Origin of the sequence: Celeribacter sp. HF31 (assembly GCF_011806455.1) — a bacterium.
Lineage (GTDB): Bacteria > Pseudomonadota > Alphaproteobacteria > Rhodobacterales > Rhodobacteraceae > Celeribacter.
Window position 1 is genome coordinate 168,276 of record NZ_JAATOT010000001.1, and the last position, 53,892, is coordinate 222,167.

61 protein-coding genes, 1 tRNA gene and 1 pseudogene (2 of these 63 running past the window's edge) are annotated in these 53,892 nt (G+C 60.8%); 32 read left to right on the plus strand and 31 right to left on the minus strand.

Annotated elements, in window-relative coordinates; all coding sequences use genetic code 11:
- From HCZ23_RS00815 to HCZ23_RS00830, 4 genes are all read left to right on the plus strand, one after another.
- Positions 1 to 199, plus strand: partial view of a phosphopentomutase gene (locus tag HCZ23_RS00815; RefSeq protein ID WP_167599806.1) — the final stretch only. 1,013 nt of this gene lie to the left of the window's left edge; 199 of the gene's 1,212 nt are visible here — the last part of the coding sequence; the start codon falls outside the window, past its left edge; its stop codon occupies positions 197 to 199.
- The gene (locus HCZ23_RS00820) at positions 196 to 1,188 is read left to right on the plus strand and encodes an adenosine deaminase (protein WP_167599807.1); all 993 of its coding nucleotides are present in this window, start codon (positions 196 to 198) and stop codon (positions 1,186 to 1,188) included. Before HCZ23_RS00815 ends, HCZ23_RS00820 begins: the two co-directional genes overlap by 4 nt.
- Complete coding sequence (upp, locus tag HCZ23_RS00825) at positions 1,181 to 1,813, plus strand: uracil phosphoribosyltransferase (protein WP_167599808.1); 633 nt, start codon at positions 1,181 to 1,183, stop codon at positions 1,811 to 1,813. Before HCZ23_RS00820 ends, upp begins: the two co-directional genes overlap by 8 nt.
- A gap of 71 nt (positions 1,814 to 1,884) precedes the next feature.
- Positions 1,885 to 3,405, plus strand: coding sequence for an SPOR domain-containing protein (locus HCZ23_RS00830; protein ID WP_167599809.1), 1,521 nt, complete (start codon positions 1,885 to 1,887; stop codon positions 3,403 to 3,405).
- A gap of 206 nt (positions 3,406 to 3,611) precedes the next feature.
- On the opposite strand, the gene HCZ23_RS00835 is transcribed toward HCZ23_RS00830, so the two are convergent.
- Positions 3,612 to 4,637: a hypothetical protein gene (locus HCZ23_RS00835; RefSeq protein WP_167599810.1), complete on the minus strand. Its 1,026-nt coding sequence runs from the start codon at positions 4,635 to 4,637 to the stop codon at positions 3,612 to 3,614.
- 103 nt (positions 4,638 to 4,740) lie between these two features.
- Between HCZ23_RS00835 and HCZ23_RS00840 the strand changes: the two genes are divergently transcribed.
- From HCZ23_RS00840 to HCZ23_RS00855, 4 genes are all read left to right on the plus strand, one after another.
- Positions 4,741 to 5,400, plus strand: a complete 660-nt coding sequence (locus tag HCZ23_RS00840; RefSeq protein ID WP_167599811.1) for a sulfotransferase family 2 domain-containing protein — start codon at positions 4,741 to 4,743, stop codon at positions 5,398 to 5,400.
- A gap of 36 nt (positions 5,401 to 5,436) precedes the next feature.
- Positions 5,437 to 6,045, plus strand: coding sequence for a hypothetical protein (locus HCZ23_RS00845; RefSeq protein ID WP_167599812.1), 609 nt, complete (start codon positions 5,437 to 5,439; stop codon positions 6,043 to 6,045).
- A gap of 407 nt (positions 6,046 to 6,452) precedes the next feature.
- Entirely contained in the window at positions 6,453 to 7,169 is a 717-nt protein-coding gene (locus HCZ23_RS00850; RefSeq protein WP_167599813.1) for a Hint domain-containing protein, read from the plus strand.
- A gap of 261 nt (positions 7,170 to 7,430) precedes the next feature.
- Entirely contained in the window at positions 7,431 to 7,628 is a 198-nt protein-coding gene (locus HCZ23_RS00855; RefSeq protein WP_167599814.1) for a hypothetical protein, read from the plus strand.
- Positions 7,629 to 7,676: 48 nt separating this feature from the next.
- On the opposite strand, the gene HCZ23_RS00860 is transcribed toward HCZ23_RS00855, so the two are convergent.
- The 8 genes from HCZ23_RS00860 to HCZ23_RS00895 form a co-directional block, all read right to left on the minus strand.
- Positions 7,677 to 9,884, minus strand: a complete 2,208-nt coding sequence (locus HCZ23_RS00860; protein WP_167599815.1) for a 3-hydroxyacyl-CoA dehydrogenase NAD-binding domain-containing protein — start codon at positions 9,882 to 9,884, stop codon at positions 7,677 to 7,679.
- Positions 9,881 to 10,306 carry a hypothetical protein gene (locus tag HCZ23_RS00865; protein WP_167599816.1) on the minus strand — a complete coding sequence of 142 codons (426 nt, stop codon included), beginning with the start codon at positions 10,304 to 10,306 and terminating at the stop codon, positions 9,881 to 9,883. Before HCZ23_RS00865 ends, HCZ23_RS00860 begins: the two co-directional genes overlap by 4 nt.
- A gap of 2 nt (positions 10,307 to 10,308) precedes the next feature.
- Positions 10,309 to 11,520: an acetyl-CoA C-acetyltransferase gene (locus HCZ23_RS00870; RefSeq protein ID WP_167599817.1), complete on the minus strand. Its 1,212-nt coding sequence runs from the start codon at positions 11,518 to 11,520 to the stop codon at positions 10,309 to 10,311.
- 55 nt (positions 11,521 to 11,575) lie between these two features.
- Positions 11,576 to 12,214, minus strand: coding sequence for a glutathione S-transferase family protein (locus HCZ23_RS00875; RefSeq protein WP_167599818.1), 639 nt, complete (start codon positions 12,212 to 12,214; stop codon positions 11,576 to 11,578).
- 310 nt (positions 12,215 to 12,524) lie between these two features.
- Positions 12,525 to 12,737 (minus strand): hypothetical protein, encoded by a 213-nt coding sequence (locus HCZ23_RS00880; RefSeq protein ID WP_167599819.1) that lies wholly within the window; start codon positions 12,735 to 12,737, stop codon positions 12,525 to 12,527.
- Between the two features lie 91 nt (positions 12,738 to 12,828).
- On the minus strand, positions 12,829 to 14,601 hold the full coding sequence (locus HCZ23_RS00885; RefSeq protein WP_167599820.1) for an acyl-CoA dehydrogenase C-terminal domain-containing protein: 1,773 nt from the start codon (positions 14,599 to 14,601) through the stop codon (positions 12,829 to 12,831).
- A 38-nt stretch (positions 14,602 to 14,639) separates the two neighbouring features.
- Positions 14,640 to 15,029 (minus strand): MerR family DNA-binding transcriptional regulator, encoded by a 390-nt coding sequence (locus HCZ23_RS00890; protein ID WP_167599821.1) that lies wholly within the window; start codon positions 15,027 to 15,029, stop codon positions 14,640 to 14,642.
- Positions 15,030 to 15,450: 421 nt separating this feature from the next.
- Positions 15,451 to 15,822 carry a MerR family DNA-binding transcriptional regulator gene (locus HCZ23_RS00895; RefSeq protein ID WP_167599822.1) on the minus strand — a complete coding sequence of 124 codons (372 nt, stop codon included), beginning with the start codon at positions 15,820 to 15,822 and terminating at the stop codon, positions 15,451 to 15,453.
- 236 nt (positions 15,823 to 16,058) lie between these two features.
- Between HCZ23_RS00895 and HCZ23_RS00900 the strand changes: the two genes are divergently transcribed.
- Genes HCZ23_RS00900 through HCZ23_RS00910 form a run of 3 tightly spaced genes read left to right on the plus strand, consistent with a single transcriptional unit; the run spans position 16,059 to position 18,293 of the window.
- Positions 16,059 to 16,487: a PaaI family thioesterase gene (locus HCZ23_RS00900; RefSeq protein ID WP_167599823.1), complete on the plus strand. Its 429-nt coding sequence runs from the start codon at positions 16,059 to 16,061 to the stop codon at positions 16,485 to 16,487.
- Positions 16,484 to 16,984, plus strand: a complete 501-nt coding sequence (locus tag HCZ23_RS00905) for a PaaI family thioesterase (protein ID WP_167599824.1) — start codon at positions 16,484 to 16,486, stop codon at positions 16,982 to 16,984. Before HCZ23_RS00900 ends, HCZ23_RS00905 begins: the two co-directional genes overlap by 4 nt.
- Complete coding sequence (locus HCZ23_RS00910; RefSeq protein ID WP_167599825.1) at positions 16,977 to 18,293, plus strand: MATE family efflux transporter; 1,317 nt, start codon at positions 16,977 to 16,979, stop codon at positions 18,291 to 18,293. Before HCZ23_RS00905 ends, HCZ23_RS00910 begins: the two co-directional genes overlap by 8 nt.
- 33 nt (positions 18,294 to 18,326) lie before the next feature.
- Here the strand turns inward: HCZ23_RS00910 and HCZ23_RS00915 are convergent, their stop codons facing one another.
- The 3 genes from HCZ23_RS00915 to HCZ23_RS00925 all read right to left on the minus strand — a co-directional run bounded on the left by HCZ23_RS00915 (position 18,327) and on the right by HCZ23_RS00925 (position 20,013).
- Positions 18,327 to 19,400: a quinone-dependent dihydroorotate dehydrogenase gene (locus HCZ23_RS00915; protein WP_167599826.1), complete on the minus strand. Its 1,074-nt coding sequence runs from the start codon at positions 19,398 to 19,400 to the stop codon at positions 18,327 to 18,329.
- 17 nt (positions 19,401 to 19,417) lie between these two features.
- On the minus strand, positions 19,418 to 19,753 hold the full coding sequence (locus tag HCZ23_RS00920; protein ID WP_167599827.1) for a DUF952 domain-containing protein: 336 nt from the start codon (positions 19,751 to 19,753) through the stop codon (positions 19,418 to 19,420).
- Between the two features lie 71 nt (positions 19,754 to 19,824).
- Positions 19,825 to 20,013 (minus strand): hypothetical protein, encoded by a 189-nt coding sequence (locus HCZ23_RS00925; RefSeq protein WP_167599828.1) that lies wholly within the window; start codon positions 20,011 to 20,013, stop codon positions 19,825 to 19,827.
- A gap of 10 nt (positions 20,014 to 20,023) precedes the next feature.
- Here HCZ23_RS00925 and HCZ23_RS00930 point away from each other — a divergent pair, with 10 nt between their 5' ends.
- From HCZ23_RS00930 to HCZ23_RS00960, 7 genes are all read left to right on the plus strand, one after another.
- Positions 20,024 to 20,440, plus strand: a complete 417-nt coding sequence (locus tag HCZ23_RS00930; RefSeq protein WP_254869841.1) for a TetR-like C-terminal domain-containing protein — start codon at positions 20,024 to 20,026, stop codon at positions 20,438 to 20,440.
- Between the two features lie 135 nt (positions 20,441 to 20,575).
- A complete protein-coding gene (locus tag HCZ23_RS00935; RefSeq protein WP_167599829.1) occupies positions 20,576 to 22,138 on the plus strand; it encodes a bifunctional UDP-sugar hydrolase/5'-nucleotidase in 1,563 nt (520 codons plus the stop codon).
- Positions 22,139 to 22,233: 95 nt separating this feature from the next.
- Positions 22,234 to 22,695 (plus strand): GFA family protein, encoded by a 462-nt coding sequence (locus HCZ23_RS00940; protein ID WP_167600276.1) that lies wholly within the window; start codon positions 22,234 to 22,236, stop codon positions 22,693 to 22,695.
- Positions 22,696 to 23,001 carry a DUF1992 domain-containing protein gene (locus HCZ23_RS00945; protein ID WP_167599830.1) on the plus strand — a complete coding sequence of 102 codons (306 nt, stop codon included), beginning with the start codon at positions 22,696 to 22,698 and terminating at the stop codon, positions 22,999 to 23,001.
- Between the two features lie 263 nt (positions 23,002 to 23,264).
- Complete coding sequence (locus HCZ23_RS00950; RefSeq protein WP_167599831.1) at positions 23,265 to 23,930, plus strand: SOS response-associated peptidase; 666 nt, start codon at positions 23,265 to 23,267, stop codon at positions 23,928 to 23,930.
- Entirely contained in the window at positions 23,927 to 24,334 is a 408-nt protein-coding gene (locus HCZ23_RS00955) for a PaaI family thioesterase (RefSeq protein ID WP_167599832.1), read from the plus strand. The genes HCZ23_RS00950 and HCZ23_RS00955 overlap by 4 nt, the downstream gene beginning before the upstream one ends.
- Before the next feature lie 81 nt (positions 24,335 to 24,415).
- Positions 24,416 to 24,622 (plus strand): DUF2892 domain-containing protein, encoded by a 207-nt coding sequence (locus HCZ23_RS00960; RefSeq protein WP_167599833.1) that lies wholly within the window; start codon positions 24,416 to 24,418, stop codon positions 24,620 to 24,622.
- A gap of 136 nt (positions 24,623 to 24,758) precedes the next feature.
- On the opposite strand, the gene HCZ23_RS00965 is transcribed toward HCZ23_RS00960, so the two are convergent.
- Positions 24,759 to 24,832, minus strand: a tRNA-Gly gene (locus HCZ23_RS00965).
- Positions 24,833 to 25,037: 205 nt separating this feature from the next.
- Here HCZ23_RS00965 and HCZ23_RS00970 point away from each other — a divergent pair.
- Positions 25,038 to 26,162: a cytochrome-c peroxidase gene (locus HCZ23_RS00970; protein ID WP_167599834.1), complete on the plus strand. Its 1,125-nt coding sequence runs from the start codon at positions 25,038 to 25,040 to the stop codon at positions 26,160 to 26,162.
- Between the two features lie 33 nt (positions 26,163 to 26,195).
- Here the strand turns inward: HCZ23_RS00970 and HCZ23_RS00975 are convergent.
- The 9 genes and pseudogenes from HCZ23_RS00975 to HCZ23_RS01015 all read right to left on the minus strand — a co-directional run.
- A pseudogene (locus tag HCZ23_RS00975) lies at positions 26,196 to 26,453 on the minus strand (cytochrome c); the annotation flags it as partial.
- Positions 26,454 to 26,479: 26 nt separating this feature from the next.
- Positions 26,480 to 27,031 (minus strand): maleylpyruvate isomerase N-terminal domain-containing protein, encoded by a 552-nt coding sequence (locus HCZ23_RS00980; RefSeq protein WP_167599835.1) that lies wholly within the window; start codon positions 27,029 to 27,031, stop codon positions 26,480 to 26,482.
- A 1-nt stretch (position 27,032) separates the two neighbouring features.
- Positions 27,033 to 28,136 carry a cupin domain-containing protein gene (locus tag HCZ23_RS00985; RefSeq protein WP_167599836.1) on the minus strand — a complete coding sequence of 368 codons (1,104 nt, stop codon included), beginning with the start codon at positions 28,134 to 28,136 and terminating at the stop codon, positions 27,033 to 27,035.
- A 29-nt stretch (positions 28,137 to 28,165) separates the two neighbouring features.
- Positions 28,166 to 28,813 carry a maleylacetoacetate isomerase gene (gene maiA, locus HCZ23_RS00990; protein ID WP_167599837.1) on the minus strand — a complete coding sequence of 216 codons (648 nt, stop codon included), beginning with the start codon at positions 28,811 to 28,813 and terminating at the stop codon, positions 28,166 to 28,168.
- Positions 28,814 to 28,816: 3 nt separating this feature from the next.
- On the minus strand, positions 28,817 to 29,515 hold the full coding sequence (locus HCZ23_RS00995; protein ID WP_167599838.1) for a fumarylacetoacetate hydrolase family protein: 699 nt from the start codon (positions 29,513 to 29,515) through the stop codon (positions 28,817 to 28,819).
- 31 nt (positions 29,516 to 29,546) lie between these two features.
- Positions 29,547 to 30,767, minus strand: a complete 1,221-nt coding sequence (locus HCZ23_RS01000; protein WP_167599839.1) for a 3-hydroxybenzoate 6-monooxygenase — start codon at positions 30,765 to 30,767, stop codon at positions 29,547 to 29,549.
- Positions 30,768 to 30,784: 17 nt separating this feature from the next.
- Positions 30,785 to 32,176, minus strand: coding sequence for a TRAP transporter large permease (locus tag HCZ23_RS01005; RefSeq protein WP_167599840.1), 1,392 nt, complete (start codon positions 32,174 to 32,176; stop codon positions 30,785 to 30,787).
- A complete protein-coding gene (locus tag HCZ23_RS01010) occupies positions 32,169 to 32,666 on the minus strand; it encodes a TRAP transporter small permease (RefSeq protein WP_167599841.1) in 498 nt (165 codons plus the stop codon). The genes HCZ23_RS01005 and HCZ23_RS01010 overlap by 8 nt, the downstream gene beginning before the upstream one ends.
- An 84-nt stretch (positions 32,667 to 32,750) precedes the next feature.
- Positions 32,751 to 33,800 (minus strand): TRAP transporter substrate-binding protein, encoded by a 1,050-nt coding sequence (locus HCZ23_RS01015; RefSeq protein WP_167599842.1) that lies wholly within the window; start codon positions 33,798 to 33,800, stop codon positions 32,751 to 32,753.
- 176 nt (positions 33,801 to 33,976) lie between these two features.
- On the opposite strand from HCZ23_RS01015, the gene HCZ23_RS01020 reads away from it, so the two are divergent.
- The 10 genes from HCZ23_RS01020 (at position 33,977) to HCZ23_RS01065 (ending at position 44,180) form a co-directional block, all read left to right on the plus strand.
- Positions 33,977 to 34,447, plus strand: a complete 471-nt coding sequence (locus HCZ23_RS01020; RefSeq protein WP_167599843.1) for a MarR family winged helix-turn-helix transcriptional regulator — start codon at positions 33,977 to 33,979, stop codon at positions 34,445 to 34,447.
- Between the two features lie 211 nt (positions 34,448 to 34,658).
- Positions 34,659 to 35,423, plus strand: coding sequence for an SDR family NAD(P)-dependent oxidoreductase (locus HCZ23_RS01025; protein ID WP_167599844.1), 765 nt, complete (start codon positions 34,659 to 34,661; stop codon positions 35,421 to 35,423).
- 12 nt (positions 35,424 to 35,435) lie between these two features.
- Entirely contained in the window at positions 35,436 to 36,203 is a 768-nt protein-coding gene (locus HCZ23_RS01030; RefSeq protein ID WP_167599845.1) for a crotonase/enoyl-CoA hydratase family protein, read from the plus strand.
- A gap of 110 nt (positions 36,204 to 36,313) precedes the next feature.
- Positions 36,314 to 37,354, plus strand: a complete 1,041-nt coding sequence (locus HCZ23_RS01035; protein ID WP_254869842.1) for a TRAP transporter substrate-binding protein — start codon at positions 36,314 to 36,316, stop codon at positions 37,352 to 37,354.
- A 6-nt stretch (positions 37,355 to 37,360) separates the two neighbouring features.
- A complete protein-coding gene (locus HCZ23_RS01040; protein ID WP_167599846.1) occupies positions 37,361 to 37,915 on the plus strand; it encodes a TRAP transporter small permease in 555 nt (184 codons plus the stop codon).
- A complete protein-coding gene (locus HCZ23_RS01045; RefSeq protein WP_167599847.1) occupies positions 37,915 to 39,237 on the plus strand; it encodes a TRAP transporter large permease in 1,323 nt (440 codons plus the stop codon). The genes HCZ23_RS01040 and HCZ23_RS01045 overlap by 1 nt, the downstream gene beginning before the upstream one ends.
- A gap of 10 nt (positions 39,238 to 39,247) precedes the next feature.
- On the plus strand, positions 39,248 to 39,697 hold the full coding sequence (locus HCZ23_RS01050) for a MarR family winged helix-turn-helix transcriptional regulator (protein ID WP_167599848.1): 450 nt from the start codon (positions 39,248 to 39,250) through the stop codon (positions 39,695 to 39,697).
- 29 nt (positions 39,698 to 39,726) lie between these two features.
- The gene (locus tag HCZ23_RS01055) at positions 39,727 to 41,544 is read left to right on the plus strand and encodes a feruloyl-CoA synthase (RefSeq protein ID WP_167599849.1); all 1,818 of its coding nucleotides are present in this window, start codon (positions 39,727 to 39,729) and stop codon (positions 41,542 to 41,544) included.
- 10 nt (positions 41,545 to 41,554) lie between these two features.
- Entirely contained in the window at positions 41,555 to 42,430 is an 876-nt protein-coding gene (locus tag HCZ23_RS01060) for an amidohydrolase family protein (RefSeq protein WP_167599850.1), read from the plus strand.
- 199 nt (positions 42,431 to 42,629) lie between these two features.
- A complete protein-coding gene (locus HCZ23_RS01065) occupies positions 42,630 to 44,180 on the plus strand; it encodes an acyl-CoA dehydrogenase family protein (protein WP_167599851.1) in 1,551 nt (516 codons plus the stop codon).
- On the opposite strand, the gene HCZ23_RS01070 is transcribed toward HCZ23_RS01065, so the two are convergent.
- Entirely contained in the window at positions 44,177 to 45,031 is an 855-nt protein-coding gene (locus HCZ23_RS01070; protein WP_167599852.1) for a helix-turn-helix domain-containing protein, read from the minus strand. The two genes, HCZ23_RS01065 and HCZ23_RS01070, sit on opposite strands and share 4 nt — an antisense overlap.
- A gap of 88 nt (positions 45,032 to 45,119) precedes the next feature.
- Here HCZ23_RS01070 and pobA point away from each other — a divergent pair, with 88 nt between their 5' ends.
- A complete protein-coding gene (pobA, locus tag HCZ23_RS01075; RefSeq protein ID WP_167599853.1) occupies positions 45,120 to 46,298 on the plus strand; it encodes a 4-hydroxybenzoate 3-monooxygenase in 1,179 nt (392 codons plus the stop codon).
- 18 nt (positions 46,299 to 46,316) lie between these two features.
- On the opposite strand, the gene HCZ23_RS01080 is transcribed toward pobA, so the two are convergent.
- The 5 genes from HCZ23_RS01080 to pcaD all read right to left on the minus strand — a co-directional run bounded on the left by HCZ23_RS01080 (position 46,317) and on the right by pcaD (position 49,958).
- A complete protein-coding gene (locus HCZ23_RS01080; RefSeq protein ID WP_167599854.1) occupies positions 46,317 to 47,372 on the minus strand; it encodes a 3-carboxy-cis,cis-muconate cycloisomerase in 1,056 nt (351 codons plus the stop codon).
- Between the two features lie 66 nt (positions 47,373 to 47,438).
- Positions 47,439 to 48,044 (minus strand): protocatechuate 3,4-dioxygenase subunit alpha, encoded by a 606-nt coding sequence (gene pcaG, locus HCZ23_RS01085; protein ID WP_167599855.1) that lies wholly within the window; start codon positions 48,042 to 48,044, stop codon positions 47,439 to 47,441.
- Positions 48,045 to 48,046: 2 nt separating this feature from the next.
- Entirely contained in the window at positions 48,047 to 48,787 is a 741-nt protein-coding gene (gene pcaH / locus HCZ23_RS01090; protein WP_175580856.1) for a protocatechuate 3,4-dioxygenase subunit beta, read from the minus strand.
- The gene (gene pcaC, locus HCZ23_RS01095) at positions 48,784 to 49,179 is read right to left on the minus strand and encodes a 4-carboxymuconolactone decarboxylase (RefSeq protein WP_167599856.1); all 396 of its coding nucleotides are present in this window, start codon (positions 49,177 to 49,179) and stop codon (positions 48,784 to 48,786) included. Before pcaC ends, pcaH begins: the two co-directional genes overlap by 4 nt.
- Entirely contained in the window at positions 49,176 to 49,958 is a 783-nt protein-coding gene (pcaD, locus tag HCZ23_RS01100) for a 3-oxoadipate enol-lactonase (protein WP_167599857.1), read from the minus strand. The genes pcaC and pcaD overlap by 4 nt, the downstream gene beginning before the upstream one ends.
- A gap of 78 nt (positions 49,959 to 50,036) precedes the next feature.
- Between pcaD and HCZ23_RS01105 the strand changes: the two genes are divergently transcribed.
- Entirely contained in the window at positions 50,037 to 50,954 is a 918-nt protein-coding gene (locus HCZ23_RS01105; protein WP_167599858.1) for a LysR substrate-binding domain-containing protein, read from the plus strand.
- A 5-nt stretch (positions 50,955 to 50,959) separates the two neighbouring features.
- Here the strand turns inward: HCZ23_RS01105 and pcaF are convergent, their stop codons facing one another.
- The 3 genes from pcaF to HCZ23_RS01120 are packed head-to-tail and all read right to left on the minus strand — an operon-like array spanning position 50,960 to position 53,583.
- Positions 50,960 to 52,159 carry a 3-oxoadipyl-CoA thiolase gene (pcaF, locus tag HCZ23_RS01110; protein ID WP_167599859.1) on the minus strand — a complete coding sequence of 400 codons (1,200 nt, stop codon included), beginning with the start codon at positions 52,157 to 52,159 and terminating at the stop codon, positions 50,960 to 50,962.
- Between the two features lie 12 nt (positions 52,160 to 52,171).
- Positions 52,172 to 52,846: a 3-oxoacid CoA-transferase subunit B gene (locus tag HCZ23_RS01115; RefSeq protein WP_167600280.1), complete on the minus strand. Its 675-nt coding sequence runs from the start codon at positions 52,844 to 52,846 to the stop codon at positions 52,172 to 52,174.
- A gap of 17 nt (positions 52,847 to 52,863) precedes the next feature.
- Positions 52,864 to 53,583 carry a 3-oxoacid CoA-transferase subunit A gene (locus tag HCZ23_RS01120; RefSeq protein WP_167599860.1) on the minus strand — a complete coding sequence of 240 codons (720 nt, stop codon included), beginning with the start codon at positions 53,581 to 53,583 and terminating at the stop codon, positions 52,864 to 52,866.
- Between the two features lie 105 nt (positions 53,584 to 53,688).
- Between HCZ23_RS01120 and HCZ23_RS01125 the strand changes: the two genes are divergently transcribed.
- A protein-coding gene (locus tag HCZ23_RS01125) for an IclR family transcriptional regulator C-terminal domain-containing protein (RefSeq protein ID WP_167599861.1) crosses the window boundary here: on the plus strand, positions 53,689 to 53,892 show its beginning. Its footprint extends 567 nt past the window's final position; 204 of the gene's 771 nt are visible here — the first part of the coding sequence; it begins with the start codon at positions 53,689 to 53,691; its stop codon lies beyond the right edge, outside the window.

The following is a 53,892-nucleotide window of genomic DNA, read 5'->3' on the forward strand; positions in this document are numbered from 1 at the left end:
CGATCTTTTGATTTTCACCGCCGACCATGGCAACGACCCGACCTGGTCGGGCACAGACCACACCCGCGAACAGGTGCCGGTGCTGGGCTATGGTGTCGGTCTCAAACCCATTGGTCCTGTGGCGTTTTCCGATGTGGCGGCCTCACTTGCCGAACACCTCGGAATTGAAGCCAAAGGCCCCGGACGGAGTTTTCTATGACAGTATCTGATATGCCGAAAATCGAGCTGCACATGCATCTCGAAGGCGCAGCCCCCCCTGCCTTCATTCGCGGCTTGGCGGCGGAGAAAAAGACCGATCTCTCCGGCATTTTCGACGAGAGAGGCGCCTATAAATACAAAGACTTCTGGGATTTTCTCAAAGTCTATGAAGCCGCCACCTCGGTTCTCAAAACACCGCAGGATTACTACCGCCTGACCCGCGCCGTGTTGGAAGAAAGCGTGGCCTCGAATGTGATCTATACTGAGAGCTTCCTCGCGCCCGATTTCTGTGGCGGCGGCGATGTCTCGGCGTGGAAAGACTACCTCGCCGCGATCAAACAGGCCGCCGACGAGATGGAGCAGGAGGCGGGCATCGTGATGCGCGCGATCCCGACCTGTGTGCGCCATTTCGGACCGGATCAGGCGAAAAAGACCGCATTGTGTGCGCAGGAAACCGTGGGCGAGTTCGTCACCGGCTTTGGCATGGGCGGCGATGAGGCCATGGGCAAGCAAGGCGATTTCAAATACGCCTTCGACATGGCGCGCGAGGCGGGACTGCGGCTCACCACGCATGCGGGCGAATGGGGCGGGCCCGAGAGTGTTCGCGACGCCATTCGCGACCTCGGGGTCGAGCGGATCGGCCATGGCGTGCGCGCCATCGAAGACCTTGCTCTGGTCGATGAGATTGCCGAAGCGGGGATCGTGTTGGAGGTCTGTCCGGGGTCCAATATTGCGTTGGGTGTCTATCCGAAATGGTCCGATCACCCGATCGCCAAGCTGCGCGCGCGCGGTGTTAAGGTGACCGTGTCGACCGACGATCCGCCGTTCTTCCATTCCACCATGCGGTTTGAGTTCGACCGCCTCGCTGAGACCTTCGGCTGGGAAGAGGATGATTTCAAAGACTTGAACAAGGTCGCGATTGAGGCGGCCTTCTGCGATGAGGCGACCCGTGGGGCGGTCGCCAAGAAACTGGAGCCTACCGATGCTTGACCATTTGACCGTCGTGACACACCCGCTGGTGCAGCACAAACTGACCATCATGCGCGACAAGGAGACCTCGACCGCCGGGTTCCGGCAATTGCTTCGGGAGATTTCCCTTTTGCTGGCTTATGAGGTCACCCGCGAGTTGGACATGACGGAAAAGACCATCGAGACGCCGATGCAGACCATGCAGGCGCCGACACTCGATGGCAAAAAACTGGCGCTGATCTCGATCCTGCGCGCGGGCAATGGCTTGATGGATGGCATTCTGGAGCTGATCCCCTCGGCACGCGTCGGTTTTGTCGGGCTTTACCGCGACGAAGAAACGCTCAAACCGGTCGAATATTATTTCAAAGTGCCCGAAGACCTGGGCGACCGTCTGGTGATCGCTGTCGATCCGATGCTCGCCACCGGCAATTCCTCGGTCGCGGCCATTGACAAGCTCAAAGAGGCGGGCGCGAAAAACATTCGGTTCCTGTGTCTTTTGGCGGCCCCCGAAGGGGTCAAACGCATGGAGGAGGCGCATCCCGACGTGCCGATTGTCACAGCGGCAGTGGACGAAAAGCTTAATGAACATGGATATATTGTCCCTGGGCTAGGGGATGCGGGCGATCGCATGTTTGGTACAAAATAAGCGATTTCCCCTCTTAACAGCGAATCAGTTCTGGGTTAGTCTGTGCACAATATCTTGTGCGGGGCAGCATAATGCAGGGTTTGAGAACGATTTCCGTCGCAGTCATGGTCGCGACTTTGGGCGTGTCCGCCATCGGCCTTTCCGGGGCTGGGGCGCGGACGCTCTATGATGCCGACCATCCGGCGGAATTTCCGCCCGCGTCTTATAAGGGGTCGCAATATGTCGACAGCCGGGGCTGCGCCTATGTGCGCGCAGGCTCTGGTGGGACGGTGCAATGGGTGCCGCGTGTATCGCGTGATCGCCGTGTGCTTTGCGGTTTCAAGCCGACCTTTGCCCAGCTGGAAGACAGCCTGCCGGTCATTCCCGATCCCGTGACGCCGACCACGACTGTGGCCGAGGCTGCGGCGCCTGCTTCGAAACAGCCCCCTGCGGTTCGAGTGTCAGCGCCCACCTCTGCGCCGTCCTCCGCCCCCCAAGCGGCACCCGTTGCCGCGAAGGCCGCACCAGCTCCGCAACCCAGCCTGCCGCCGCTCGAACAGCTTGCCGGAAAGACTGTTGGCGAACGCGGCTGTGTCGCCTCCGTCACGGACGGCCAGCTTCGGTGTGAGACCGGGACGGTCGAATATATTCTCAAACGACTGCCTGCGGGTGTCACGGTGCGCACTGCCGATGGTGGGCGGATGACGACCACCGAGCCGACGCTGGTGCGTGTGCCGGTCAAACGCGCTGCGCCTGTTCAGGCTCCGGTTGAGGCCCCTGCGCCGATCTTGGTCGCCGAGGCGGCTCCGGCCACCGTCGTACCGTCAGCCGCGGCGGCCCTGACGCAATGCGGCGGTCTTTCCGGCAATGCAGCACAATATATGAACACGACCGGGCGTTACGCCGTGCGTTGCGGCCCGCAGGCGGTGCACCCCTCCGCCTATATTCAACGTAAGGCGCAGACGCGTCTGTCGACCCAAAGCGCCAATCAGATCGCCGTCGCCCGCGCCGCCGGGATTGACCCCTATGCGCTGCCGCGTCCGGTGACAGGCACCTTGCCAAAAGGCTACAGCCGCGCCTGGACCGACGGGCGCCTCAACCCGCACCGTGGTCCGCAAACCGCCCGTGGTGATTTGCAAATGGCACAGGTCTGGACTCAGACCACGCCCGCCTATGATCTTTATGCGCCGCGCAAAAAGACCTTCTGGGAATGGCTCTTCGGTTCGCCTTTCAAGACCCGGAACACGGTCACGGTTCAGGCCCCGCAATACGCGGGTCAAGGTCAGGCGCCGGTTCAAATCTCGACCAAATCGGTGGTGCCCGCGCGCACCCCCGGTGCGGCCAAACCCGCTTTGGCTCAGGTCCAACCCCAACAACAGGCGCAGGCTCTGCGCTATGTCCAGGTGGGCACCTTTGGTGTCCCCGAAAATGCCGAGCGCTCAATCGCGCGCCTTTCGGCCATGGGCTATCCGGTCTCGTCGCAGGTTCTGCGCCGGGGCGGAAAGCCCCTGAAGATTGTTCTGGCCGGCCCCTTCGCCCGGCCCGAGCAAACCCTGTCCGCTTTGTCTGCCGTTCGTGGGGCAGGCTACGGGGACGCATTCGCGCGCAAGTAGCGTTGAGTTAGACGAGGCAGAACAATAAAAAGAAACCCCCGCATCTGGCGGGGGTATTCTTTTGTCTGGAGGTCTTTTCTGGTCTGTGAGGGGTTCAAGCGTTTTTCGTTTAATCTGACTCAGATTGAGCGAGAAACGTTGCCACACTGAATTGATATTGCTGCGTTTCTCGAAAATTGAGTGCCTCAAGTTTTTTGAGAAACGCTTTAACCGCCACAGACCCCTTGCAGCGCGACCCAATCGCCATCCGAGAGCACAGGTCGCGTGGTCTCGATCTGGACGCCATCGGCCTCGATCAGGGGAAGCACGCTTTCGCCGGTGATGTCGCGGGCATAGGCGTAGGGGGCGCTGTGCACCTCGGCGGTCTTAAAGGCGGCGATCAGGCTTTTGTCCTCGACGGGCGCCAAAGGCTCGGTCAACAGGCCCTCGGCATGGGCGTCGAGGATGTCGGGCGGGATGTGCCCGGTGGTCAGAAGCCGGAGTGAGGTGGTCAGCCCCGCGTCCTGCAACAGGCGTTCGAGCGGGTCTTGATCCTCGGCGCGGACCAGCTCGGCCAAAACATAACCGGCCAAGACATCGGGGTCCTCGTGATCCTCGACCAGCGCGCGGTTCAACAGGATGATCTTGCCGGGCAGGTGCTGTGACTGGGCGACGCCACTGGTGAGCACGACAATCTGACCGGCGCCGCCGGGAATGAGACGATTTTTCAACGTGTTGAGTGCGCGCGCCCCATGCACCGTATCGCAAGGCGCACCGGACAGGCGTTTGATCCGATCCAAAAGCTCCTGACCGATCTCGGCGCGGGTCACAGGCGGCACGATGGTGACGGCCTGACGAATGAGCGCGCCCGGAAGCCAGAACACCCCCAGCCCGAGCACTGCAGCGGCGCCGAGGCCGATCATCGCACCACGCAGCCGACCCGGATGCGGGCGGGCACGGTCGATGGCGCGCCGGATGCGGTCGATCGCCTCGATCATCAGCGCGTCGTCGATCTCCAACTCTTCACTGCTGTCAGGCGCAGGGCGGTAGCGCGCCGGGGTCTCGTCCTCAGCAGTGATGCGCTCAATGGCGGGCAGGGACCAATGCGTCAGAGGCTTGCCGTCGGTGCGATCATCACTCAGCGTCAGCGTTGCCTCGCCCACGGAGACGATCACGGAGCGGCGCTGGCTGTCCCCTTCGGGAAGCCAGAGACCGGGGGCTTCGAGCCGTTCGAATTCCGTAAGCGCGATCATGCGCGGGCTGCTCTTTTCGTCGTTGTTTCGGGCAATCTAACGTGGAACGCCGGGCGCCACAATCGTTCTGGGAAGTGACGGGAAAAGGCATTAGTGTTTTGCCATGATCATCTCGCCCGGCCGCCGCTATATCTTTGTTCACATTCCCAAAACCGGGGGCACGGCGCTGGCGCAGGCGCTGGAGACGCGGGCCATGGCCGATGACATTCTCATTGGCGATACGCCCAAGGCGGTGAAACGGCGCGGGCGGGTCAAGAGTCTGACGGCGGCGGGTCGGTTGTGGAAACATTCCCGGCTGGCGGAAATCGAGGGATTGGTGGCGCGCGAAGACTTCGCGGATCACTTCATCTTCACCCTCGTGCGCAATCCCTGGGACCGCTTCGTGTCCTATTATCATTGGCTCAGAGGCCAGAGTTTCGACCATTCTGCGGTGACCTTGGCCAAGTCCATGGGGTTCTCCGACTTCCTGAATTCACCCGAGACGGTCAAAAGCCTCTCTTTGCCATCGCACAGCTATCTTTGCGACGGGGCGGGGCAGGAGCGGGCCAACCTCTATGTCCGGCTTGAGGCTTTGGACGAGGATCTGGCGCCGCTTTGGGACCATCTGGGGTTCGATCTGTCGCCGATTGCGCCGGTGAATGAATCCCAGCGTGCCCGCGATTTTCGGATCTATTATTCTGAGGCCGATGCGGAGTTGGTGGCCCGGATCGCCGCCGAGGACATTGCCCGATTTGGCTATCGTTTTGACGATGGTTTGGGGTGAAGACCGTCGGCTCATATTTGAAAGGCAGAGTATTTTATGACCAAGATTAATCCTGCGCTGGCGTTCGCCGATAAAGAGTCGCCCTATTATTGCGTCTCAAAGGATGAAACGCCGGAGCTGCGCGCGGCATTCGACCGAATGAAGCCGATATTCTATCTCGTGTTGGCGCTCTATATCGTCGTGCCCTATGCAATTTGTAAGCTCGGTGGGCCGGCCGTCTTTATTGCGATCCGACAGAGCCTCTCTTGGGCGCCTATGCCGCTCGCGCTCTTCGACCGGTTGGCAGCCACCAGTCAATATGCCGGATGTCACCTGTTTATCATGACGGCAATGGTGTTTGTCACAGCCCCCGCTCAAGCCTTGCTCTACTACCGGGTTTTCGTTGAGAAGGTGGTGAAGGCGGGCACGACGCTGCCTCTTGGTCCCCTATGGCTGAGCGGGTATTGGAGGCAAGTTCGAGGGACGCTACCGATCTTTATTCTAGTTCTCATTGTCCCCTATGTTCTTTTGTTGAGTGAGGACAGACCACCTGTCATCTTCATGTGGCCTTGGATTGCTGCCGCGATGTTCGGAGCTCACATCTTTGGTTTTACGCCTCTTTATCTGCTTCTGGTCATCTTAAAAAAACGTAAATTGAAGCTCTGAGCGTGTGGACGGTCAATTGTGGCGGTCCGGGAAGGCGGAAGGAGGCGTTCACCTCTGGGCCATGGCCAAAATAGGGCAGGGAAAGTCGCGGATTGGGGCGATCCATCGCCATACCGCGCCGCAAGACAGACGAATCGTTGAGTTTTGGAGTGCGGAGATGAGCCTCAAACCGCCCGCAAACCCCAAGAAATATTGGTTAAACCTGAGTGAAACGTGAATTTTCTTAACGAACTGTTACCAAATTCGAGAACAATTGAATGAAATCCCGGGCATTTGCGCCGATGTCGGGATTATGCCGTATTTGTGTCCCATTCGCGTCGAACTGTGACCCCACCGGCCACCTTTTCATAATCTCACAGATCGCAGAGCTCGGGCTGCCACCCGAAAAGCCTCATAGGGATGAGATGATGATGAAGCTTGGTCAGATGTTGCGCAAAGAGCCGGTTTATGATGCGGGTGGGCGCTCCGGCGTTTGGGATGGGACGTTTCATGGCGGGCACGTGGCGCTGACCTCGGGTCTCATTGCCGGGATGCAGGTGGCGACCAGCATCGGCTGGCGCGATGTGGCGGCTCTGCAAGAGGGCGATAAGGTGCTGACATTCGATGAGGGGATGCAGCCTGTGCGGCGGATCACGAAGCGCTGGACCTATACGGATCAGAGCAGGACGCCCGCGTCTCTCTGGCCGCTTCATGTGCCTGCGGGCGCCTTGGGCAATCGGTCCGCGATGACGCTTTTGCCGGAACAGCCGGTCATGGTGGAAAGCGATGCGGGCGAGGCGATGTTTGGCGATCCTTTCACCTTGATGCCGGCTCTCGCTTTGGAGGGCTACAAGGGGATCGAGCGTGAGCATGTGCGCAAACCGATCGAGGTCGTGATCCTGCATTTCGACACCGAACAAGTGGTGTTCGGCAATATCGGAGCGCTGTTTCACTGTCCGGCAGAGGAGGCCGTGACCATCGCCGGGTTGATGGAGGACCGCTACGTGCCGGGCTACGAAGTCTTGTCGCTGACTCAGGCGCGGATGTTCGTGGATGCGTTGATCGACGAGGATGCGCAGGACTATGCTTGGATGCAGGAAGAGCGCCGCCAGAGAGGGCGCGAGGCACGGCATTACGCGTCCTGAGACGCAAAGAGGTTGAGGCTTCGGGATGAGGCCGGGAGGGGGCCTGCGCAGATCCGCGCGGGCCTTTTTGGTTTTGGGACTGTTGAATATTAGGCTTTCGCGGCTGAAATTGCCTAAGAAGCTATCATTTGCATGGGTGTAATGCTGCGGCGCAGCATTTTCTCAGCGCTGCCGGAGAGACAAGAGGCTAAGCTGGGTTCACGCCTCGTGTGGGAGGGCTCATCAGGGCGCGAGGGGGCACTCAACTACGGAGCCTGATCCATGTGTATTTCCGCCGAAGCGCTCGCGCTTTTCCTCAATCTCATCGTCGCGCCGGTCACCTCGGAGCCGGGGCGGATCATCGTGCATGCCACGGAAAACGACGCCCATTGGGTACAGGTCGAAGACCGCTGGTGCACCATGGCGCCACAAATCCAAGGCCGCGAGATGTTTGCCGAATTGGCCAAAGAAGACGCATAAAAAAGCCCTCCCCGGAAAGGGAAGGGCTGAGTGTCATATGAGGCGCGCTCAGGCGGCTTTGCTGTCGACGCCCGCACCGAAGCGGCCATAGAAGGTCTCGCCAGAGGCCGCCATCTCGCGCAGGAGCTTCGGTGTCTCAAAGCGCGGCCCATGCGTGGCGGTGAGATTGTCGCAAATCTCGACCGCTTTGCCAGCCCCGATGATGTCGAGCCAGGAGAACGGACCGCCGGACCAGGGCGCAAAGCCCCAACCGAGGATTGCGCCCACGTCGCCCTCGCGGATGTCTTCCAACACGCCCTCTTCGAGTGCGCGGACGGCTTCGAGCACCTGCGCCATCATCAGACGGTGCTGGACCTCATCCAGATCGGGCTGGGCGTCGGCCACCGGGAACTCTTCGTTGAAGCCCTCCCAGAGGAAGCCGCGTTTGCCCTTCTCGTCATAGTCATAGAAGCCGGCATTGGCCTTTTTGCCCAGACGCCCCTGATCGAACATCCAGAACACCACCTCATCCACGGCTTCGTCCGGGTAGGCGTCGCCCATGGCGGCTTTGGTGGCCTTGGCGATCTTCACGCCGAGATCAATCGAGGTCTCGTCGATCAGTTGAAGCGGCCCGAGCGGGAAGCCCAACAGCTTCGCGGCATTCTCGATGAGCGGCAGATCCACACCCTCAGCGGCCATGCGCACGCCCTCGTTGATGTAGGGAATGATGCAGCGGTTGGCGTAGAAGAAGCGCGCGTCATTGACCACGATCGGCGTCTTGCGGATCTGGCGCACGTAGTCGAGCGCTTTCGCCACGGCCACGTCGCCGGTCTCTTTGCCCTTGATGATCTCCACGAGGAGCATCTTGTCGACGGGGCTAAAGAAGTGGATGCCGATGAACTGCTCCGGGCGCGCAGACGCCTTGGCCAGCTCAGTAATCGGCAGCGTCGAGGTGTTCGAGGCAAAGATGCAGTCCGGGCCCACGATGGCCTCGACCTTCTTGGTCATCTCCGCCTTGACGCCAATGTCTTCAAAGACTGCCTCAACGATCAGGTCACAACCCTTGAGAGCGTCCAGATCGGTGGTCGCGGTGATGCGCGAGAGCACTTGCTCTTTCTTCTCCGGCGTCACCTTTTTGCGGCTGATGCCCTTGTCGAGGATGGTCTCGGAGTAAGCTTTTCCCCTGTCCGCCGCCTCTTGTTTCTGATCGATCAACACAACCTCGATGCCCGCATTGGCCGAGACATAGGCAATGCCTGCGCCCATCATGCCTGCGCCCAAGACGCCGACTTTTTTGACGGTCTGGTCCGCGACCTCGGGACGGTTCGCGCCTTTTTCCAAGGCTTCCTTGTTGATGAACAGCGACCGGATCATCGACGACGACGAGGGGTTCATCAGCACATGGGTGAACCAACGCGCTTCGATCTTGAGCGCAGTGTCGAAGGGCACCATCGCGCCTTCGTAGACCGCCGACAGAAGCGCCTTCGCCGCCGGATAGACGCCCTGGGTGTTGCCGTTGACCATGGCGGAGGCGCCGACGAAGGTCATGAAACCCGCCGGGTGGTAGGGCGCGCCGCCGGGCATTTTCCAACCCTTCGCGTCCCAAGGTTTCACGATGTCCGCGTCTTTCGCGTTCAACACCCAGTCTTTGGCTTTCGCCAAAAGTTCGCCGGGGTCCACCACCTCTTGAATGATGCCCGCGCCCTTGGCTTTTTTCGGGTCCAACATCTTGCCCTCAAGCAGGATCGGCGCCGCCGCCATCGCGCCGACCATGCGCGAGACGCGCGTGGTGCCGCCCATGCCGGGGAAGATGCCGACCTTGATCTCCGGCAGGCCGATCTTGGCCTTCGGGTTGTCGGCGGCAAAGATGCGGTGACAGGAAAGTGGCAGTTCGAGGCCGATGCCAAGCGCCGTGCCCGGAAGGGCCGCCGCGACGGGTTTGCCGCCCTTGTTGGTCTTCGGGTCCATCCCTGCACGTTCCAGCTTGCGCAGGATCGCGTGCATGTTCATCAGCCCGTCGAAAAGCCCCTTGGCCGGGTCATCTCCCGCCGCGTCCTTCATCTTGGCGATGATGTTCAAATCCATGCCGCCGGCAAAGGTGTCCTTGCCCGAGGTGATGACGATGCCTTTGACGGCCTCGTCCCCCAACGCCTTGTCGATACAGGCGTCCAGTTCGGAAATCCCCTCCATCGAGAGCACGTTCATGCTCTTGTTCGGGATGTCCCAGGTGATGACGGCCACGCCGTCGCTGTCTACGTCGTAATGAAAATCAGTCATTGTTTTCCCTCTTTCGCAGGGCTGGTGCCAGTCCAGGGATGATGCCCGCGCGCATTCATGATGGAGGACATTTTATACCCCCCGTCGGTGGCGTGGATCAGGGCGGAGGAGGTGAAAGGCTCCGTCGCGCGATGTCCGTGGCTCAGCAGTTCAGTCTCATAGGTTCCGATGAAGGTCCCGTCGCGACAATCCTCCAAAGAGATCGGGCGGCGAAAAATATCGTCCAGCCTCATGACCGTGCCGGCCTGAAGGTAGAGATCGAAATTCTCGCGGAGCTCTTCGAGGGTTGTCATGAAAACGGGGCCTTGTTGTGTCACCATGGAAAAGGGCAGAAGGATGCGCGAGGCCCAGAGCGTGAAGTCCCCTGTGATGAAACAGGTGGAAATATCGTCCAGAAACTCGCGAAACTCTGCCGCGTTCACATTCAGATCCTTTCGATGATCGTCGCCGCTCCCATCCCAGATGCGATACAAAGCGTGGCGAGACCTGTGCCAAGGCCTTTGCGCTCCAGCTCGTCCAGAAGCGTGCCGATGATGATCGCCCCGGTTGCGCCAAGAGGGTGGCCCATCGCGATAGACCCACCATTGACGTTCACTTTCGAGGAATCAACATCGAATGCCTGCATGAAGCGCATGACGACGGAGGCGAAGGCCTCGTTGACTTCGAAGAGATCGATGTCACTGATCGACATGCCGCTGTCGCGCAGGATTTTCTCGGTCACGGGAACCGGGCCGGTGAGCATGATGGTCGGATCGGTGCCGATCTTGGCGGTCGCCCGGATGCGCGCACGCGGTTTGAGGCCATATTTCTCGCCGAATTCCTTGTTGCCGATCAGAACGGCGGCGGAGCCATCGACGATGCCCGACGAGTTGCCCGCATGGTGGATATGGTTGATCTTCTCAAGATGCGGATATTTCATCAGCGCGATCTTGTCGAAGCCCGGCATGACCTCGCCCATTTCCTTGAACGAGGCTTTGAGCGCACCCAAAGCTTCGACCGAGGTGCCCGGACGCATATATTCGTCATGGTCGAGAATGGTCAGCCCGTTCATGTCCTTGACCGGCACGATGGATTTCGCGAAACGATTGTCCTTCCACGCGGCTTCGGCGCGGTTTTGCGACTCGACTGCCAGCGCATCGGCCTCTTCGCGGGTGAACCCGTATTCGGTGGCGATGATGTCCGCCGAGATGCCCTGTGGCACAAAGTACGTCTTCATCGCAATGTGGGGATCGACCGCAATCGCCGCCCCGTCGGAGCCCATGGCAACCCGGCCCATCATCTCGACGCCGCCGGCGATATAGGCCATGCCCGCCCCGCCTTTGACCTGATTGGCGGCGAGGTTCACGGCTTCCATGCCCGAGGCGCAGAAGCGGTTGATCGCGAGGCCGGGGATGGATTGATCGAGATCGGAGGCCAAAACGGCCGTGCGCGCAAGGCAGCCGCCCTGTTCGCCGACCTGGGTCACATTGCCCCAGATCACGTCCTCGACAGCATGGCCCTCAAGTCCGTTGCGCTCCTTGACGGCGTTCAGCATCTGCGCGGAGAGCGCGGCCGAGGTCACCTCGTGCAGGCTCCCGTCCTTGCGCCCTTTGCCGCGCGGGCTGCGCAGGGCGTCGTAAATATAGGCTTCGGTCATAGTCTCCTCCAAAGTCTTGGCAGTGGCGTTTCAGGCCCGGTTTCAGGCTTGGTTTTCACGCCCGGTCCGTCGGATTTCCGGGCATCATGTCGTATGGGTGTTTCCAGCCGGGCAGGGCGCTGATGCGATCCAGCCAGGCGTCGATATGGGGCCAATCGGCGCGGTCAAATCCGAAAGGCTCCGGGTAAAAGAGATAGGAACAACAGGACAGATCGGCGGCGCTGATCTCGTCCGTTCCGGCCAGCCAGGTCCGATCCGCAAGTGCGTCGTTCAGAACCGTGAAGGCGGCTTTGAGGCGGCCTTGTAGAAAAGCGATCACCTCGGCGGGGCGTTTGTCCTCGGGCAGGAAATTCATCAGAAAGCGCGCCGTGCCAGCCTGCGAGGACATCTTGTGATTGTCCCACAAAACCCAGCGCAACACCTCGCGCCGCTCAGCTTCGCTTTGGCCCTCGAACTTGCCGGTCTGTTTGGCGATATGATCAAGGATCACGCCGGATTGTGTCAGGATCAGATCTCCGTCCACATAGACCGGACATTCGCCCATCGGATTGAGCGTGCGAAAGGTCTCGGAACGCGCCTCTCCGTGAAAGAAATCGACATAGACCGGGGTCCAGTCGAGGCCCGCGAGGGTCAATCCAAGCGCCACCTTGTAGGAATGGCCGCTTTCGCCGAAGCAATAGAGCTCAATGGTCATCGCGCGTCTCCTTTTGAGACACAGGTAGTGCGACCGGCCTCGGTTTTGAGTATTTTCGCCAAGAAAAAATCAGGACACTTACCCTTAGTTAACCTTAACGGATCATGTTCGAAGCTGCGGAACAGGCTGGAGAGCCGATGGCCGCCCAAGGAAAAGTCGCGTGAAGGCCTCAAGGCGGGGCGCAAGCCTGCGGTCGATCGGCTTTCGCGCGCATTCTGGTCTTTTTCTTGGACTAAATACTCACGATTATGAGGCTTCGGGCACATCACGGCTCCAATGCGGGCCTTTTGCGTATGATGCGCCACAAAACTCATCTCTTTCTCGTCTCCAAATCCGAATTGAACAGACGCAGCCGGTGCGTCAGTTTTTCCTCATCCGTGACGGAGGTGAAATTCTCGAACAGAAAAGACAGCGCCTCTCCTTCGTCCAAGCCCGCCTCCCTCGCGAACTGTCTGAGACGACGATACCCGTCTTCGGTCATGGAAACAGGAAAACGCCGCGTCATTCTGAATCGCTTCGGCATGGTTACGCTCCGTCATTTCGTCTTTTCGGACGCATCAAATGAAAAGGCCCCCGCCAAGGGCAGGGGCCTCATGTTTCGGGTTGGGCGCAGTTTAGAACGCCTCGGCAGGCAGAGTCATCACCGGATCGGCACCGGATTCGATGCGTTTCAAAAGCGTGCCGGTCATCGGCAGTTGGCGGGCCATGTAATAGCGCGCGGTGGTGAGCTTGTTCTGGTGGAACTCTGCGTCATCCGTACCGTTTTCCAGAGCCGCCAGAGAGACTTTCGCCATCCGCGCCCACATCAGACCGAGGCAGACGTAGCCGAAGAGGTGCATGAAGTCATAAGAGCCGGACAGCGCCGCGTTCGGGTTTTTCATGCCGTTCTGCATGAAGAACATGCCCGCGCCCTGAAGGTCTTTCGAAGCGGCTTTCAGCGGATCGACGAATTCGGCCATATCGCCTTCGCCGTTCTCTTTGCAGAAACTCTTCACCATCTCGAAGAAGGCCATGACGTGTTTGCCGCCATCGGTCGCCAGTTTGCGGCCCACGAGGTCAAGCGCCTGAACGCCGTTGGCGCCCTCATAAATCATGGCGATCCGGGCGTCGCGGGTGAACTGCGACATGCCCCATTCTTCGATATAGCCGTGGCCGCCGTAGACCTGCTGCGCATTGACGGTCGCCTCATAGCCCTTGTCGGTCAGGAAGCCCTTGAGCACCGGCGTCATCAGAGAGATGAGGCCGTCGGCGTCCTTGTCCTCGGAGCGATGCGCTTGGTCGATGAGCTGCGCGCCCCAAAGCATGAAGGCGCGTGCGCCCTCGATAAAGCTCTTTTGATCCATCAGGTTGCGGCGAATGTCCGGGTGGACGATCAGCGGATCGGCGGGGCTGTCCGGGTTTTCGACGCCCGTCACGGCACGGCCTTGCAGCCGGTCCTTGGCGTAGATCACCGCGTTCTGATAGGCGGCTTCGGCCTGGGCGAGGCCCTGCATGCCGACGCCAAGACGGGCTTCGTTCATCATGGTGAACATGGCGCGCATGCCCTTGTGCTCAGTGCCCAGGAGATAGCCCGTCGCCTCGTCGTAGTTCATCACACAGGTCGAGTTGCCGTGGATACCCATTTTCTCTTCGATTGAGCCAACCGACACGCCGTTCTTCGCGCCCGGATTGCCGTCTTCATCGACGATGAATTTCGGCACGATGAACAAAGACACCCCTTTGATCCCCTCAGGCCCGCCGACGATTTTCGCCAACACGAGGTGGATGACATTCTCGGACATGTCGTGATCGCCCGCCGAGATGAAAATCTTCTGGCCGGAGATTTTATAGCTGCCATCCGCCAGCGGCTCGGCCTTGGTGCGCATGAGGCCCAGATCGGTGCCGCAATGGGGCTCCGTCAGGTTCATCGTGCCGGTCCAGTCGCAGGACGTCATCTTCGGCAGGTAGGTGGCCTTTTGCTGATCCGTGCCGTGCACGAGGATTGCGGAGGCCGCACCATGGGTCAGGCCCTGGTACATGGTAAAGGCCTGGTTCGCGGCGGAGAACATTTCGCCCACGGCGGTGTTGATCACATAGGGCATGCCCTGACCGCCGAATTCCTCCGGCATGTCGAGACCGGGCCAGCCACCCTCTTTCACCTGTTCGAAGGCTTCTTTAAAGCCCGTCGGCGTGGTGATAACGCCGTTCTCCAGCGTACAGCCTTCCTTGTCGCCCACGACGTTCAAAGGCGCGATCACCTCGGAGGCCAGTTGGCCCGCGGCGTCAAAAATGGCTTCGGTGAACTCGGGTTCAAGGTCCGCGTAGCCCGGAATGTCGGAGCCCGAAATGTTCAGCACATCGTGCAGAACATATTGAATGTCTTTAATCGGAGCCGTGTAGCTCGGCATGGCGTGTCTCCCTTTGCACAGCGCGTGGGAGACATCTGTCACCCCTCGCGTTTCAATCCTTCGATTTGCCCTTCGACAAATGCGATTTCATCCTCCAGATCGGTCATGACCGCGATCAGCGCCTGTTTCTGCGCCTCCATTTCCGCGAGCTTCACGTGATAGGCCGCAAGGGTCTCACGCAATTGCTTTTCACCGTGATCTTCCTCCTTGTAGAGATCGAGCAGCTGCCGGATCTCTTCAAGGGCAAAGCCAAATTTCTTGCCGCGCAGGATCAGCGTCAAACGCGCCCGGTCCCGTTTGGTAAAGAGCCGCTTCTGACCCTCGCGGATCGGAAACAATAGCTCCTTGGCTTCGTAAAAGCGCAATGTGCGGGGCGTCACGTCGAACGCATCACACATCTCACGGATCGTCATAACCTCATTCGTCACGTCGGCGTGCTCCGGTCTCTCGTCACTTGGGTCGCTGGTCCTGTGCGGGGTGAACCCGTCCGGCCGTGGCTTCCTGTTATGAGGCCCGCAGCTTGCGCCGTCGCCTCACTCTAATCTTATCACAGAGGCCTCTTTAATCGAAACGTGGCGTCACTTTTGGGGGACGCCCTGAGCATCGAAGGCCCGCTGAGCTCCGCCAAAATATTCTCTCGGAGCGATCAATGCAAACGGTTTGGTTTAGATGTCGACAAATGAATGTTTTTGTTTGAATAGCGCAACTTAAAGCGCTTTGGATTTTGGCCCTGTATGAGGCCTATACCCAACATCTGCGCTGGCGGGGGCACATACCGACGCAGCAGGCACTCAAAGCCCATCCGACATGGGAACGTAACGTCGCAAATCAGTGCAGGAGGGTCCGGCGTCAGGCGGAGACGTTCTTTGCGGTCTCCGCGCGCAGCTCCTTGAGTTCCGCAATCGCTTGATCAAGCTCGCGTTTTTGCTCTTCAAGCGCCGTCAACTGACGATCGGCCAAATCCAAAAACGCCTGCGCCTGAGCCGCCGTGCCCTTTTCCTCGTAGATCAAAAGCCACTGGCGGATTTCTTCCAGAGAGAACCCGTATTTGCGCCCCCTCAAGATAAGCGTCATCCGCGCCACCTCGCGCGGCGTATAGAACCGCGACCGGCCTTCCTTTTCAGGCGCCAGAAGTTCGATATATTCATAATACCGCAACGTGCGCGGGGTCACATCGAACTCGGCGCACATCTCTTTGAACGTGAGACGTTGATCGGACATGGCTTCTCTCTCCTCACGTCGCATCTAAACTGATGAGTTCAGTTCCGCAACTCAATTTCGCCGTCTTGCGCGACCATAGCCATCCGCGCGGGGGAGGATCAAGCCGAGATAAGCCGGATGATTTCGTCGCGTCAGCTTGGCGCGCAACGCCCCGCCATGTGTCATTTTCTCCTTGCAGCGAGAGCGGCAGGACACATTATGGACGCACCGAGAAAGCGCTCAGAAAGAAAAAGATCATGTCCGCCGACCGTACCGAAATCGCCCGTCAATTCATCGCGGGCCTGCCGCATTGCGATGCGCTCGGCATGGTTCTGACGACCATCGGTGAGGGCGAGGCTGAGATTTACATGCCCTATTCGGAAAAACTGGTCGGGGACCCGGAAAGCGGTGTGATTCATGGCGGTGCCGTTTCGGCCTTAATGGACACCTGCGCGGGGGCGGCGGTGATGAGCCATCCAAAAGCCGGCCCCGCGACCGCCACGCTCGATCTCAGAATCGATTATATGCGCGCGGCCAAACCCGGCGCGACGATCACCGCCCATGCGATTTGTTATCACATGACGCGTGCCGTGGGATTCGTGCGGGTGTCCGCCACAGATGGTGCCTCCGACGTGCCGGTCGCCGCCGCCACAGGCGCCTTTGCCGTGGAAAGGGGCAAATCATGAGCCGCACAAAGCCCGAACCGATTCAGGTCGTTAAAGAACGTCGCGATGCCGCGCTTTCTGCCCTGGTGGCGCGCGTGCCCTATATCTCTTTCATGGGCTTCGAATTCGAACGCCGCGGTGATGAGCTGACCGCTGTGATGCCCTATCGTCCCGATCTGATCGGCAACACGTCGCTGCCCGCGCTTCATGGTGGGGCTTTGGCGGCATTCCTTGAAGTCACTGCTTTGATCACGCTCAGCTGGTCCATGGTCTGGCCCAAGATCGAAGCGGGGGAGACCGTGGATGTCCTGCCGAAGTTTCCGAAAACCATTGATCTGACTGTCGATTACCTGCGCTCCGGTCTGCCGCGCGATGCCTATGCCCGTGCCGAGATCACCCGCGCCGGGCGGCGCTATGCCTCGGTGCAGGTCGAGGCCTGGCAAGACAACCGGGCGCGTCCGACCGTGCATGCGACGGGGCATTTCCTGATGCCGGACAATCGCACTTCCAATGACTGAAGCGCTTCCCTTGACCCATCGGCGGGTCCTGAAAATCGCGCTGCCCATCGTCTTGTCCAACGCCACCGTGCCCATTCTGGGGGCGGTCGACACCGGCGTCGTGGGACAAATGGGGGAAGCGGCGCCTATCGGCGCAGTTGGCCTTGGCGCGATCATTCTGGCCTCGCTTTATTGGGTCTTCGGCTTTCTGCGCATGGGCACGACCGGCATGGTCAGCCAGGCGCGGGGTGCAGGCGACACGGGCGAGGTGGCCGCGCTTTTGACCCGCGCGCTGATGATCGGCGTCATCGGTGGCGGGCTTTTGATCCTGTTCCAAGCGCCGCTCCTCTGGGCGTCCTTTCGTCTGGCGCCAGCCTCCGTTGAGGTCGAAAGCCTCGCGCGCAGTTACATCGGCATCCGCATCTGGTCCGCACCGTTCAATATCGCGGTTTTCGGCCTGACCGGCTGGCTCATCGCGCAGGAGCGCACCACGGGCGTCCTTCTGCTTCAGCTTTGGATGAACGGGCTCAACATCGGTCTCGATCTCTGGTTCGTTCTGGGGCTGGGGTGGGGTGTCGAGGGCGTGGCGATTGCGACGGTGCTGGCCGAGGTCTCCGGCGCCGCCTTTGGCCTGTGGCTTTGTCGCGATGCCTTCAAAACCGCGCTCTGGCGCGATTGGGCGCAGGTCTTCGACGGCGCTCGGCTCATGCATATGCTCCGGGTCAACACGGATATTCTGATCCGCTCCGTTTTGCTTTTGGGCATCATGGTCAGCTTTACGTTCTTCGGCGCGGGTTTTGGCGATCTGACGCTGGCTTCGAACCAGATCCTGATGCAATTCATCGAGATCACCGCCTATGCGCTCGACGGTTTTGCCTTTGCCGCCGAGGCCATCGTCGGCAATGCTCTGGGCGCACGCTCGCGCATGGCGCTGCGCCGAGGCGCGGTTTTGGCGTCCTTTTGGGGGCTGATCGTATCCGCTTTGCTGGCGTTGGGATTTGCCGTCTTCGGGGGCGCGATCATCGACGTGATGACCACCGCACCGGATGTGCGTCTTGAAGCGCGGACCTATCTGCCGTGGATGGTGGCGGGACCTTTGTTGGGGCTTGCGGCCTGGATGCTCGACGGGATTTTCATCGGCGCCACGCGGACACGCGACATGCGCAACATGATGGTGCTGTCGCTTTTGGTCTATCTTGTCGCCGTCGCGGTGCTGATCCCGCTTTGGGGCAACCATGGGCTTTGGGCGGCGCTGATGATCAGCTACATCGCCCGTGGCGCGACGCTATTTGCGAAATATCCGGGGCTGGAGCGGAGTGCTGAGGCCTGATTTGAGTATTTTGACAGCAAAGGAAACGGCGGCTTACAGCCAGTCGCCGCGCCCAGTCCCGACCGCTTCTGAGACGTGATCGAAGCCGTCTTTGGCGAGCAGGTCGTCCAAGCCGCGCGCGATGCGGGGGGCGAGCGAGAGGCCTTGGTAGACCATCGCGGAATAGAGTTGGACCAAAGAGGCGCCCGCGCGGATTTTCGCATAGGCATCGAGCGCCGAAGAAATGCCGCCAACGCCAATGAGCGGCACGTCGTCGCCCAATTCGCGCGAGAGCGTTGCGAGCACGCGCGTGGACTTTTCGAACAATGGACGCCCGGAGAGCCCGCCAGCCTCGCCTTTATGTGCAGATTTCAAACCTTCGCGCGACAGTGTGGTGTTGGTGGCGATGACGCCATCGATGCCGGATTTGCGGGCCACTTCGGCGATTTCCTGAAGCTCTGTGAGCGAAAGGTCGGGGGCGATTTTCAACAGAACCGGCACGGCGCGTTTCAGGCCTTTGCGGGCGTCGAGCACGCCTGCCAAGAGCGCTTCGAGCGCCTCGGCGCCTTGCAGGTCGCGCAGTTTTTCTGTGTTGGGGCTCGACACATTGACCGTCGCGAAGTCGATAAAGTTGCCGCAATGCGCCAGAACTTTCGCGAAATCCGCCGCGCGATCTTCGCTATCCTTGTTGGCACCGAGGTTGAGGCCGATGGGAATCTCCATGCCTTGAGAGGCATGACGGCTGCGGGCGAGGCGGTTGGCGATCTCTTCCATGCCATCGTTGTTGAAGCCGAAACGATTGATCACCGCGTGATCTTCGGTCAGGCGAAACAGGCGCGGCTTTGGGTTGCCGGGCTGCGGACGCGGTGTGGCGGCGCCCAATTCGATAAAGCCAAAGCCCGCGCGCGACAGCTGCGGGATGGCTTCGGCGTTTTTGTCGAAGCCTGCGGCGAGGCCAACGGGGTTGGGCATTTCGATCCCGGCGAAGGTGGTCTTGAGCCGGGGCGAGGTGACCGGGCCGGGCAGGGGCGCGAGCCCCGCACGCAGCGCGGAGAGCGACAGTTTATGAGACTTTTCCGGGTCGAAGCTGCGCAGGACCATCATGCCGAATTGTTCGAAAATAGACATTTGCGGCTCCTAGGGGCTCAGGACAGATCGGGGAAGATATGGCCCTCTGGGCCAAGCGGCAGGGGTTTGACCCAGAGGATGTCCTCCATGGTCAGCGCCCGGTAGAGGTGCGGGAAAAGTGCCCCGCCACGCGAAGGTTCCCATTTGAGATGGGGCGCGAGCGCATCGCTCTCAAGCGCGAGAAGGTGCAGGTTCTCTTCACCGGCGAACCATTTCGCGGCGGTCTCGGCGAGTTGGTCTTTGGTGGAGAAATGGACATAGCCGTCGGCGAGATCCACGGGGGCGCCGAGGGTCTCGCCAGCGGTTTGCATGGCCGCCCATTCGGGGGCACGGAAGATTTTGTAAATCAGCATAGCTTCCAGATGCCAGCGCGGCGCGGCGCGGTCAATGCCGCTTTCACGCAGAGGCGAAAATGCCGCGCGGCTCAGAGCCAGCGGTGGCAGTGTTTGTGGATCGCCGGAATGATGAAAAAGACCATGGAACCGACGATCATCGGCACCATGACGAGGTTGCGTTCCCAGATCTGCCACTCGGCGGTGAAGGGAGCGAGGGCGTAGATCAGCGCGGTCACCAAAGGGTAAACGCCCAGAAAGACAAAGACGCTGAAGCGCAAGCGGCTGGGTTTGCGGGAAGGCGTTCTGGGCGGGGTGGCGGTTTATGAGCGCGCCAAGGGCATGCATCTCCATGAGGACAAAGGCACATTGATCGCGTCGATCGCCGCATTTTTCCGTTTCGTGTTTGCCCATTGGCAGACCCCGAAAGGCCAGACCTTCGCGCTGATCATTGCAGAGGCGCAGGGGAACGCCGATGTCGCCGAGGCGCTGGAGCACTATCGCCTTGAGCGGCTGGAGGCGTTGAGCGCCGTGGTCGACATCGCGATCGCGCGCGGCGAGGTGAAACCCGGTGTGACGGCAGAGGCCCTGGCCGAGACGATCATGGCGACGGCCTGGATGCGGCTTTTGACCGGACGGCTCGAGACAGATCCGGAACGATTGGCGCATGAGGTGCTGGGGGGCTTGCTGAAAGACGGGGCTTCGTAAAAGGATGATCTGCCTGTCATTGCGGCGTTACACCCCTGTTACGTTGCGAATGTAGCCAAATTCCGGATCAGGGCTTTGACTCTTTGATAAACTTTGGTCAGGCTCAAGGTCATCTAGTTTAACAGGGGGCAAGATATGCTCAAAAAAGTTCTCACCACCACCGCTGTCACGGCTCTGATGGCTGGCGCGGCGCATGCCGAATACACCTTGCATGTTATTCATATCAATGACTTGCACAGCCGCCTCGAGCCGATCACCAAATATGACAACACCTGCTCGGCCGAGGACAATGACGCCGGTGAGTGCTTTGGCGGTGTGGCCCGTGTGGCGACGATGATCAACCAGCTGCGCAGCGAGCTTGACGGTGAAAACGTCATCGTGCTGGACGCGGGCGATCAGTATCAGGGCTCTTTGATGTACACGACCTACAAGGGCGATGCAGAGATCGAGTTCATGAACAAGATCGGCTTTGACGCCATGGCCGTGGGCAACCATGAGTTCGATGACGGCGACGAAGGTCTTTTGAAGCTGCTGGACGGTGCTGAGTTCCCCGTCGTCTCCGGCAACATCGACGTGTCGCAATCGAACATCCTCGCGGGCAAGTTGAACGATCACCTTGTGCTCGAAGTCGGCGGCGAGAAAATCGGCATCGTCTCCGCGCTCGCGGTCGATACGCCGGAAACCTCAAGCCCCTCCGATGCGGTGATCTTCTCCGACGAGATCGAGAACCTGCAACATGATGTCGACACGCTGACCGACGAAGGCGTGACCAAGATCATCGCCCTCAACCATGTCGGCGCGAAGAAAGACCTCGCAATTGCGGAAGGCGTCTCCGGCCTCGATGCCGTCGTGGGCGGTCACTCCCACACGCTTTTCTCCAACACCGAGGAGGCGCCCTACACCTACCCGACCATGGTCGGTGACGTGCCGGTGGTGCAGGCCTACGCCTATTCGAAATATGTCGGCCACCTCGTGCTGACCTTCGACGATGAGGGCAATGTGACCGCCGCGACCGGCGACACGATCCTTTTGGATGCCTCCGTGGCCGAAGACGAAGAAATCAAGGCCCGCGTGGCCGAGCTGGCCGGTCCGATCGAGGAGCTGAAAGCCAAGGTTGTGGCCGAGGCTGCTGCCGACATCGACGGTTCTCGTGAGACCTGTCGGTCTGTCGAATGCCCGATGGGCACCCTCGTGGCCGACGCCATGCTGGACCGCGTGAAGGATCAGGGCATTGAGATCGCCATTCAAAACGGCGGTGGCGTGCGCGCCTCCATTCCCGCCGGTCAGGTGACCATGGGCGATGTGCTGACCGTGCTGCCGTTCCAGAACACGCTGTCGACCTTCCATGTCTCCGGCGCGACCATGGTCGAAGCGCTTGAGAACGGTGTGTCCCAGATGGCCGATGGCGCGGGGCGTTTCCCGCAGGTGGCCGGCATGTCTTTCACCGTCGACCCGGCGGCTGAAGAGGGCGCGCGCATCTCTGACGTGATGGTTGGCGGTGCGCCGATCGAGATGGACAAGATGTATGGCGTCGTGTCGAACAACTACGTCCGCAATGGCGGGGACGGCTACAAAATGTTCCTGAGCGCCGAGAATGCCTATGATTTCGGTCCCGACCTCGCCGATGTTCTGGCCGAATATATGATCGAAAACGCGCCGTACGAGCCCTACACGGATGGCCGCATCACTGTGAAGTAAATCGCGGAACCGCGATGGGTAAGTAAGCGGTTCGATCTGGACAAATTGAGAAGCCCTCGCGATCATGCGGGGGCTTTTCTATGGGAGGTGTGTTCATGCACGGGCGTTGCACATGTGGTGAGGTGGAGTTCGAGGTCACGGCTTCGCCGATGATCGTGCATTGCTGTCATTGCACCTGGTGCCAGCGAGAAACCGGATCGGCCTTTGCGCTCAATGCCTATGTTGAGACCTCTGAGATCAAAGTGACAAAAGGCGCGCCGGACATGGTCATGACGCCCTCGAATTCGGGCCATGGCCAGAGCATCGCGCGCTGTCCGGCCTGCAAGGTGGCGCTTTGGTCGCATTACGCGGGCTCGGGCGAGGCCCTTGCCTTTGTGCGTTGCGGCACGCTTGAGGAACGCGCCGAGATCGTGCCGGATGTGCATATCTTCACCTCCACCAAACTGCCCTGGGTCGTTTTGCCCCCCGGCGCGCAGGTGTTCGAAGGGTTTTACAAGCCGAAAGAGGTCTGGTCCGAGGACAGTCTCGCGCGCTTCAAAGCGGCGAAGGGAGCGTAGATGGATCATCCGCTTCTCGATCTGATCAACCAGAAAATTGCCGAGGCCGAGCGCGACGGCGCTTTCGACAACTTGCCGGGGGCGGGCAAGCCTTTGCCGGAGGAGGACGACCCGGAGAACGCGTTGCTCAATCGGGTGATCAAGGAAAACGGCGGTGTACCGGAATTTGTGACTCTGTCGCGAGAGCTTGAGAAGCTGCGTGAAGAGCTGCGCGAGACTGGCGACCGGACACGGCGCACCGAGATCATGAAAGAGATGTCGATGATGGACGCCAAAATTGATCTCGCGCGCAAGGCGCATCGGTGACGGGGAACTCAGTGCCTGACACGCTCTGAAACCAGCACGGCTGTTTCTGTCTCGTACCTTTTTTAGCCCACATTTTTTACCCAACATTAAGGTTAATCTGATTAACCTTAATGCTCGATGAAAATGTGCGAGAGGAAAGGTGGTCTGTGGCTTGAGTATGCAGGCTTGGCCTCTCAAATTCCCGGCTGACGGAGGGTGAAATATTTGCCCCCGCGCGCACGATCCGCTCTGGCCCCCGCCAACTGAGCCGATAAAATGCACCTATGTGCGGACGTTTTGCCCTGACCTTGCCCAGTGACGCCATGGCGCAGCTTTTCGAAGCGGCGCCCGCGAATGATCTGCCGCCGATCCCGAATTACAACATCTGCCCGACCACACAGATCCACGTCATCTATCGCGAGACAGATCAGCGCCGCCTCGTGCCGATGCGCTGGGGATTCATTCCGCGCTGGTATAAAGCGCCTTCCGACGGGCCGCTTCTGATCAACGCGCGCGCAGAAACCCTCGCCGAGAAACCTGCCTTCCGCGAGGCCTGCCGCACGCGGCGGTGTCTCATTCCGGCGGATGGATTTTATGAATGGTTCCGGCCCGAAGGTGGCGAGAAGCTACCGTGGTACATCCGGCCTGCGGGTGAGGGCCCCATGGTCTTTGCGGGCATCTGGCAGGACTGGGAGCAGGACGGCGAGCGTCTGACATCCTGCGCGATGGTGACGACCCAGGCCACGGGTCGCATGGCCGAAATTCATCACCGCATCCCGGTCATTTTGCAACCCCGGGACTGGGGCAAATGGCTGGGCGAAGAGGGCCATGGCGCGGCGCGTTTGATGCAGCCCGCGGCAGATGACACACTGACATTTCACCGCGTCGATAAGGCCGTGAATTCCAACCGGGCCACGGGTCCAGAGCTGATCGAGGAGATCGACGCATGAAGACAACTTTGCTCGAAGGGCCGTCGGCGGCACTGGCGCATCTGGGTGTTGAAATGACCGGATGGGACAGGGATGTCGCGCGGTTTGAGATGACGGTGGCGCCACATCACCTGAACCGCTCGGGCATTCCCCATGGCGGGATTTATGCGCTGATGCTGGACACGGCGATGGGCTATTCCGGTGCGTATACCGGCGAGGCAGAGGACCGGCGCATGACGTTGACGCTGTCGATGACGGTCAACTACCTGTCGCGCCCGAAAGGCACGCGGCTGATCGCGGAAGGGCGGCGCAGGGGCGGCGGGGCCAAGACGTTTTTTACCGAAGGTACGCTTGTCGATGAGACCGGCGAGCTGATCGCCACGGCACAGGGGACATTTCGCGTGCGCTCTGGCGTGGGCGTGTAGACTACATTCACAATATTGAATTTGTTTTCAGAGCCTGCTACGTCTGTTGCAAATCTGACATCCATTCACGGAGAATCCCTCATGTCCATCGACCGCGCTATGTTCCGCTTTGCCGGCATCATGGTTCTGGTCAGCGTCGCGCTGACCCAATTCGTCCACCCCGGCTTTGTCTGGCTGACCGTGTTCATCGGCGCCAACCTTTTGCAATCCTCCTTCACCGGCTGGTGCCCGGCGGCGAAGGTCTTTGCCAAACTCGGCATCCCGGCGGGCTGCGCCTTTGAGAAGTGATCTCAGGGGATAAGACGTTCAAGCGGGGTCCTTCGGGGCCCCGTTTTTTTTTGAGTATTTGTGCCAAAGAGAAAACAAAGCTTCCGTGATCCTGAGGCTGAAACTCGATATGGCTGATATTGATATGGGGGGAGTTTGGAGCGGGCGGCGGGAATCGAACCCGCGTCATTAGCTTGGAAGGCTAAGGTCTTACCACTACACAACGCCCGCCGCGTAGAGCCCTGTGTTTAGGCCATGGATTTTGGAGCGTCAAGTGGTCAAGGTGGTGTCAAACGCCTGCGCCGGGCATGCGCGCATGATCACGATTTTGGCGCGGGGCTTGACTTCGGTCAAATTCCCGATTGAAAAGCTCGGGTAAAGCTGTCCCGACGGACCTCGCTTTGGAAACCCGCCCATGCTCCACGGTAAACCCATGATGAAAACACTTGCTCTCCCGCTTCTTTGCACCCTGCTGGCCGCTCCGGCGATGGCCGAAGACCTTGCCACGCTCGAAGGTCTGGGGGAGGCGCTGTTTTTCGACGAAAACCTGTCACAGAACCGCACGCAATCCTGCTCGACCTGTCACAATCCTGACTACGGCTTTGCCGACCCGCGCGGCATGGCTTCGCCGGGCGACGATGGCGTTTCCATAGGGGACCGCAATGCGCCGACTGCGAGCTACGCGCATTTCGCGCCGATGTTCGAAAAGCTAGATGAGGGTGTCTATCGCGGGGGGCAGTTTCACGACGGGCGCGCCGCGACGCTGGCCGATCAGGCGGGCGGGCCGCCGTTGAACCCGATCGAGATGGGCATGCCGAATGCCGCTTCCGTGGTGGCGCGGCTCGAGGAAAACCCGGCCTATGTCGTGGCCTTCAAAGACCTGTTCGGAGACGAGATTTTTGCCGACCAAGACGAGGCCTATGCGGCGATGACCAAGGCGATTGCCGCCTTTGAAGGCACCGATCTGTTCTCGCCCTTTGACAGCAAATACGACCGTTACCTGCGCGGTGAGGCGGAGTTGACGCGGGAGGAAATGCTGGGCGAGACGCTGTTCTTTTCGCAGCAATTCACCAATTGCAACCTCTGCCACGAGCTCAAGCCGCGTGCAGGGATGGAGGGCGAAACCTTCACCAACTATGAATATCACAACATCGGCGTGCCGGAGAATGGCGCGCTGCGTGATATGAACGGCGTCGGGCGCGGGCATCCCGATCTGGGGCTGGCGCAGAATGCGATGGTCGAGAGCACGGCGGGTTTGGAAGGCAAGATCAAGGTGCCGACCCTGCGCAACGTCGCCGTCACCGGGCCCTATATGCACAACGGCGTGTTTCAGGACCTGCGCACGGTCGTGCTGTTTTACAACACCTACAACACGAAATCCGACGCGCGGATGATCAACCCGGAGACCGGCGAACGCTTTGGTGCGCCGGAGGTGGCGGAGAACCTCTCGATGGAAGAGCTGACCACGGGACCGGCGCTTGAGGATCGCGAGATTGACGCGCTGGTGGCCTTTATGAAGACCCTGACGGATGCGCGTTACGAGCACTTGCTTGAGAACTGAACCTGCCGGGTGCGTCCCGGGCAGGCTCCCGTTTCAATGGATGCCGTTTGCGCGTTGCACTTCGCGGACATAGGCGATGATCGCCTTGATGTCGCCCTGCGTCAGCCCCTCCTGCGGAGGCATGTCGTCAAAACGCCAGTGGTGTGACTGAACCCCACGCTGGGCGGCCATGACAAAGGCCATGTCGCCATGGTGCGAAGGTTCGTAGTTCACATGGACGAGCGGCGGCCCGGATCCCTCTACGCCCGCGGCATTTGCGCCGTGACAGGCCGCGCAGGTGCTGTCAAAGGCCAGTGTTGACCGAGGTGCGGGGAGACTTAGCGCAGGTTTTGCGGCAGATCGGCCAGACGCGCGCCATTGCCGAGATCAAGCGCGCCTTGCCAGATGCCTTTTGCCCGCATCAAGGGAAGGGCGCGGGGTGTGGTTTGCGTGCCGTCGGCCAATGTGAGCGCCGCATCCCATTGATCCTCTGAGAGGTCGCGCCAGCAGACGTTGAGATGCACTTCGGAATGCTGAAACAGGTGCCGAAGCGCGCGGGCCGGAAGGGTGGCGGCAAGATCGAGCGAGGGCAGTTCCTCGGGCAATTCCAAGACCTCACCCTTGTTCAAGGCCTCCAGAGCCAGCGCCTGATAGCGGGCCTCGTAGCTGACGCGGACGATCACATGCGCGCGGCTCAGGCCGGAAATTGCGGAGGGGCCATAGAGATCCTCATCCGACAGTTCCATGAGTTTGCGGGCGAAATAGGCGGTGCCGCGCCGGGCGAGCAACAAATCCTCGGCTGGCGCGTTGGGGGCGTCGAACCGCGCCCCCTTGCCCAGGCGGGCTTTCAGCGCTTCGCGGGCGGCGATGTCTGTCTCGGTGAGAGACATGTTATTGCCCCTCGACCATCTGACGCATGAAGCCGAGGCGTTCCATGATCGGCGCATCCGAAAAACGGAACAGATCGAATTGCGTCTCGGCCTGCAAGGACCACGGCACCCAGGAGGGCACGACGAACATATCGCCTTTTTCCAGTTTATGCTCGACCCCGTTCAGCACGACGGCGCCCTTGCCCTCAAACACTTGGAACACGGTGGAGCCGACCTCATTGCGCGTGGCCGTCTGCGTGCCCGCCCGCAACCGGTGGAACTCGCAGCGGATCGTCGGCATCACGTCGCCGCCAGTGGTTGGGTTGACGTAGCGGATCGCGGCATGGCCCTGCTCGACGGTGGCGGGTTGGCCCTCGTCTTCGAGCAGGAGCTGTTCGGTCAGGGCGCGGTCGGTGAACTCCCAACGATAGGCGCCGATGGGCGATGACACGGTGTTTTGCAGCTGCGACAGAGGCCGCAGACCCGGATGGCACCAGAGCCGTTCGCCACGCGAATAATCCGGCGTCGCATTGTCGGTCACCCGGTCGGAACCAAACTCGAAAAAGCCCACATCCATCTGTTGGCTGAACGGAATGTCGAGCCCGTCGATCCAGGCCATTGGCTCGTTGGCGATGTTGTGGTGGCCGTGGAAATTCCAGCCCGGCGTCAGCAAAAGATCGCCGCGCGACATGCGCACGGGATCGCCGTTGACCACGGTCCAGACACCTTCGCCCTCGACCACAAACCGAAACGCGTTTTGCGAGTGGCGGTGCTCCGGCGCGTTCTCGCCCGGGCAGAGATACTGGATCGCGGCCCAGAGCGTGGGCGTCACATAGGCATTGCCGCCGAGACCGGGGTTCGCAAGGCCAATCGCACGACGCTCGCCGCCCCGCCCCACCGGCACCAGCTCGCCGGATTTCTCCGCCAGCGGCAAAAGATCGGCCCACCGCCAAACATGCGGCACGGCCTTGGACTTGGGCACCATCGGCATCAGGTCGCCCAACTGGGTCCAGAGCGGCAAAAGGTTGTTCTCTTCGAAGCCTTTATAGAGTTCACGCAGCTCCGGCGTGTCCTCCGGCTGCATGCCGTGCTCGATGGTGTCGTGGCTGCGATCTTCGGTCAGCATGGTGAAATTCCTCCGGTATAGGGGCCGCCTCAGGCGGCGTCGGGTTGGTTGGGCGGCGCGGCTTTGGTGAAGGCAGGCAACTTGTCGAGTGCCGCATAGATGCGCGAAATCACCGGCCAGTTTTCAAGCGGCACGCCAAAGCGTTTGTTGTTCCAGACCTGCGCATAGAGGCAGCAATCGGCCATGGTCGGCGTGTCCCCGTGGCAATAGAGGCCGGTCTGCGGTGAAGCGGACAGCTCGGCTTCCAGCGCGTCGAATGTGAGCGTGACCCAATGGGTGAACCACTCTTTCTGGGCCTCCTCATCGGCGCCAAACTGATCACGAATACGGAACAAAACGCGCAGGTTGTTGAGCGGATGAATCTCGCAGGCGATCATGTAGGACAGCGCACGCACACGGGCGCGGCCCTCGGCATCTGCGGGCAAAAGCGCAGGCTCCGGATGCGTTTCCTCCAGCCATTCCATGATGGCGAGAGATTGCGTCAGATAACTGCCGTCCTCGCGCTCAAGGGTGGGGACCAGACCCTGCGGGTTCTTCGCCAGATACTCGGGCGTCCGCGTCTCCCCGGTGCGGAGCACATAGGGAATGTAGTCGTAGTCCAAGCCCTTGAGGTTCAACGCGGCACGGAGCCGCGTTGATGTTGAGGATCGGAAGAAGTTGTGCAACTTCAGGGGCATGTCTTAGGCCTCACGCGGTCCGATAGGGGTCTCGATGGAGCCAAGCCCCTCGATGGACACCACACAGACATCACCCGGCACCATGGCGCCGACGCCTGCAGGCGTGCCGGTCATGATCAGGTCACCCGGCTCAAGCGCGATGGAATGAGACAGGATGGAGATGATTTCCGGTACGGACCAGATCAACTCGTTCAGGTCTGCGTCCTGTTTCACCTCGCCATTCACCGTGAGCTTGATCGAGCCCTTGTCCGGGTGGCCGACTTTTTCCACCGGGAAGACCGGACCGATGACGGCGGAGCGGTCAAACGCCTTGCCCCAATCCCACGGACGGCCCTGTTCGCGGGCCGCAAGTTGCAGGTCGCGGCGCGTCAGGTCGTTGCCGACGGCATAGCCCCAGACGTGCGAGAGGCTGTCCTCTTCCGCGATGTTCTTGCCGGCTTTGCCGATCACCGCCACGAGTTCCGCCTCGTAGTGGAAGTTCTCGGTCTCCGGCGGGTAGGCGACGGTCTCGCCGCTGTCCACCACGGCATCGGCCGGTTTGGTGAAGAAAAAGGGCGGATCGCGATCCGGGTCCTTGCCCATCTCACGGGCGTGGGCGGCGTAGTTGCGACCGACGCAGAAGATGCGGCGGACCGGCAGACGATCGTCGGAGCCATCGACGGCCACGGTGGCCGGCTCAGCGGGGGGGAAGACATAAGCCATAGGGTTTGTCCTTTTTGCGTTTCTTTGGGAGTTATTCAGCGGCGGTTTTCAACGCGGCGTTCACAGTCGTGTCGTCGAGGCCGGTGGAGCCATAGAGCCAGGAGAGCTGGTCGTACCATTCATCCTGCGACATGCCCGACATGACGTGGTTGCGCACGGCGGCTTTGGCGTCGTCCGGGTGGTAGATGTATTCGCCGATGAGACGCGAATTCATCTGAACGCGGGCGGTGCGGACCTTGCGCATCTCCTGATAAATCTGGAGCGCGCGTTCGACGTTCTCGCCGTAATGCTCGATGCAATGGGACATGGCGACGGCGTCTTCCATGGCCATACAGGCGCCTTGGGCGAAATACTGAAGCATCGGGTGCGCGGCATCGCCCAGCAAAGCCACACGGTCCTCGACCCAATTCGAGATCGGATCGCGGTCGCAGAGCACCCAGAGTTTCCAATCAGAGCCATGTTCGATGACCTGACGGGCCTTCGGGTGGATGTGCTCGAACCCTGCGGCGACCTCTTCTTTCGACACGGGACGGCCTGCGATGGCCTCTTGGACGTCGCGGTGATAGGTCACGACGAGGTTGAAGACCTTCCAGCCTTTGAGCGGGTAATGCACGATGTGACATTTCGGACCGGCCCAAAGCGTAGCGGCGTTCCAGCGCAGGTCTTCGGGCATCTGTTCGGTCGGAATGACGGAACGATAGGTGGTGTGTCCGGAAATCCGCGGCTCGCCGTCGCCGATCATTTGGTTGCGGATCGGGGAGCGCAGACCCTCTGCCCCAATCAGGAAAGAGCCTTTGATCGGATCACGGTCTTTTACCTTGAGGGTGACGGAGGTGCCGTCTTGCTCGTAGCCTTCGACCACATGTGAGGTGCGGATGTCCACCAGCGGGCTGTCTTCGCAATACTTCAGGAGCACGCCATGCAGGTCGGCGCGGTGCACAACGGCGTAGGGGTTTTTGAAGCGCTCGCGGAACGGTTCGTCCAGGGGAATAGAGGTGATGTCCTCTGCGGTTTGCGCATCCATCAGGCGCAGCTTGTCGATATAGACCGCCTTCTCGCGCGCTTCGTCGCCAACGCCCAGATAGTCGAAGCAATGGAAGGCGTTCGGACCGATCTGGATGCCGGCGCCGATCTCGCCCAAGGCGGGCGCCTGTTCGACCACGATGGAACGGTGGCCTTTGCGGGCCAGACCACAGGCGGCAGCAAGGCCGCCGATGCCGCCACCGGCAATGATAATGGGAAGATCGGACATGGTAGTGTCTCCTTATGTCAGCCGCCGATGAGGCGCGGAATGGTGAGGGTGAGGGCCGGGATCATCAGGATGAGGCCCACACGGATGACCTCTGAGCCGAGGAAGGGCATGACACCGCGGAAGACGGTGGACATGGGCGTGTCCTTGGCGAGCGAGGAGATGATGAAGACGTTGAGGCCGACAGGGGGCGTGATCAGCCCGAGCTCGACCACAATGAGCGCGAGGATGCCGAACCAGATTTTGAGGCTTTCGGTGTCCATGCCGTAGGCGGCCGTGTCAGCGGTGACATATTCTCCGCCGTTGAGCGCAATGAGCGTCGGCCAGAAGAAGGGCACCACGACGAGGATCATCGCGAGGCTTTCCATGAAACAGCCCAGGACGACAAAGGCGATGAGCATGATCACGAGGATCAGCATCGGGTCCATGCCGGAATTCGCCGCCCATTCGGAGAGCGCCTGCGGCAGGCCGGAGCGGGTGAAGAAGCCCTTGAGCACCTCGGCGCCAAAGAGGATCAGGTAGATCATGCCCGACGTGATCGCGGTGGCTTGCAACGCGCGGCGCAGGCCTTTGAGGTTCAGCCCTTCGCCGGTCAGAGCGCGCAGCGCAAAGCCATAGGCACCGATCAGGAAGACGCCGATAGAGGCGGCGGGCGTGGGCGTGAAGAGGCCGAACCCCAGACCCAGAATGATCGCGCCAAAGATGAGGATCACCGGGAACAGGCGTTTGAGCGCCAGGTTGCGTTCCGCGCGCGGCATCGGGCGCGGTTCGGGCGCCAGAGACGGGTCCACACGCACCAGAATGGCGATCACGCCGATAAAGGACAGCACGGCCAGAAGGCCCGGGATCACGGCGGCCTGGAACATCTTGAGGATCGACCCTTCGACGATGATCGCATAGATCACCAGTGCCACCGACGGCGGGATCAGAATGCCGAGCGTGCCGCCTGCGGCCAACGCGCCTGCGGAGAGACGGTCTTTGTAGCCCAGCTCTTTGAGCTCCGGCAGAGCCACTTTGCCCATGGTCGCGGCGGTCGCCAGCGAAGACCCGCAAACCGCGCCAAAGCCGCCGCATGCCGCGATCGCCGCCATGGCCACGCCGCCTCTGAGACGCGACAGCAGGGCTTCGAGACCTTTGAACAGGTCCGAGGACAGCCGCGCCTCGGCGGCGATGTAGCCCATCAGCACGAACAGAGGCACGACAGAGAGATCGTAGCTCGCGACATTCTCCCAGAGGAGCGATTTGAACTGACGGATATAGGGCACGAAACGCACATAGGGCAGCGCCAGCGAGAGCGCATAGGTGCCGCCGATGCCGACGAGGATCATCGCGATGCCGACCGGCATGCGCAGGATCAGAAGGACAAAGAGAACGACGAGGCCAAGAACCCCGATGGTGATGGGATCAAGCATAGCGCGCGTCTCCGAAAATCTGGCTCACGGAGACCACGGCCCAGAGGACCATGGAGGCGATGCCGGGAATGTAGAAGGGCCAGATCGGCCAGCCGAGCACACCGGCTTCGGCGGCGTCAGAGCGGGATTCGAGCATCCCAAAGACCATCCAATAGGCCAGAAACAGCGCCACTGCGGCCGTCAAAGTGAGCCACATGTGGTCCAAAACGCGTTTCACCGGCATCGGCGCATTGGCGACGAAAAGATCGACGGCGACATGGCCGCGCGAGGCCTGCGTGTAGGGGAAAAACATCAATGCCGCGCCGGAAATGGCGAGCTGGACGAAATCTTCGTAGCCCGGAAGGCCGGAGACGTCCTGGCCAAACAGGCCCATGAACCGATCAAGAATAAAGGCGCCAGTGTTGGTGGTGGTGACCATCACGATGACAAAGAGGATCGCGCCTCCAAGCATAGCGAATATGTCTGCCAGACGCGTCACATGAGCGTGCATAGCATGCCTCCCGGTTGGGTGCGTTTCGTTTTGGATGAGCGGCGGGGTCGGCCCGCCACTCTGGTTTTCGGGTATTCGAAGAGATTATTCGCCGTGTGCGGCCGCGACAGCCGCGCGGGCCTGCTCCACAAGCGCGGCACCGTCGATGCCTTTTTCAGAGACTTCATCGACCCAGCGGGCCACGACCTCTTCGCTCACCGCGTTGAATTTCGCGGCTTCTTCGTCAGAGAACACATGGCGGGTGATGCCCGCGCCATCGAGCGCACCGATGCCGGCCTCTTCAAAGCCTTCCCACATCGCGCCGATCTCGGCTGCGACGTTTTCGCGGGAGTTGGCGTCGATCACGGCCTTCAGATCGTCGGGCAGGTCCTCGTAGACGTCCTTGTTCATCGCCACCATGAAAACGGCGGTGCCGAAACGGTCGCCATCCGGCAGCTCGGCGGTGTATTTGTCGAGTTCCTGCAATTTCAGCGCCGGGACGATCTCATAGGTGGTCATCGCGCCGTCGATCACGCCTTTCGCCATGGCCTCGGGCACGGCAGGCACGGGAAGGCTTACGGGCTCCGCGCCCATGCCTTCGATCAGCCAGGCCCCGGTGCGCGACGGCGTGCGCAGTTTCATGCCTGCGACGTCCTCAAATGTGGTGACTTCCTTGTTGCCAGAATGGATCAGGTTGCCGTCATTGGCGTGCAGGAACAGGATGTGAATGTCCTCGAAATCCTCGGCCAACATGTCCATCGAGGCGTTCAGCGCGATGGTCGTGTCGGTGGCAGAGCCTTTGTGCACGGTGGGCAGTTCGAACACTTCGGTGCGCGGGAACACGCCCGGCGTGTAGCCCAAAAGCGTCCAGACGATGTCCGCCGTGCCGTCGCGCACCTGGTTATAGAGCTCGCCCGGTTTGCCGCCCATCGACATGGCGGGGTAGATCTGAACCTCGATGCGTCCGTCGCTGTCGTCCATGACCTTCTGCGCCCAGGGCTCCAACATCACCTTATGGGCGTTGGCCACCGGCGGCAGGAAGTGGTGCATGATCAGGGTGACGTCCTGCGCGAAGGCGGATGTGGCGGTCGCGATGCTGGCGGCGGCAATGGTGCCGAGCAGCTTGGCGCGGGTGAATTTCGCCCGTATGGACATGTGAGCTCCTCCGAATTTTATCGCAATTTTCTGGCGCACTCCCGTTGCGCCCTGAATAGTTGGTATACTTACCATTGATCTGAGTCAATTCCGTAAGCATACTTATTATTGACCTGCCTCACCCGATTGAGGCATGGAGGCCGGCAATATGTCGCAGGACGCGAAAGGGAACATCCATGGCTCTTGAGATTCACAACATGGCCGGACATCTGATTCGCAGATTGAATCAGATTTCGATGTCCGTGTTTCAGGAGCGGATGAAGGCCCAGGGGCAGACCATGACCTCGGTGCAATTCGCGGCGATGAATGCGGTGCACGCCAATCCGGGTATCGATCAGGCGCGGCTGGCGGGGATCATCGCTTATGATCGCGCGACGATTGGCGGTGTCATCGACCGGCTGGAGAGCAAGGGGCTGATGGTGCGTAAGGTCTGTGAGCATGACCGACGCGCGCGTTTGGTGCATCTGACGCCCGATGGCGAGGCGCTGTTGGATGCGCTGATCCCCGTGGTGCGCGGGTTTCAGGACGATATCCTCTCTGGGCTGTCGGACGAGGAGCGGGGCGAATTCCTGCGCCTCGCGGCCAAGGCGGCGGATGGTGGCAACCACCTCAGCCGTGCGCCCCTGATTCTCGGCAAAAAGCCCTGACACCAGCTTACTGAGCGTGCTGCGCTGCAATGCGCGCGTGGCGGGGAGATCTGTCCCGAACGCGTCGCTTTGCTGCGCGCAAACCAAGATTTCCTGCATATCAGCCTGTGAGTGCAAGCATGCTGCATGTGCGAGATAGGTCTGCGATTTAATTGTTCATTGACATAACAATTAATCCTCTGCATGGTTTTCTCAAACGGGAGGAGACATCATGGAGATCAAAGGGCATGTCGCCGTTGTGACGGGTGCTGCCAGCGGGCTGGGCTTTGCCACGGCAAAACGCCTCGCCGAGGCGGGCGCCACAGTGGCCATTCTCGATCTGTCGGGGGAGGCGGCAGCCAAGGCAGCCGCTGAGATCGGCGGCACAGGCTATGCGGTGGATGTCAGCGATCCGGCGGCGGTCGAGGCGGCATTTGCGCAGATCCAAGGTGATCTGGGCACGCCCCGTATCGTGGTCTCCTGCGCGGGCATCGGCACGGCGGGGCGCATCCTGCCGCGGGACGGATCGCTCACCATCGACACCTTCGCCAAGGCGCTGAACGTCAACCTTCTGGGCACTTATGCCGTGATGAACATCGCGGCGCGCGCCATGGCCGCTGCCGATCCCATCGACGCGGACGGGGCACGCGGCGTGATCATCAACACCTCCTCGGTGGCGTTTGAGGACGGCCAAATCGGGCAAGCGGCCTATTCCGCCTCGAAAGGCGGCGTGGCCTCGATGACGCTCCCGGCCGCACGCGAACTTGCCCGCTTTGGCATCCGAGTCATGGCCATCGCGCCGGGGCTTTTCGAGACCGCGATGAGCGCAGGCCTGCCGGATGATATTCGCGCCGACATTCTCAAAAACGTGCCGTACCCGTCCCGCATGGGCGACCCGGACGAATATGCCCGCCTCGCGCAGGCCATCGTTGAAAACCCGATGCTGAACGGGACGGTTATTCGCCTCGACGCCGCAGCCCGCATGCCGATCAAATAAGAAGAAAAGCCAATGACCAGCGAAATCTTGAAAATCGACATCGAGGGGCCGATCGCCACTCTGACCATGAACCGCCCCGGCAAGCGCAACGCCATGTGCGATGAGCTTTTGGACGCCATCGACGCGTTCTTTTCCGCGCCGCCCGAAGGTGTGCGAGTTGTCATCATGACGGGCACCGAGGGGCATTATTGCTCCGGCCTCGATCTCTCCGAACATGTCGCCCGCAATGCCGAGGGCACCATGCGTCACTCGCGCAATTGGCATGGTGTCATGGATAAAATCCAGTTCGGCGGCCTTCCGGTGATCTCCGCCATGTATGGCGCTGTCATCGGCGGAGGGCTTGAAATGGCCACCGCCACCCATGTGCGAATCTCGGAACCGTCGACGATTTTCCAGCTGCCCGAAGGCATGCGCGGCATCTTTGTCGGCGGCGGGGCCACCGTGCGTGTGGGGCGCATTCTGGGCGCGGATCGCATGTGCGAAATGATGCTCACGGGGCGCAAATACAATTCGGATGAAGGTCTGGCGCTTGGTCTCACCCATTATGCCGTGGGCGAGGGCGAAGCGCTGGCGCTGGCGCAGAAACTCGCGGCCAAGATCGCCAAGAACGCCACGCTGTCGAACTACATGATGATCCAGGCGATCAGCCGGATCGAGGATATGTCGAAAGCCGACGGATTGTTCATGGAAAGCATGTGCGCCGCCGTCTCGCAGACCAGTGAAGATGCCGAGGAGGGTCTCAAGGCCTTCTTGGAAAAGCGCGTGCCTGTCTTCCGTTAACGGGCTCTCGCAATGCGTATTGAGGCGGGCTGCAGAGGAGGCGGCCCGCATCCAATCACAACATAGCCCGCGACAAACCGGGCATCCGTCATGATTTGGGAGGATTACACATGACAACTATGACACGCCGTATGGCCATGGCCACGATGGGCGCCGCCCTTGCGACCCCCGCATTTCTCAAAAAAGCCCACGCCGCCGAAGTGACGCTGCGCGTCGCGCATTTTCTGCCGGGTGTGGCGCCGATGCAGACCCGGTTCTTCGATGTCTGGGCCAAGGAAATCTCTGACGCCTCCGATGGCGCCATCGAGATGCAGATGTTCCCCTCGATGCAGCTGGGCGGCAAACCGCCCCAGCTCGCCGATCAGGCGCGCCAAGGCATTGCCGACATCTCATGGACCCTGCCGGTCTACACGCCGGACCGTTTCCCGGTGGCCGAAACCATGGCGCTGCCCTTCATGGTGACCAATGCCGAAAAGACCTCTGTCGCGATGCATACGCTGATGGAGGAATTCGGCCAGAAGGAATATCGCGGGCTGAAACCCTTGGCCTTCCACACCCATGATGGCGGCAAGTTCCACACCCGGGGTCAGAAAATCTCGACCGCCGAGGACATCAAAGGCCTCAAACTGCGCGCGCCGAACCAAGCGACCGGCAAGATGTTGGAGATCATGGGTGCCGAGACTGTGTTCTTCCCGGTGACCGAGATGGTCGTGGGGCTTTCGAATGGCGTGATCGACGGCTGTTGCCTGCCCTATGAGGTGGTGCCGGCCTTCAAGCTTCAGGAGCTGACCTCTGTGACCAACGAACCCGAAGCGGGCGCGCGGGGTCTCTATTGCAACACCTTCGCGCTGGTGATGAACGAGCGCAAATACGAGGGTCTCTCTGACGATCTGCGCAAGGTGATCGACGATCATTCCGGCGCCGATCTGTCCCGTCGCCTCGGCGCGCAATTCGATGAGTTCGAGGCCTTCGGGCGTGGCGTCGTCGAAAAGCAGGGCAATGAGATCCACACCATTCCGGCGGCGGAAATCGCCAAATGGCGCGAGATGGCGACGCCTGTCTATGACGAATGGATCGGCAAGTTGAACGATGCGGGTCTCGACGGCGCGGCCATCGTGGCGCGTGCCAACGATCTTTTGGACGCCGGGTGAGTCCTCATGGCCGAGCGGCTTAACACAGACACTGGGCAGGGAGACACTGGGCAGGGGGATCACACCCCCCTGTTCCGCGCGCTCCGGGCGATTTGCCTTGGCTCTGCGGGGCTTGGCGGCGCGGTGATTTTCGCGGCCTCTCTGGCCGTCACCCTGTCGGTGGTGATGCGCAACCTTGGTTTGGGCGGCATTCGCGGGGATTTCGAACTGGTGGAGCTGGCCTGCGCGGCCTGTGCCTCGCTCTTCTTGCCTCTGTGCCAATTCAACAAAGGGCACGTCATGGTCGATCTCTTCACGCTTTGGCTGAAACCCGTCACCCAGCGCCGCTTTGACGGCGTCTGGACAATGATTTTCGCCGTCTGTTGGGCGTTTCTGACCTGGCGGCTCGCAGTGGGACTTTTGGAAATGCATGACTATGGCGACCGCACCATGTTGCTGCGCGCGCCCGTGTGGTGGGTCTATTTGCCCGCGCTTTTGGGCACCGGGCTTTCAGCCATCGTGGCCTTTTTGCAGGGCCTGCCGATGATCAGCCCCGCCTTTCGCGGTCTGGAGGTGCGCTGATGGAACCGATGACGATTGCTATTCTGATGGTCGTGGGGCTTTTGATCCTGATCTTTGCCCGGATGCCGATTGCTTTGGGCATGGGTCTGGTCGGCGCCGTGGGCTATGTGACGCTCGCCTCGCCCTATGCGCTCATGGCCTATTTCAACACGGCCTGGGTCGATAAATTCATGTCCTATGAGCTGGCCATCGTGCCTTTGTTCATCCTCATGGGACATCTCGCGACGCGCTCCGGCATCTCTGCCGCGATCTTTGCCGCGTCCAATGCCTGGATCGGCCACCTGCGCGGCGGTCTGGCGATGGCCTCTGTCGCGGGCTGTGCGATGTTCGGGTCCATTTCCGGCTCGTCTCTGGCGACCGCCTCGACCATGGCCCGCGTGGCCCTGCCGGAGATGCGTAAACATGGCTATTCCGGCGCGTTGGCTTCCGGCTCTTTGGCTGCGGGCGGCACATTGGGCATTCTCATTCCGCCCTCCGTGGTGCTCATCATCTACGCGCTTTTGACCGAGCAGAACATCGTCAAGCTGTTCCTGGCGGCCACCATTCCCGGCATTCTGGCTGTGATCGGCTTCTGTATCGCCATCGCGATCTATGTCCGGCTCTACCCCTCAGAAGGCCCGACCCATCAACCCGCCAGCTTCGCGCAGCGTCTGAAAGCCTTGAAAGACATCTGGCATGTGGTCGTGATCTTCGTCATCGTGCTGGGCGGCATCTATGGCGGGTTCTTCACGCCCGCGGAAGGCGCCTCCGTCGGGGTGATCCTGATGCTGGTCGCGGGGCTTTTGACCCGTGGTCTCGACGGGCGGGCCATCCTTGATTGCCTGATCGACACGGCGGGTTCGACCGCGATGATTTTCGCCATCGTCTTTGGTGCCGACATTTTCAACGTCGCGCTGGCGCTGTCGCGCATGCCCTCCGAAGTGGCCGATTACTTCTCTGCCGCCAACGTCGCGCCGATGGTGGTGCTTATGGGGATCATTGTTTTCTACCTCGTCATGGGCTGCCTCATGGACAGTCTCTCGATGATCTTGCTCACCGTGCCGGTGTTCTTCCCCACGATCATGGCGCTGGATTTCGGTCTCATGCCGGAACAGCAAGCCATGTGGTTCGGCATCATCTCTTTGGTGGTGGTCGAAATGGGGCTGATCACGCCGCCTGTGGGGATGAACCTCTTTGTCATCTCCTCGATGGCGAAGGACATCCCGACCAGCCAGATTTTCCGCGGCACAACGCCTTTCATCATCGCGGAATTCTTCCGCATCGCCATTCTGGTCAGCTTCCCGGTGCTGAGCTATTGGCTGGTGGATTTGGTGGCCAACTGAGGAAGAGACGATGAGCAAGTGCGACAAAGATACCGAAATCACGGACCAGAACCTGCGCCAATTCGTGGGCTACACCATGAAGCGTGCCTTTCTCATGGTGCGCGAGGATCTGGCGCGGGTGCTGGAGCCTCTGGGGCTTCGGATGACGTCTTTTTCCGCCCTCGCGATCATCAAGGAAAACCCCGACATCTCCCAGAGCCGCCTCGCCGTGGCGCTGCATATCGAGCGCTCCGGTGTGGTGGTTTTGGTGGATGAGTTGGAAAGCGCCGACCTGATCGAACGCGGACGCGTCGAAGGCGACCGGCGGCAATATGCCCTGCGCACCACCGCGCTGGGCGACAAGAAATGGCGCGAAGCAGAGCGGGCAGTCGCGGCCCATGAGGAGGCTCTGTTTGCTGCGCTGAGCACAGAAGAACGCACCACGCTTCGGACCCTTTTGGGCCGGGTCGGGAGGAAATAGCCGCATCCGATCGGCTAAGGGAGGAACGCATGAAAGATCAAACGACGGGGCTGACGCTTGCACCGCATTCGGTGCGCATGGACCGCAAGAGCACGGAAGAGATTATCCTGACTTCGGCCCTGCCGCTCGATCCGGTGGTCGAGCACACCGGGGTCTGGTTGGAAAAATGGGCCCTTGAGCGTCCGGATACGACCTATCTCGCCGAACGCTCCGGTGCGGGCTGGCGCGAGTTGGGCTATGCGGAGGTTTTGGAGCGCGTCAAAGCCATCGCGGCCTCTCTGGCTGCGCGCGGCCTCAACGAGTCGACGCCGATCCTGATCATGTCCGGCAACTCCGTCGATCACGCTTTGCTGTCGTTTGGCGCGCAATGGGCGGGGGTGCCCACTGTGCCCTTGGCCGAACAATATTCCCTCATCGAAGAGGCCCATTTCCGCCTGCAATATGCGATAGGCAAGACGAAACCGAAAATGGCCTTCGTCGATGACGCCGCGCGCTATGCCAAGGCTCTGAGCCTGTCGGATTTCGAGGGGATCGAAATCGTGGCCTCACTGCCCGCGGGCGCGCCACGCCCCGTCACGCCTTTCGCTGAGCTCCTGAAAGGCGACGCGGGCGTCGACCTTGCATCCGTTCATGCGGGGGTCGGGCCGGACACGCTGGCGAAAATCCTGTTCACCTCTGGCTCCAGTTCCGACCCAAAGGGCGTGATGACCACACAGCGCATGATGTGCGCCAACCAAAGCCAGATGTCGTCGGTGCTGCCCTTCATGAAAGAGCGCCCGCAGCGCATCGTCGATTGGCTGCCGTGGAACCACGTTTTTGGCGGCTCGCACAACGTCAACATGATGCTGATGCACGGCGGTTCTTTCTACATTGATAATGGCAAGCCGACGAAGGCCCTATTTCAGCACACGATTGAGAACGTGATCGAAAAGGCCGGCACCGCCGCCTTCAACGTGCCTGTCGGTTTTTCGATGCTGGTGCATGAGATGGAGCACAATCAGGCCCTCAAAGAAGCCTATTTCAAAGACCTCGACATGCTGTTCTATGCGGGCGCGTCCCTGCCGCAGGACATCTGGACCCGGCTCGAAGAGATGGCGATGGAAGTGCGCGGGCGTCTGCCCCTGATGATCTCAAGCTGGGGCCTCACCGAGACTGCGCCGGCCAACGTCATGGTGCACGAACATATCGGCCGCTCAGGTGTCATCGGCGTGCCTCTGCCGGGAACTGAGATCAAGCTTTTGCCCGATGACGACATGCGCTGTGAAATCCGCGTCAAAGGCCCGAATGTCATGCCTGGCTACCTGCATGACCCGGAGAAAACGGCGGAGGCCTTTGACGAAGGCGGCTTTTTCATCACCGGCGATGCGGTGAAGTTTCTCGACAAGGACGATCCGAACCGGGGCCTTGTCTTTGATGGTCGCGTCTCTGAGGATTTCAAACTGCTGACCGGCACCTGGGTCCAGGCGGGCAAACTGCGTCTTGATGCGCTGGAGGCTCTGCGCGGGCTGGTGCTCGATGTGGTGATCTGCGGTCACGACCGGGGCGAGATCGGCCTCTTCGTCTTCCCGCGCCCGGATCACGTGCATGACGACAACACCTCCGAGGGCGCGGTGATCGACGATCATCTTCAGGCCGAAATCCACCATGTCTTGCGTAAAATGGCCCGCGCCGCCTCTGGCTCCGCCAAACGCATCGCCCGCGCCATCATCCTGGCCGAACCGCCTTCTCTCAAAGATGGCGAGGTCACCGACAAAGGGTCTTTGAACACCCGCAAAATCATCACCCGCCGCGCCGATCTTCTGGAGCGTCTCTACGACAACGAAGATCCGGCCCTGATCCGAGTGTAAGGAATTGAATATGGTAGATTTTTCTAACGTCCGCGCGATTGATTTTCACACCCATGCCGAGGAGGCCTGTGGCTGTCATCACGATGACGGCTATGACGATTTGCAATCCGCGATGGCGAAATATTTCAACGCGCCGTGGTCCCATCCGCCCACGATTGACCAAACCGCCGCGCATTACCGCGAGAAAAACATCGCTGCGGTGATTTTCCCGGTCGATGCCGAGCGTGAGACGGGCTATCGCCGCTACGACAATTACGAGGTCGCTGACGCCGCCGCAAAGCACTCCGACATCCTCATCCCCTTCGCCTCCATCGATCCGGCGAAAGGCAAATTGGGTGCCCGTGAGGCGCGCGATCTGGTGGAAAATCACGGCATTCAGGGCTTTAAATTCCACCCGACGATGCAGGGGTTTTACCCCAACGACCGCAACGCCTATGTGCTCTATGAGGCCATCGCCGAGGCCGGCAAGCCAGCGCTGTTTCACACCGGCCAGACCGGGGTCGGGTCGGGGATGAAGGGCGGCAATGGCATGCGTCTCAAGTACTCGAACCCGATGTATATGGACGATCTGGCGGTGGATTTTCCCGACATGCCGATCATCCTCGCGCACCCGTCGTTTCCGTGGCAGGAAGAGGCTTTGTCGGTCGCGACCCACAAGCCCAATGTCTACATCGACCTCTCCGGCTGGTCGCCGAAATACTTCCCGCCGATCCTGGTGCGTTACGCGAATACTTTGTTGAAAAACAAGATGTTGTTCGGCTCCGACTGGCCGATGATCGCGCCTGAAAAGTGGCTCGACGCCTTTGACAAAGCGGAGTTCCGCGACGAGGTGCGGCCTTTGATTTTGAAGGAGAACGCGATGCGGCTTCTGGGGGTGACCGAATGACGCCGGGTGGTGGGAGCGTGCGGTTGGCTGCCCGTGGGATGGCGAACACCCTTGACGTCGGGGCGCTTTATCTTGGCCAAATCCGAGCGACGTTCATGCGCAGGTCAACATCAACAAAATCGCCAGCCCGCCCGAACGGGCAGGCGATCGCGCGGCGGCCTGCGGCCTTTGTTCCGCGCGTGAAGACAGGAGATCGGACATGACGCCGTTCAAAGCGCCGCTCGATGACATTCTCTTTTGCCTGCGCAACGTGGCCGGAGCGGAGCGTTTGCCTGAGTGGGACGAGGAGCTTGCCGAGGGCATCCTTGGCCATTTCGCCGCCTTCGCCGAGGGCGTCATCGCGCCTTTGGACGAGCCGGGCGACGCGCAGGGCTGCACACTTTCCGACGGCCGTGTCACCATGCCTGACGGTTTTAAAGAGGCCTACACTCAGCTCGCTGAGGGGGGGTGGCAAGGCCTCACCGCGCCCGAGGATTTCGGTGGTATGGGCCAGAACGCGCTTTTGGCGGCGGGCGTCTCAGAAATTTTCTCCGGCGCCAACCACGCGATGCAGATGGTCTGCAACCTCGTGCCGGGCGCCATCTCGACGCTGATGAAATTCGGCTCTGACGCGCAAAAACAGTATTGGATTCCGCGTCTTGCGGCGGGCGAGACGCTCTCCACAATGTGCCTGACCGAACCGGGCGCGGGCTCCGATCTCTCTCGTATCCGCACCAAGGCCACGCCTTCGGGGGGCAGCTGGCGGATCGAGGGAGAGAAAATTTTCATCTCTGGCGGCGATCAGGATATGTCCGAAGACGTGCTGCACCTCGTGCTTGCCCGCACTGGCGGCGACGGGGTCAAAGGCCTGTCTTTGTTCCTTTGTCCCTCTGAGGTTCATGGCGCGCGGAACGCGGTGACGGTGACACGGATTGAGGAAAAGCTGGGCCTCCATGCCTCGCCGACCTGTCAGCTGGCTTTCGATGGCGCGGAGGCCGAGTTGATCGGCGAAGAGGGCGCGGGGCTGATGGCGATGTTCACCATGATGAACCACGCCCGCCTCGATGTGTCCCTGCAAGGCGTGGCTCATGCGTCGCGCGCGCATCACATCGCGGTGGACTATGCCGCCGAGCGCAAACAGGGACGTAATGCGGACGGCTCCGAAGCCGTGCTCGCCGATCACCCGGATGTGCAGCGTATGCTGGACGCGCAAAAAGCCCTCGCACTCGGCGCCCGTGCGATGACCTATCTCACCATGGCCGAACTGACCCTCGGTCAGAATCGGGCTTTGGTGGATTTTCTCACACCGATCTGCAAGGTGTTCTGTACAGAAGCGGGGATACGTGCCGCCGATCTCGGCATTCAGGTGCTTGGCGGCTACGGCTATCTGACCGAGTACCGCGTGTCTCAGACCTGGCGGGATGCGCGGATCACTTCGATCTACGAGGGGGCAAATGGCATCCATGCGGTGGCGCTTGCGACCCGTGGTCTGCGGGCGCCGGAGGGACCGGACGCCTTTGCGCAACTGATCGAAGAACTGGCGTATGGCGATGCCGACTGCCTCACGCTTTTGTCCGATTGGCAAGGCGCGCGCGCAGGTATGGCGGCACAGGCGGTCGAGAAAGCCCATGATTTCATGGCGTTGACCGGCGAACTTCTGTTCCGTGCTGTTTGGTGCAAACTCGCCGCGACGGGCGATGCGGAAATGGTTCGTCTGGCAAAACGCGTGGCGCGCCGTCCTCTGCCGGTGCGGTTGCCGCTCAGCGCTTAAAGATCTCCCGCGACCCGGGCGCGATAGGCCGTGGGGGTCTCCCCCATGCGCGCCCGGAAGCGGCGGGAGAAATACGGCGGGTCCGTGTAACCCAGCCGATAGCCCACCTCCGCCACCGGCAGCCGCGTAAAGGCGAGGTGGCGACAGGCCTCTGTCATCACCGCGGTTTCGAGATATTCGGTCAGTGTCACCCCGCTGTCGCGCCGCACGATCCGGTTTAAATGACCGGCGGTCATATGCAGCGCGCGGGCATAATCCGCAGCACTCCAGCCGTCCGTCATGTGATCGGCGATCAAGGCGTCCAATTGTTGCATCTGCCGCGTCTGATCTTGCTCCGGCGTGTCGGTCTGGACGCTCTCTTCTGCCAATGTTGTCAAAAGCGCATGGGATAGGGCGACAAGCTTTTGTGCGCGAAATATACCAGATTTGTCATGGAAGCGCGCAATCTGAGACAAGAGCCCGCTGGCCGTTTCGGAGAGGGGCGCGTGATGCGTGCCGCTGAGCCATGCCGTCAGAGGTTGAGATTGCGGGCCGAGACGCTGCACCACGGGAGAGGGGAGCGACAGCACAAACCCTTCGGTGCCCTTGTCAAAGGTAAAGCCATGCACGATTTTCGGCGGAACATAAAGAAATTCGCCATTTTTTAGAGTGGTTTCCTCCCCGTCCAGCGTGACCTGCGCAAAGCCTGTTTCAATGTGAAACACCTGCGCCATCTGATGATGTCGATGCGGAGAGATTTTCCAACCGTGCAGCTGCGCCCGATCAAAAATGCGCTCGCAATGGATCACGTCCGGGAAGGCGCTTGTTTCGCCAAAGAGGTTGAAGGCGGGGATCTGGCTGGTCTCACTCATGCCGGAAAAGTACCATTTATTGCCGGGCGGGTCCATTCCGATGTCGCGCCGTGCGTTTTAAAGTCTTCTCAAATTGGAGGAGACGCATATGACCACTTTGACCACCCAGGTCGCCATCATCGGCGGCGGCCCATCCGGCCTGCTTTTGTCGCAGCTTTTGAACAAAGCGGGGATCGAGACCGTCATTCTCGAACGATCCACCCGAGATCACGTTTTGGCCCGTATCCGGGCAGGCATCCTTGAGTGGGGCACTGTCGAATTGCTCCGCGAGGCGGGTGTCGGCGCGCGAATGGAGGCTGAGGGTATCCCGCATGACGGCTGTTACCTGACCGACGAGGAGTTGATGGTGCACATCGACTTCAAAGATCTGACCGGCAAGCAGGTCATGGTTTACGGCCAGACGGAGGTGACAACGGATTTGTACAATGCGCAGGACGCCATGGGCACGACCGTGCTGCATGAGGTGTCCGACGTGGAAATTCACGATCTCGATCAGGCGAAATCCTATGTCGAGTTCACCCATGAGGGCACGCGCAAGCGGCTTGAGTGCCTTTATGTGGCGGGCTGCGATGGCTTCCACGGCGTGTCGCGCAAAACCATTCCCGAAGAGAAGCGTCGGGAGTTCGAACGCGTCTATCCCTTTGGCTGGCTTGGGATTCTGTCGGAAACCCCGCCGGTGCATGACGAGTTGATCTATTCGAATTCCCGCCACGGCTTCGCGCTTGCCTCGATGCGCAACGAAAACCTCGTGCGCTATTATGTGCAGGTGCCGCTCACGGATAAGGTCGAGGATTGGTCGGATCAACGCTTTTGGGATGAGTTCTCGCGGCGTATTCCGTCGGAGGCCGCGCGCCGTCTCGTCACCGGGCCGTCGATTGAAAAAAGTATCGCGCCGCTGCGCAGTTTCGTGTCCGAGCCGCTGCGTTGGGGCAATCTGTTTTTGGTGGGTGACAGCGCCCATATCGTGCCGCCGACGGGGGCGAAGGGGCTGAACCTTGCCGCCTCAGACGTGTACTATCTCTACACGGCGCTGATCGACGCGGTGACGGGGGACAGCAAGACCGGCGTGGACGAATATTCCGCCCGCGCGCTGGAGCGGATTTGGAAAGCGATGCGGTTCAGCTGGCAGATGACCACCATGCTGCACCGGTTCGAGGACGAGGACGCTTTTGCAGAGCAGATGCGCAAGGCGACGCTGACCCATCTGGCGACGTCCGAGACCGCGCGGCGTGATCTGGCAGAGAATTACATCGGTCTGCCGTTCTAAGATAAACGGCCCGGCGGGTTACGCCGGGTCGCCCAATCTTTGAATGTTTTGAACAAGTTGAATGGCCATGGAGAGCGAGCGCCCCGTGGCCATCAGCATCTGCGGCAGCACCATCCACTCAAGGCTCCAAGCCGTGCCGGAGCGTTCCTGTTCATGCACGACCGCATGGTGCATGGCGCTGACTTGCGTGGCGTTATAGCGCGCCAGAGTGACCAAAAGCTCGGCTGCGACCGGATTTTGTTTGTGCGGCATGGCGGAGGAGCCCCCCGCGCCGGAAATCGAAACGCATTCAATGCCTTGCTGCGCCATAAGCGCAATATCCTGGCCGATTTTCCCCAAAGATCCGGTCACAAGCGAGAGAAACGAAGCATAGCCCGCGATCCCGTGCCGCATGGTCTGCCAGCTCTTGTCCGTGGGCGCGAGACCCAAGGTTTTCGCCACCTCAGAGACGACAAAATCACCCTTGTCGGCAAGCGCTTTGCGATCCCCGGAGGCACCGCCAACTTGTACTTTTTCAACATCGGCGCGTTTTTGATCCAGTGTCTTGAGATGATCCGAAATCGGCAGACGCCAGGCCAGAACACGGTCGCGCACGGTGATCTCGGTCGCCGCCTGCATCCGGGTGCGGCCCATCAGTGGGGCGTCGCCAAAGCGGTCGTCAAGCGCCTTGAGATGGGTTTCCAGCTCCATCAATCGCCCGGCGATCAGGAAAGACGCTTCGCGCAATGCGAGCACCAGCGCCGTGTCCACCACATCCTGAGAGGTGGCGCCTTTATGCACGGCTTCCGCCGGTGCGAGGGCTTTCAACTGTGTCACCAGACGCGGAATTGGCACGCCGTCTTGCGCCATGCCTGCGGCAATATCGGCCAGATCAATCTCAGCCGTCTCAATCGCAACCGCCGCCTCTTCGGCCTGTGTCGCCTCGAACAACCCGGCCTTGCCACAGGCTCGCGACCACGCCGCCTCAAACGCCAACATATGCGCCATCTGGCGCTCGGGCGCGAGGACCGCGGCCATCTCAGGGTCGCCAAACAGACCGGACAGCCAGGGGTGATCGAAGACGCTCAGGCTCATTTTTCTTCCTTTGTCAGACCAAGAGGGGCGACCGAAGCCGCCCCCTCCATACCGTCAGGTTTTCGCTCAGATGTCGAGGAACACGGTTTCGCGGTCGCCCTGAAGGCGGATGTCAAAGCGGTATTTGCCCTCTCCGGTCTTCTTCGCGATCAGTGTATTAACGCGCGGACGCTGTTCGATCCGGTTCAACAGCGGATCGTTTGCGTTGTCCTCATCCTCGAAATAAATCCGGGTGTTCAGCCCGATGTTGATGCCACGCGCAACCACCCAAAGCGAGATATGCGGCGCGCTCATCACGCCACCACGGCCTTTGTAGGAACCGGGTTTCACGGTGCGCAGCGTGAACTCACCGCTCACCGCATCGGCGGCAAAGCGGCAATGGCCGGTAAAGGCCGGGTCCGCGCCCTCTTCGCCCGGGAAAACGCCCGCCGCGTCACATTGCCAGCTCTCGATCAACGCATCGCGCAGCGCCCAGCCGGTGCCGTCAAAGACGGAGCCAACGATCTCGATGATCTCGCCCTTGGCTTTGCTCTCATCTGTGAAAGGCGTGGTGCCGATCTCTTCGTCGTAATAGCCGCCGTTGCCCGCATAGGTCGGCATCAATCCGATGTGGACGTAGGGGCCCGCCGTCTGGGACGCGGTCTCAATCAGGGTGTCGAGTTTCTGGACCATGATTACATGCCCTCCATCTTGTTTTCGAACATGGTCTGGCGGCGGCCGCGCAGCACGATGTCGAATTTATAGGCGAGGAAATCGAGCGGACGCGATTTCGAGAAATCGAGTGGCGCGACGAGGCGGTCGAGCGAGCTGCGATCTTTGATCGTCGCGGCAATCGGGCAGTGATTGATGAGCGGATCGCCTTCGAAATACATCTGCGTGATCAACCGCTGGCCAAAGCTGTGGCCATAGACCGAGATGTGGATGTGCATCGGACGCCAGTCGTTCGCGCGGTTCGGCCAGGGGTAGGCACCGGGGCGCACGGTCAGGAACTCATAGTACCCGTTTTCATCGGTGATGGTCCGGCCACAACCGCCGAAATTCGGGTCGAGCGGCGCGAAATAGGTGTCTTTCTTGTGACGATAGCGACCACCGGCGTTGGCCTGCCAAATCTCCACCAGAGTGTGCGGCACGGGACGGTTGTTCTCGTCCAAGACCCGACCATGCATCAGAATGCGTTCGCCCACGGCAGGGGCCGCGCCCTTGGTCCAGTTCAGGATCAGGTTGTTGTCCAAAGCGCCGAGCTTGCCGTGGCCAAAGGTCGGCCCGGTCTCTTCCGAGGGAGAGCTTTCCATCGACAAAAGCGGCAGGTTCGGGGAACGCGACACGGATGTCTTGTAATTCGGGTCATAGGGCTCCGGGTGAATCGCGCGGTTGCGCGGGATCAGCGGGCCCTGATCTTTGATCAGGCTGGTCATTGGGTCTCCTCCATGTCCGCATAGGTCTGTTTGGCAAGCTTGAGCGCGTGGTTCGCCTTCGGCACACCGGCATAAATTGCGACGTGTTGCAGCGCCTCCGCCACGTCGTCTTTCGTCGCACCCGTGCGCGCGGTGGCACGGATATGCATTGGAATTTCCTCGAAATTTCCGGTCGCCGCCAAAAGCGCGATGGTCAGCATAGACCGCTCACGGCGCGAGATTTTGTCCGAGGACCACACGGTCCCCCAGGCACCCTCGGTGATGAGGGTTTGGAACGGCAGGTCGAACTCGGTCTTCGCGGCCTCGGCGCGGTCAACATGGGCATCGCCCAGAACCTCGCGCCGCGTTTTCATCCCTTGATCGAATTTCTCGCTTACGTTTTTCTCGGTCATTTCGCGATCCTTTCCACGAATTTCGTCAATGCCTCGGCAAAGGCCTCCGGGGCCTCAATGGCGGGCAGGTGCCCGGTGGTGTCGAACATCACCAGATCGGCGCGGGGCAGGGCGCGGGCCAGCGCTTCGACCACCTCGGGCGGGGTCGCCAGATCGTGTTTGCCACCAAACACCAGCGCGGGCTGGGTGATCTCGCCCAAACGGTCCGTGATGTCGGTCCCGGCAATCGCGGCGCAGGTGGCGATGTAGCCGTCCTGATCGGTGCGCGCCAAAAGTGTCCGCCACAAAGGCGCGTTCGGATGGGCAAGCATTGTGGGACCGAACCAGCGCGGCAGGATGCCCTCGGCCATCGCCGCCATGCCGTTTTCACGAATGGCCTCAATGCGGGTGCGCCAGCCCTCTGCGGCGCCCAGCGTCGACGCGGTGTTCGACAGGACCAGCCCGGTGACCCGCTCCGGCGCCATGAGCGCCACATGTTGTGCGATCAGCCCGCCGATGGAGCAGCCGACCAGAATGGCCGTCGCAAGCCCCGCGTCATCCATCGCGGCGATCACGTCCTCGGCCAGATCCGGGATGCCGTAGCCCTCAGGCGCGGTCTCTGACAGGCCATGCCCGCGCTTGTCCATGCGCAGCGTGGCCCAGTCTTGCGGCAGCTGCGCGCAAACCGCGTCCCACATCCGCAAATCGGTGCCGAGTGAATTGATAAAGACCAAGGCAGGCCCGGTTCCGCCCTTGTGGCGGACATGCATGGTGCCCCAGTCGCGTGTGAGTGCGTGCATTCTTCTCTTCCCTTTTCGTCAGATTGCCATAAGTGTTTCGCTGTGAAAAATACAATATGATGCAAAAAGCATAACCAAATGAACATACCTAACGGCATGAAACTGCGCCATCTCGAAGCGTTTCTGGCGGTGGCGGAAGCGGGCACGATCTCGGCTGCGGCGCGGGCGCGGAATGTGTCGCAACCGGCGCTGTCGAAAACCATTGGCGAGTTGGAGACGCAGTTGGGCACGGAGCTCTTCACCCGCACCGGGCGGCAGGCGGTTTTGACCCCTGCGGGCGAGGCCTTTCGCCGTCATGCGCTGTCGTCTTTGCAAAGTCTTGAGGCCGGGGTGCGGGCGCTGACGGGCGGCGGGCGGATGGATGTGGTCAAGGTGGGCGTCTTGCCGACGGTGGCGAGCGGATTGTTTCCCGCCGTGGCGCTGGAATTCTCGGAATTGCGCCCCGACGCGCGCATCGCCGTCATCACCGGGCCGAACCGCTATCTCATTGATCGCATGCGTTCCGGCGGCTTGGATTTGGTGGTCGGGCGCATGGCGCCCGCGCGCGAGATGACGGGGCTGTCGTTCGAATATCTCTACGACGAAACCGTGCTCTTGGTCGGGCGCAAGGATCATCCGGGGCTAGGCCTCTCCCCCGTTGAGGCGCTTCGGCGTTACCCGGTGATCCTGCCCAATCCCGGTTCGATCATTCGCCAGCAGGTGATGCAATATCTCATTGCGGCGGGGCTGGAGGAGCGTGTGGATGTGCGCTTTGAAACCGTGGCGCGGCCTGTGGGCTTGCCACTCGTGGAACGCTCCGACATGCTCTGGTTTATCTCGCGCGGCGTGGTCGAGCGCGAGTTGTCCGAGGGGCGTCTTGCGACGCTCGATCTCGGCGTGGATTATATGACGGGGGCAGTGGGCTTGACGCGGAAATTCGATTTCACGCGGGATAGTCCGGCGGATTTTCTGGCCAGCCTGTTGCATCGGCGGGCGAAGGATTTCTCCGCCCGCTGAAAGCGTTAGACGGCTTCGAGCGCAATCGCGATGCCTTGGCCGACGCCAATGCACATGGTCGAGAGCGACTTCTCTCCCGGTTTCAGCTCCAACATCGCCGTGCCGGTGATCCGCGCGCCGGACATGCCCAGCGGGTGGCCGATGGCAATCGCACCGCCGTTGGGGTTCACGCGCGGGTCGTCGTCCGCAATGCCAAGATCGCGCAGCGTGGCGAGGCCCTGCGAAGCGAAGGCTTCATTGAGTTCGATCACCGCGAAGTCTTCCTGTTTGAGACCCAGACGCGCCATCAGTTTCTTCGACGCGGGTGCCGGTCCAAAGCCCATGATCCGCGGGGGCACACCGGCGGCGGCCCCGCCCAGCACCTTGGCGATGGGTGTCAGACCGTGTTTCTCGGCGGCCTCTTTCGTGGCGAGGATCAGCGCAGCCGCGCCATCGTTCACGCCCGAGGAGTTGCCCGCCGTCACCGTCCCGTCGGCTTTGACAAAAGTCTTGAGCTTGGCCAGCGCGTCCAACGTGGTGGACGGGCGCGGGTGCTCGTCCTCTGAGACCACAACCGGATCGCCCTTGCGCTGCGGGATGGTCACGGGAACAATCTCTTTCGTGAGACGCCCATTCGCCATTGCGGCACCCGCTTTTTGCTGCGAGCGAAGCGCAAAAAGGTCCTGATCTTCGCGAGAGATATTGAAATCCTCGGCGACGTTTTCGGCGGTTTCGGGCATGGAATCCACGCCGTATTGCGCCAACATGCGCTTGTTCACAAAGCGCCAGCCGATGGTCGTGTCATAGACGGCATTGGCGCGCGAAAATGCGGTTTCGGCCTTCGGCATCACGAAAGGCGCGCGGGACATGCTCTCGACGCCGCCCGCGATGATCAGATCGGCTTCACCCGCTTTGATGGCGCGTGCGCCCGCGATGATCGCATCCATGCCGGAACCGCAGAGCCGGTTCATCGTCGTGCCGGACACAGAGTCGGGATAGCCCGCCAGCAAAAGCGACATGCGCGCGACGTTGCGGTTGTCCTCGCCCGCCTGGTTGGCGCAGCCGAAGATCACGTCGTCAATCGCCGCGAGGTCCATCGACGGGTTGCGGTCCGCCAAGGCTTTCAAAGGGATAGCCCCCAAATCATCGGCCCGAACGGAAGACAGCGCGCCGCCGTAACGGCCCACAGGCGTGCGGATATAGTCACAGATGTAAACGTCGGTCATCACAGGTCCTCCTTACAAATCTTGCGGGACAATCAGATCAAGCACGTCGCCCTCGGTGTGAAGCGTCGCGCCGGTGACGGCTTGCAGCGCCTCCATCGAAAGGCCGGGCAGTTTTTCGCGCAGGATGAACTTGCCGCCTTCGATGTCGATCACCGCCAGAGAGGTGTAGACACGGGTCACACAGCCCACACCGGTGAGCGGGAAGGTGCACGTCTCGACCAACTTCGGGCCGCCATCTTTGGTGACGTGATCGGTGACCACGGCCACACGTTTCGCGCCATGGACAAGATCCATCGCGCCGCCCACGGCTGGAACACCTTTGGAACCGACGCGCCAATTGGCGAGATCGCCGTTTTGCGCGACCTGATAGGCGCCCAGCACAGCGAGGTCCAAGTGCCCCCCACGAACCATGGAGAAACTGTCGGCATGGTGGAAAAACGACGCGCCGGGATTGAGCGTGATCGCTGTTTTACCGGCGTTGATCAGGTCCCAGTCTTCTTCGCCGTCTTTCGGCGCTTTGCCAAAGCCCAACACGCCGTTTTCGGTGTGATAGGTGACATCGCGGCCTTCGGGCTGGAACTTGGCGATCATCTCGGGAAAGCCGATGCCGAGGTTCACATAGGAGCCGTCCTCAATGTCTTGCGCGGCGCGCCAGGCGATTTGGGCGTTGGAGAGCTTGTCTGCCATAATGTTGAAATCGGACATCAATAGACCACTCCTGTGCGCACCAGCACTTCTTCTTGTTGAGGTTGTGCAACTTCTACGATGGCGTCCACGAAAATGCCGGGGGTGATCACCTGTTGCGGATCAATCGACCCCGGCTCACCCAACTCAGAGACCTGCGCGATGGTTTTGGCGGCGGCCATTGCCATCAGCGGGTTAAAGTTGCGGCCTGCCATGCGGTAGGTCATGTTGCCGACCGTGTCGCCCATCTGACCCTTGATCAGCGCGAAATCGGCCTTCAGCCAGCGCTCGCGGACATACATTTTGCCGTCGAACTCTTCGGTGGGCTTGCCTTCGGCCAGTTCCGTGCCGAAAGAGGTCGGCGTGTAAAACGCCGGGATGCCCGCACCAGTGGCGCGGATGCGTTCGGCCAATGTGCCCTGCGGCACCAGTTCAAGCTCGATCTCGCCCGCGAGGAATTTCTCGTTGAACGCCTCGGCGTTGGACGAGCGCGGGAAAGAACAGATCATTTTCTTGACCATGCCTGCCTTGATCATCGCGGCGATGCCGATGTAGCCGTTGCCCGCGTTGTTGTTGATCACGGTGATGTTTTTCGGGCTGCCGGTGGCGCGGAAGCGGTCGATCAGCGCGTGAATGAGCTCGATCGGCGCGCCGGAGCCGCCGAAACCGCCGATCATCACCTGTGCGCCATCGGGGATATCCGCGACCGCCTCGGCCACGGTAGAGATGGTTTTATCCATGAGAACCTCCAGATTATGACGTCGATCTACGCCCGTGCCGCTGCGGAGACGAGTCATTTTGTGCGCATCTTGACATTTGTTCGGATCATGCGAAAAGTCGTTCGCATGGTGAACAAAACGACGAACAAATCCTCCGATACCATCTCATCTTTGGCAAAAGGCCTGCGGGTTCTCGAATGTTTCGGGGCCGAGGCGCCGAAGCTGTCGATCACCGATGTGTCCAAACTGACCGGGCTTGACCGGGCCACCTCGCGGCGCTGTCTTTTGACGCTGCACGCCGAAGGTTACGCGGATTACGACGGCAAGTTT

Excerpts from the sequence above, each read along its gene's own strand:
- HCZ23_RS01070 (WP_167599852.1), bottom strand. The coding sequence starts at position 45,031 with ATGAGTGAGACCAGCCAGATCCCCGCCTTCAACCTCTTTGGCGAAACA.
- HCZ23_RS00940 (WP_167600276.1), top strand. The coding sequence starts at position 22,234 with ATGCACGGGCGTTGCACATGTGGTGAGGTGGAGTTCGAGGTCACGGCT.
- HCZ23_RS00835 (WP_167599810.1), bottom strand. The coding sequence starts at position 4,637 with ATGATCGCGCTTACGGAATTCGAACGGCTCGAAGCCCCCGGTCTCTGG.
- HCZ23_RS01105 (WP_167599858.1), top strand. The coding sequence starts at position 50,037 with ATGAACATACCTAACGGCATGAAACTGCGCCATCTCGAAGCGTTTCTG.
- pcaD (WP_167599857.1), bottom strand. The coding sequence starts at position 49,958 with ATGCACGCACTCACACGCGACTGGGGCACCATGCATGTCCGCCACAAG.
- HCZ23_RS01005 (WP_167599840.1), bottom strand. The coding sequence starts at position 32,176 with ATGCTTGATCCCATCACCATCGGGGTTCTTGGCCTCGTCGTTCTCTTT.
- HCZ23_RS00945 (WP_167599830.1), top strand. The coding sequence starts at position 22,696 with ATGGATCATCCGCTTCTCGATCTGATCAACCAGAAAATTGCCGAGGCC.
- HCZ23_RS01115 (WP_167600280.1), bottom strand. The coding sequence starts at position 52,846 with ATGGCAGACAAGCTCTCCAACGCCCAAATCGCCTGGCGCGCCGCGCAA.
- HCZ23_RS01055 (WP_167599849.1), top strand. The coding sequence starts at position 39,727 with ATGAAAGATCAAACGACGGGGCTGACGCTTGCACCGCATTCGGTGCGC.
- HCZ23_RS01060 (WP_167599850.1), top strand. The coding sequence starts at position 41,555 with ATGGTAGATTTTTCTAACGTCCGCGCGATTGATTTTCACACCCATGCC.
- HCZ23_RS00895 (WP_167599822.1), bottom strand. The coding sequence starts at position 15,822 with ATGTCCGATCAACGTCTCACGTTCAAAGAGATGTGCGCCGAGTTCGAT.
- HCZ23_RS00820 (WP_167599807.1), top strand. The coding sequence starts at position 196 with ATGACAGTATCTGATATGCCGAAAATCGAGCTGCACATGCATCTCGAA.
- HCZ23_RS00955 (WP_167599832.1), top strand. The coding sequence starts at position 23,927 with ATGAAGACAACTTTGCTCGAAGGGCCGTCGGCGGCACTGGCGCATCTG.
- HCZ23_RS00830 (WP_167599809.1), top strand. The coding sequence starts at position 1,885 with ATGCAGGGTTTGAGAACGATTTCCGTCGCAGTCATGGTCGCGACTTTG.
- pobA (WP_167599853.1), top strand. The coding sequence starts at position 45,120 with ATGACCACTTTGACCACCCAGGTCGCCATCATCGGCGGCGGCCCATCC.
- HCZ23_RS00885 (WP_167599820.1), bottom strand. The coding sequence starts at position 14,601 with ATGCCGAGCTACACGGCTCCGATTAAAGACATTCAATATGTTCTGCAC.
- HCZ23_RS00935 (WP_167599829.1), top strand. The coding sequence starts at position 20,576 with ATGCTCAAAAAAGTTCTCACCACCACCGCTGTCACGGCTCTGATGGCT.
- HCZ23_RS00845 (WP_167599812.1), top strand. The coding sequence starts at position 5,437 with ATGACCAAGATTAATCCTGCGCTGGCGTTCGCCGATAAAGAGTCGCCC.
- HCZ23_RS01040 (WP_167599846.1), top strand. The coding sequence starts at position 37,361 with ATGGCCGAGCGGCTTAACACAGACACTGGGCAGGGAGACACTGGGCAG.
- HCZ23_RS01120 (WP_167599860.1), bottom strand. The coding sequence starts at position 53,583 with ATGGATAAAACCATCTCTACCGTGGCCGAGGCGGTCGCGGATATCCCC.
- HCZ23_RS01010 (WP_167599841.1), bottom strand. The coding sequence starts at position 32,666 with ATGCACGCTCATGTGACGCGTCTGGCAGACATATTCGCTATGCTTGGA.
- HCZ23_RS00855 (WP_167599814.1), top strand. The coding sequence starts at position 7,431 with ATGTGTATTTCCGCCGAAGCGCTCGCGCTTTTCCTCAATCTCATCGTC.
- HCZ23_RS01020 (WP_167599843.1), top strand. The coding sequence starts at position 33,977 with ATGGCTCTTGAGATTCACAACATGGCCGGACATCTGATTCGCAGATTG.
- HCZ23_RS01015 (WP_167599842.1), bottom strand. The coding sequence starts at position 33,800 with ATGTCCATACGGGCGAAATTCACCCGCGCCAAGCTGCTCGGCACCATT.
- HCZ23_RS01080 (WP_167599854.1), bottom strand. The coding sequence starts at position 47,372 with ATGAGCCTGAGCGTCTTCGATCACCCCTGGCTGTCCGGTCTGTTTGGC.
- HCZ23_RS01065 (WP_167599851.1), top strand. The coding sequence starts at position 42,630 with ATGACGCCGTTCAAAGCGCCGCTCGATGACATTCTCTTTTGCCTGCGC.
- maiA (WP_167599837.1), bottom strand. The coding sequence starts at position 28,813 with ATGCCCCTGAAGTTGCACAACTTCTTCCGATCCTCAACATCAACGCGG.
- HCZ23_RS00875 (WP_167599818.1), bottom strand. The coding sequence starts at position 12,214 with ATGACCATTGAGCTCTATTGCTTCGGCGAAAGCGGCCATTCCTACAAG.
- HCZ23_RS01045 (WP_167599847.1), top strand. The coding sequence starts at position 37,915 with ATGGAACCGATGACGATTGCTATTCTGATGGTCGTGGGGCTTTTGATC.
- HCZ23_RS00960 (WP_167599833.1), top strand. The coding sequence starts at position 24,416 with ATGTCCATCGACCGCGCTATGTTCCGCTTTGCCGGCATCATGGTTCTG.
- HCZ23_RS01030 (WP_167599845.1), top strand. The coding sequence starts at position 35,436 with ATGACCAGCGAAATCTTGAAAATCGACATCGAGGGGCCGATCGCCACT.
- HCZ23_RS01025 (WP_167599844.1), top strand. The coding sequence starts at position 34,659 with ATGGAGATCAAAGGGCATGTCGCCGTTGTGACGGGTGCTGCCAGCGGG.
- HCZ23_RS00860 (WP_167599815.1), bottom strand. The coding sequence starts at position 9,884 with ATGACTGATTTTCATTACGACGTAGACAGCGACGGCGTGGCCGTCATC.
- HCZ23_RS01035 (WP_254869842.1), top strand. The coding sequence starts at position 36,314 with ATGACAACTATGACACGCCGTATGGCCATGGCCACGATGGGCGCCGCC.
- pcaG (WP_167599855.1), bottom strand. The coding sequence starts at position 48,044 with ATGGTCCAGAAACTCGACACCCTGATTGAGACCGCGTCCCAGACGGCG.
- HCZ23_RS00870 (WP_167599817.1), bottom strand. The coding sequence starts at position 11,520 with ATGACCGAAGCCTATATTTACGACGCCCTGCGCAGCCCGCGCGGCAAA.
- upp (WP_167599808.1), top strand. The coding sequence starts at position 1,181 with ATGCTTGACCATTTGACCGTCGTGACACACCCGCTGGTGCAGCACAAA.
- pcaF (WP_167599859.1), bottom strand. The coding sequence starts at position 52,159 with ATGACCGACGTTTACATCTGTGACTATATCCGCACGCCTGTGGGCCGT.
- pcaC (WP_167599856.1), bottom strand. The coding sequence starts at position 49,179 with ATGACCGAGAAAAACGTAAGCGAGAAATTCGATCAAGGGATGAAAACG.
- HCZ23_RS00920 (WP_167599827.1), bottom strand. The coding sequence starts at position 19,753 with ATGCTGATTTACAAAATCTTCCGTGCCCCCGAATGGGCGGCCATGCAA.
- HCZ23_RS00995 (WP_167599838.1), bottom strand. The coding sequence starts at position 29,515 with ATGGCTTATGTCTTCCCCCCCGCTGAGCCGGCCACCGTGGCCGTCGAT.
- pcaH (WP_175580856.1), bottom strand. The coding sequence starts at position 48,787 with ATGACCAGCCTGATCAAAGATCAGGGCCCGCTGATCCCGCGCAACCGC.
- HCZ23_RS01000 (WP_167599839.1), bottom strand. The coding sequence starts at position 30,767 with ATGTCCGATCTTCCCATTATCATTGCCGGTGGCGGCATCGGCGGCCTT.
- HCZ23_RS01050 (WP_167599848.1), top strand. The coding sequence starts at position 39,248 with ATGAGCAAGTGCGACAAAGATACCGAAATCACGGACCAGAACCTGCGC.
- HCZ23_RS00970 (WP_167599834.1), top strand. The coding sequence starts at position 25,038 with ATGAAAACACTTGCTCTCCCGCTTCTTTGCACCCTGCTGGCCGCTCCG.
- HCZ23_RS00880 (WP_167599819.1), bottom strand. The coding sequence starts at position 12,737 with ATGCCGAAGCGATTCAGAATGACGCGGCGTTTTCCTGTTTCCATGACC.
- HCZ23_RS00840 (WP_167599811.1), top strand. The coding sequence starts at position 4,741 with ATGATCATCTCGCCCGGCCGCCGCTATATCTTTGTTCACATTCCCAAA.
- HCZ23_RS00950 (WP_167599831.1), top strand. The coding sequence starts at position 23,265 with ATGTGCGGACGTTTTGCCCTGACCTTGCCCAGTGACGCCATGGCGCAG.
- HCZ23_RS00910 (WP_167599825.1), top strand. The coding sequence starts at position 16,977 with ATGACTGAAGCGCTTCCCTTGACCCATCGGCGGGTCCTGAAAATCGCG.
- HCZ23_RS00850 (WP_167599813.1), top strand. The coding sequence starts at position 6,453 with ATGATGAAGCTTGGTCAGATGTTGCGCAAAGAGCCGGTTTATGATGCG.
- HCZ23_RS00985 (WP_167599836.1), bottom strand. The coding sequence starts at position 28,136 with ATGCTGACCGAAGATCGCAGCCACGACACCATCGAGCACGGCATGCAG.
- HCZ23_RS00980 (WP_167599835.1), bottom strand. The coding sequence starts at position 27,031 with ATGTCTCTCACCGAGACAGACATCGCCGCCCGCGAAGCGCTGAAAGCC.
- HCZ23_RS00905 (WP_167599824.1), top strand. The coding sequence starts at position 16,484 with ATGAGCCGCACAAAGCCCGAACCGATTCAGGTCGTTAAAGAACGTCGC.
- HCZ23_RS00900 (WP_167599823.1), top strand. The coding sequence starts at position 16,059 with ATGTCCGCCGACCGTACCGAAATCGCCCGTCAATTCATCGCGGGCCTG.
- HCZ23_RS00915 (WP_167599826.1), bottom strand. The coding sequence starts at position 19,400 with ATGTCTATTTTCGAACAATTCGGCATGATGGTCCTGCGCAGCTTCGAC.